Below are 44436 nucleotides of genomic sequence, written 5' to 3'. Positions count from 1 at the left end.
AGAAGCTCTGCAAATCGACCCAAACTTTGCAATCGCTCACAATAACCTGGGTTTAGCACTGTCCGATCAAGGGAAGTTGTCAGAAGCGATCGCCGTCTACCAAGAAGCTCTGCAAATCGACCCAAACTATGTAAACGCTCACAATAACCTGGGTTCAGCACTGTCCGATCAAGGGAAGTTGTCAGAAGCGATCGCCGCCTTCCAAGAAGCTCTGCAAATCGACCCAAACTTTGCAATCGCTCACAATAACCTGGGGAATGTACTGTCCGATCAAGGGAAGTTGGAACAAGCGATCGCAGAACTAGAAATAGCTGTTCGTCTCGAACCTAGTAACACTCTGTTTCGTGACAACTTAGAGATTTATAGAAATAAGAAGAAGGGTTTTTGGGGACGTTTGTTTAGTGAGTAGAATATTCTCATTTTTATTCATCTCACAAATGTGCGATCGCCTGTTGTTTACGATGCTCACGAAGTGTGCCGAAGGTATCGCTCAACCTCAAAACCTCATCATTCCAGTCTGGAACAAGAATTGTCAAGCAAAAAGGGCGATCGCTTGACCTCTGAACACGAAGCTTCCACTTTGGAACAAGAATTGTCGAGCAAAAAAGACGATCGCTCCACCTCAAAGCTTCATCATTCCACCTCTGAACTCAAAAGTTGCACCTTTGAACAGGAGTTGTCCAGTTAAAAGGGCGATCGCTCCACCTCTGAAATCGGAACTTGCACCTTTTTACACCAACTGCCGAGCAAAAAGAGCGATCGCTCCACCTCTGAACTCGAAGCTTGCACCTTTTTACACCAACTGCCGAGTAAAAAGAGCGATCGCCCCATCTCTGAACTCGAAGCTTGCGCCTTTGAACTCGGAAGTTGCACCTTTTAGCATGAACTGTTGAGTAAAAAGAGCGATCGCTTAACCTTTAAGCCTGGAAGTTGCGCCTTTTATCCTCATCATTCTACTTCTGAACTTAAAGCTTGCACTTCAGAACACAAATTGTCGAGTTAAAAAGGCGTAGGCATAGCCCGTCGTAGATATTGCTCCACCACAAAGTGTCACCAATAGTCTAGTTTTACTCATCTAAACGGATTGCGATCGCATTCAGCAACTCCTCAAAGTCTGATTCGCTGTGAATATCAGGGGTGAGCGTGTTCATATCTTTTAGCAGGTTGGTTAGTTCTGCGATCGTGTTGCGAATCTCGGTGTATTGGTCAATTTCTTCACGAAATCCCTGCAAATTAGCTGCGGAAACTCCTTTCATCCCTTCATCTAATTCTTTAATTTCGTCTTCCCAATGCTTAATATATTTAAGTCTGGCAACAGGTTTATAAATTTGGGCATCCGCTAACACAATCGGGAAAATTCGATTATAAAAATCTCCATTTTTAGCAATTTGCACTAGCTCAAACATACAATTGGGAGATTTTAAATACTTGTCACTAATAACTGCGATCGCACATTTACCCCGTCCAATCCGTTCCATAAAGGCTTTAATTAGTCCTTTGTAGCCCAAATCGCGTTTATCACGGATGATTTTGATTCCTTTTGCCTGTAAAGTCTCATCCAGTTGATTGACAAATTGCTCACTTTCTCCACCCCAAGCATAAGAGATGAAAATTTCCTTCTCGAATTCCATTGCAGATTGACTATTCACGATCTGTTTTTGTTCTTCTTCACTATCTCGTAAACGATGCGTCAATGATTCATTTCTCTCTTGCTCTAGTTGGCTTTGCAACTGTGCAACTTGGGGGTTGAGTTCCCTATCTGCTTTAATCGCTTAAAACATGACATCATCAATTAACCTACGGACATCTACCATTTCATAGCTATTTTCGCACTCAATTTGGTAACGGCGATCGCTCAAACGCTTATTGAGTTTATCTAAGGAATAGGAATAAGGTGTGGGCAGATTTTTACAAGTTTCGCAGTTACAAGGAACTAAAGTTTGATATTGCAAACGTTCATAAGAGTTGTGGATTTTTTCGAGTTCATGGGTGATGACAGCCATCAATTCTTTTTTGCGGTTTCCGGCTACACGGATTTTAATTTTCCGTTGATGATAGTTTTCAATGACTTCTGCACGAGTTTGGTCTTTGTTGAGAACAACACCGTTTTTCCAAACGAGTTTTTGCTGTTCAATCCAAGGGTGCGTCTCGACGATAAAGCGGGTAATGATGCCTTTGGGCATGAATGTATAGGTGTAGCGCAGGATTAGGTTGTTGCGATCGTCCCAGGTGTAATCAGCTTTTTCAATGGAAAGCAATTGAGGCGCAATATAAATATCACGACGACCCGGAATTTCGTAGCAAAGCTTGAACCGCATCATTAATTGCAGGAGTTCATCTCGCATATCTGCATATTCGTTGTCTTGCCAAATATCTTCAAGGTCGTCTTTGGTAAAACAACCTAGATTGTCCTTGACAGTCTGATTATCCAAAACTTTGTAGACGGCAGTTGTCCCCCATTCTGGTTTGAGGATGACGTAATGTTTGAGTGTAGAATCGTCTTGAAAGTGGAGGCAAACGCCGAGGTCGTGTAGATAGCTGCTCAAGCGCAGCATGTCTTTCTTGTCAGTCAAATTATTGACTCGGCAAAGGGTAAAGTATTCCTCAACGCTGATGTAATTTCGGTAATTGTTCTCTAATGCGTTTCTGACTCTTACCCAGAGTTTTGGTAGAGGTGTAGCAACGTGGTCAAGATTACTGATGTAAAGCTGAATAGCCTTTTTAATCTCTGCCAAACCGCGATTAGTATCTAAATTGGTTGCCAGAATTTCCTTGAGATTGTCAAATTCTCCTCGTAACTGGCCCCCATCGACTTCGCATTGACGGTCTTGTTTTTCGTTTTTGATGATCAGAACTGGACTCTTGTCGCTCAAGAGTTCGACAACCTTTAGCCACCAGTAAAAACCAGTGTTTTCTTTGCGAGTGTCGGCAACTAAGGCATAGAGAGAACGCTTGCTGAGGAAAAACTGATGGGTTTGATGGTAGATTTCCTGACCACCAAAATCCCAGATGTTGACTCGAAAATCTTTGCCATTCGGTAATGTAAAGTGCCATTGGATGACTTCAATGCCTTCGGTTGATTTCTCTTTTGGCTGGAGTTCGTAGGTTTTATCCCTGATCTTCTTGGCTAAAGAAGTTTTACCAGCTCCCCCTTCGCCAACAATCAAGAATTTTGCTTCGTAGAAAGGTTCGGTTTCGGTTGGATCTTGCACCCGGAAATAGAAATCGAGAATTTCATTCACATCACCTGGATCTTCAGTTAAATCCTTCGATCCCAAAATCTCAGGTGGAATCGGGACTGGGTTCCTACGAAGATCGAGTTTTTTCAGGTTTGGCAGTTGCATGATTTCCCTTGGCAGACTGCTCAGTTGATTACTGCTGAGGTCGAGGGATTGCAGGTTTGTAAGTTGGACAAATTCTGCTGGCAGACTGCTCAGTTGATTACTGCTGAGGTAGAGGGTTTGTAGGTTGATCAGTTGCATGATTTCCCTTGGCAGACTGCTCAGTTGATTACTGCCGAGGTCGAGGGATTGCAGGTTTGTGAGTTGGAAAAATTCTACTGGCAGACTGCTCAGTTGATTTTTGTAGAGGTCGAGGGTTTGAAGGTTGGTGAGTTGTCCAAATTCCTCTGGCAGACTGCTCAGTTGATTGTTGTAGAGGTAGAGGGATTGCAGATTGGTGAGTTGTCCAAATTCTGCTGGCAGACTGCTCAGTTGATTATTGCGGAAGTAGAGGGATTGTAGATTGGTGAGTTGGAAAAATTCTGCTGGCAGACTGCTCAGTTGATTTTCGTTGAGACCGAGGATTTGCAGCTTGGTAAGTTGGAAAATTTCCGGTGGCAGACTGCTCAGTTGATTTTTGTCGAGACCGAGGGTTTGCAGCTTGGTGAGTTGTCCAAATTGCGCTGGTAGGCTGCTTAGTTGATTGCCGCTGAGGTAAAGGGTTTGCAGGTTGGTGAGTTGTCCAAATTCCTCTGGCAGGCTACTCAGTTGATTTTCGTTGAGACTGAGGATTTGTAGGTTGGTGAGTTGTCCAAATTCCGCTGGCAGACTGCTCACTTGATTACTGCGTAGAGAAAGGGTTTGCAGCTTGGTAAGTTGGACAAATTCCGCTGGCAGACTGCTCAGTTGATTTTTGTCGAGACCGAGGGTTTGCAGGTTGGTGAGTTGGAAAATTTCCACTGGCAAGCTGCTCAGTTGATTGCCGCTAAGGTAGAGGGTTTGCAAGCTAATGAGTTGAAAAATTTCCGCTGGCACGCTGCTCAGTTGATTGCCGCTAAGGTAGAGGGTTTGCAACTTAATGAGTTGAAAAATTTCCGCTGGCACGCTGCTCAGTAGATTACTGCGGAGGTCGAGAGTTTGTAAGTTGATGAGTTGGACAATTTCTACTGGCAGACTGCTTAGTTTATTACTGCGGAGGTCGAGGGATCGCAAGTTGGTGAGTTGGACAATTTCCGCTGGCAGCGTTGTTAACTTTTTGCCAGAAAGGTCTAATGTTGTCACCTTGTCTCTGAAAGCTTGTTCAATAATTTCCAGCAGTTCTTCGTTAGTCATTTCGGGTTTTACAGAGGTGATGCCTGACGACAAGTTGCTGCTTGGACGCGCAGCAGGAAATTGAGGTAATTAATAATGTAGCCTGTATGAAGTATTGCATTCAGGCAATGTGTGTGCGATCGCAGACTCCAGATGACATCATATTTCAGGTTAGAGTATAGTTTTAGACGACATCAATTTCTAAAATGATGTTTATACTTAGAACTTAGTAAATGAAAGCAGGTGCATAATGAAACTACAAGATTTCTTGGGGAAAGATGAGAAATGGTCGTTTGAGGCGATCGCAGATGATGCAGACTTGGCTCGTCAGATTCAGATATTGTTAATCGGCTTAGGTTTGCTAGAACCTCCAGCCGATGGTAAATTTGGCCCTGTTTCTGCGATCGCTATCAAAAAATTTCAAGAATTAATAAAGACTGAAGAGAGTGGCTTTTTAGGAGCAGTCACAGCCAAGAAACTAATTGAAACCAAAATAGACGATCTTCCTAAACCTCCCTTAAAACTAGGCAATGACATCGCTAGTAAGATTGTGAAATACATGCTAGCCAAAGGTTATCAGGTATTTACCAATTCCAAAGAATACAATATTGTTTATGTAGAGGGTATCAATGGAGACTGGACTCTCAACAGTGATACACCCAATCAATTTAACGATCGGCGGATTGTGATTGAAGTAGTAAATGGTGTTCCCAAAATCGTAGATCACTGGGAAGCTACTACAGAACCAGGGAGATACTACACTTATAATCCGATGAATCCCAAAGGAGCAGCTAGGATTCAGTTTGGGCAATACAAAGCTTGGGCTGTTGGTACTCACGGCACAGCCGAGCCTCATGAAGCATTAGTGCAAGTTGGAGATATAACTGTTTGTAGAGATTTCAACCAAGATTTTAAACGGACTGGCGACAAACTTGATACAGGTGATAATTTTTATGTAAATCAACACTACGGCTTTGATTTTCCCCAAAATGATATTCGCCTTGCTAGTGCAGGTTGTTTAGTGGGACGTAGCCGTGAGGGACATAGAGAGTTTATGGCAATTATTAAACAAGACCGTCGTTATGTCGCTAATCGCAAATATGTTTTCTACACTACCGTAATTCCTGGGGATGATTTACTGTAAACGTTTCCAGGATGAAGTAATAGTTAATTGGTAGCATTTATTGTTGTGATGCAACGTTTAGTAAGGTAGCACAGTCGTGCTACCTTACTTTGTCTAACTTTGTTCTTGTGGTTGTCCTATTTGTGCCGTCAGTTTCTCTTTATCCAGCCTGCGTTTTTTGGCGTAAAGTTGAATAGTGACTGCCATCAAAATAATCATGGCGAAAATAGCCCAGGCAGCGATATCTGTAGGTAGATTATTTTTAAACACAGCCAGCAACACGATCGCTACTAACATAACTGTAGGAGCTTCATTTAAAGCCCGTAATTGCTGACCACTCCAGCCACACTCATCTACTGCTAATTTCTTCATCAGCCGAGCGCAGTAATGATGATAGCCAATTAAAATAGCCACAAACAGCAGTTTGATATGCAACCATCCCTCTTTTAAAATATCCGGTTCAGTGCTTACTAAACCGATAGCCATTGCGATCGTCACAAACATTCCTGGGTTAGTGATGATAGAGTAAAGGCGCTTTTCCATAATTTGATACTGATTTTTCAGTATCGTTCGTGCTGGTTCAGGTTCTTCATTAGCTTCAACGTGATAGATAAAAAGACGTACTAAGTAAAATAAACCAGCGAACCAAACTACAAATCCGACAATATGAAAGGCTTTAAACCATGAATAAGCCACGAATCATAATCTCCTTTACTTGTAATGGTAATAAAAAGTAGTCAGGAGCCAGAATTCTGAATTCAGAATATTCTACCCGTTAAAGTATGAGTTTTAACAAGAAAAAACATTTGAATCCTGCCACTTAATCTTCCATTTAGTGAACTACAGTGATGATTTTGCATCCTCTACTAATTGATTCTGATTCCTGAATTCTAAATTCTGACTCCTGAATTCTGACATTCATTTTTATAATATCGATTTTTGCCAAAGCTATATTCTCAATGAGCATCTTTACGACGCACAAAGGGTAAAAGGTCTTCCAAAATCGCCTCGTGGTAGTGTTCTTGAGGATAATGTCCGACGTTATTAAGTTTTATTAATTCAGTATTTGGTACAGAATTGGCAAAGTTTTCGGCAATGTCTACAGGTAGCCAAGGGTCAATCATACCCCATTGAATCAGAATTGGTTGTTGCCATTCTTTAAAGCCAGTTTGTATTTCTGTCATGGCTGAATCAAGCTGTAAATTGCGAATACTTGCTAAGAGACTTCGACCAGATGAAGAACTTTTTAAAAAAGGTTTTCGATAAACATCTAAATCCTTATCTCCTATGCGATAACGGCTTCCGCCTTCTAGTGTCCGATCGACTAATAAGGGGTCTTGGGTCATGACTTCACCTGCTAAAGGTAAACCCATTTGTTTAATTTTCCAGGGTAATTTAGCAGCAGTTGAAATTGGTGTATTTAAAATAGCTAAATTGGCAATTTGTTCTGGATGACGCAAAGCATATTGTAGTCCTACAGAACCTAAAAAACCTTGGACAACTAAAGAAAAATGTTCAAGTTCTAAGGCTTTAATAAATCCTTCTAAAGCTGTGATAAAAGCATCAGGAGTGTAAGCAAAATCTCGTTTTTCTGGTTTGGCAGAAAAGCCGTAACCAATCCAATCTGGAGCGATCGCTCTTGTCCCCTGGTTCGCTAACGCAGGTATAATATGACGCCAACTGTAACTTTGTGAAACTAAGCCGTGTAGCAACACCACAGGCGCTAAGTCACTTCTGCCGATTGGTAAAGATTCCCGATAAAACCATTCCAGTGAATCTACATTGATTTTATGTTCTGTTATTGACACGTTATTTTCCTATATTGGGCATCCCTTCGGCTTCGCTCAGGGCAAGTGGGAATTGGGCATTGAGTTGTTTGTTATTCTTCTCCTGCTCCTCTGCTCCTTGGTCACTGAGCGTAGCCGAAGTGCTGCTCCCCCTCATCCCCCCATTCCCTGAGAAATAATCATCTCACGAATCGCATAAGCTGTAGCGGGTGCAAGTAAAACGCCGTTGCGATAGTGTCCGGTAGCTAGGAGGACGTTACTAAACCCTGGCAACTTACCAATAACTGGGGCTGGGCGTCCTTCAGGACGAGGACGTAACCCCGACCAGGTGCGGAGAATAGTTGCTGTGGCTAATTCTGGGCAAAATGCGATCGCTTGTTCTCTAACAGATTCCAGCAGTTCTTGATTTGGCGGTATCTCATCGCCATTGCTGGGAAATTCCACTGTTGCGCCTATCCAATAATCTCCAGTGCCTACAGGAACAATATGGACATCATTACCCGTTATCGCTGGCTGGAAGTCGGGATTACCTAATGGATTCCCCACACGCATTTGCAAGGCTTGCCCAAGTACGGGGCGGATATCAATTATCTGATTTAATTTTGCCGTTAGCGGTGTTGAACCTAGCCCCGCAGCAATTACAAACCAATCTGCGGCTATTTTTCCTTCTGTAGTCTCAAGTTGATGGCAAAATTCAGATGTTGAGGTTGGGGCATCCAAAACAGTCACGCCAAATTTGAAAGTTACACCATTTTGCTGGGCAGCTTCAACTAAAGCTAATGTCAGGGCTGTTGGATCGAGTTGACGGTCTTGCGGAGAATAGACAGCGCCAGTAACTTTTTCGTTATTAATTTGAGAACAGATATTCTGGAGTTTAGCCGTGTCCCAAATTTCTAAATTCCAGCCTTGAGAGTGGCGAATTTCTACTAGTTTTTCCCATGCTGACATTCCCTCTAGGGAAGAATCACATAAAAGCATGAGAATTCCCTGACGATTAAAAGGGATTTTGCGACCCGTTAAAGCTTCTAGTTCAGGAATCAAAGTTTCATAGCGTTGGATGCTAGTTTGCCGCATCTGCCAAGCTTTACCCTTGATTTTTTGGCTGATTACGCCCATCAAAACGCCAAGTGCAGCGCCTGTGGAAGCTTTTGCTGGTGGTTGGCGATCGCAAACTGTAATTTTCAGCCCTTTTACTAGACTCAGTTCGTAAGCGATCGCAGCCCCAACCACACCACAACCGATAATAACTACATTCATAACTTGTGTTTCAAGTGAGTAGTTAGGAGTTAGGAGTTAAAAATTCTTAATTCTTAACTCCTAACTCTTAACTCTTAACTCCTAACTCTCTTCTGTTTTGGGAAGCAGGTCGAGGAATTTGTCAATGTCTGCGAAAGCAGCCTGGGATTGGTTCAAGGCAACTAGAGGATTGCCAGCACTAGTAGCTTTATCGAGTTTAACCAGGTCTTTAAAAAAATCTCGCGTTATTTGACGTGCTTTGGGTTGGTCTTTGGGTAGAAGGTTGGGAGTGACATAAGTCAGATTCAGCTTTGCTTCTGTTATCGGGCCATGTATAAAGTTACGCACATTAATCCAATCACCTTTTTTAATCAGGGTTGTCAATTCTTCTGAGCGATCGCGCACAGCCTGAATTTCAGGAACATAAGCCTGAATTTTTTCAAGTTGTACTGCTGTGTAAGTCGGAGGTGCCACCGCAACACCAGGGCCACCACAACTAATCAGGAATGTGGCCAATAGTACTAGAAAAAATGAAAAAATCGAGCGTTGACGCACCATATATTGAACTTAATTGTTTTTGGTTTACCAATTCACAGTGTCATTTTAGATCGCTAGCGCAGTCAATCGTTCTTGTCAGCCAAGGATTTTGCATAAAATCTTGATATTTTCTCTAAAGAGCAGAGTTCCGTCTGCTTTTGAAGAATTTTTAAGTACAATTACTTAATAGGTGTTAGCCAGTCCCAAAAAGAAGTGATTTTTGGCATCTGTTTAGTAACGAGGATTGTTAGGGAAGGATGATTTAGAGTTGCTAAATATCAAAGCTCTTGATAAGCTGAAACACCAATAATATAAGCCTTCTGGCGGTTTTTCTGTCTTCACATCCTTGAAGATGCCGACGCGATATAGGAGTGTTTTTTAGTGAACGCAGCTGAACAGGCAACGAACCTTGAACTCGCCAGCAACATTGCCACGGTAGTTAATTTGTTCAAATTCGAGTTTCCTGATGCCAAATCCGATCTCAAACCCTGGAAAAATGACCCGGAAACTAGGGAGTTAGTCGACCCAGATTCTATAGATATTGGCTTTCACTTTCCTGGTATTAGCAAATCTTGGCGAAGTCGTAGTATTTTAATTCAAATCCGATTTTATCAAGATCCCATCAATAATTCCCGGCGTGCGATCGGCGTGGAAGTAGCTGGATTCGATCATCGCGGTGAAGCGTGGCGACTTTCTACGGTGGAAAACTGGAGTGTTGTCGGCGCATCTTCGCCTTCTGGTGAAATCGAGGATAAGCTCAAACAAATTTGCCGACAGATTTTAGAAGTTTTTAATAAACCAAGTGAATGAAGGGGCTGACAGATGTAGGTTTTTTACAATTAGGAGGAGTTAAAGCAAAAGAAATCATCAACAGGAGTACGAGGAAAAGAACTCTAGCGATGAAGATGAATAGGGAGATGGTTGAGTAAATCAGCCACGAGGGTCAGTAATCCCAACAAAAAACAAGAGATGTGGCGGGGAGAATTCAAGGAAAGAGGTAGAGAAAAAACTCGGTGTCGAGAGGGAAGTTGTTCCAGGCTAGGGGGAGAGGATTGATTTTCAGCCTCGCCACCAAGCATAACCATCCAAAGAGTAGAAACAGCGATCGCTAATCGGCATACGTTCAGTACGTTGAGGGTCAAGTAAACGGGTGTTGTGCCACTGCCAACCGTCAGATTTAACATCAGCGATTAAGACTACGAACTTACTGCCAATAGTTGTTACGTCCAGTGCTAAGGCTATTTGTTCAATGTTTGTTGGCAGTAAACTTAATACCCACATCAGTAATGGCGCAAAACAAGTGCTCACATCCAGACTGCGACGATGAAGCCCTTTTTTGGCTTCTGCTTCCTCATACCATTCTCTTAACCTTTGACGTACCGCTGCAACTTTTTCGCCATTCACTCTGGCGATCAATTGCGCAACTTTTGTTAAGCTACTTGATTTGGTCATTACCATGCCAAAACTCCACGTCGCCAGCCCTACCACTTGGGGTATCGACAGATGTCGCATTTTCTCTGATACTATGCGTGTCCACTGTTTGAGATACTCATTTTTCAGCATTTGAGTCTCATCCACACCTTGGGTTTCTAATTTTATTTTCTGACCAGAGAGGCTGAATACTCACACCCTTGTAAAAAACCTACACCTGTCAGGGTTCTTCACCAGGTGAATACATATCATTACAACTGGTAATAAACAAATTAATTAAAGCAAAAGGATAAAAAAATAAATTTTTAGTAAACATCAAGCTTTTGCTAACCTAAAATACTACTGATTGTTTACGCTCAAGCTATTTACACTTAAAAAGTAGCTTTAGTATAAAGACAGTACAATTTTAATGATTAGATAATATCGGTAGCCAGAAAACTTCTGCGATTGCTCTGCTTACCACACAATATCTCCCACGAATTGATTATGAATTCTGTATCTTCTTTAAGATACCCCAGAAACTCCTCTATTAATTGATAGCAATTGTTCGTAATCCTTTGGTGTATCAATATCGATATTCCCTAGTGGGAACGGAATAGAAAAAACTTCATTAAGGTTATTATTAATAACTTTTTTTGCTCCTGAAGTTTCTTTTAAACTGGCAAGTTCTGAAAAAAATGTCTGACTAAATAGAGCAGGTACACCTAATGTGTCTCCATATTCACAAGCAATAATCGTTTTTTCTGTCGAATAATATGTATCAACAAGTTGATTGATAATTTGGTGAGAAACAAATGGCTGGTCGCAAAGTGTAATAACTACTGCTTCTATTTTTTGTGGAAGATTATTTAACAATTCAATACCACTCTTGATTGAAGTACTCATTCCACAAGCCCAATCCGAGTTCTTAAGTACTCTAACGGGAAGTTGTTTAATTTGGAGATGAATCTGTTCTGCGTTGGCTCCAAGTACTACTACCACAGGTTGACAAACTGAAGCGATCGCCATTTCTGTAATATATTGCAACAAACTACGCCCTTGGTAAAGCAATAGTTGTTTCGGTGTACCCATCCTAGTAGATGCACCAGCCGCAAGAATCATAATGGCTATGGTTGATTTTTCGTTGTCTATAGCAGTCATAAAAACTATATGGTAAGTAGCAAGTTTGAGTTGCTTTCATAACATTGGTGAATCGGTTGATTGCGATTTCTTAAAAAACTACCATTGCGGTTTGTTAGCACTGCTTGAATTTCCGCAATAATCGCGATCGCTATTTCTTCTGGTGTATCTGCTCCGATATCAATCCCAATCGGGCCATGCAATCTGGTTAATTGTTCAGTAGTATGAACTATTCCTTGCAAATGTAAATCTTCAAGCAATCTTTCAGTACGCGCCTTTGGGCCTAAAACCCCTATGTAGCGTGCAGGAGATGGCAGCAACATCTTTAAAATTTCTAGGTCGTCAAGGTAATTATGCGTCATCACTACAGCAACTGTGTTGGCATCTATAAATACCTGTTGATGTACAATTTCTCGCCGAGTAAGAATCACATCACAAGCTATTGGAAATCGCGCTCTAGTTGCCTCATTGGCTCGACAATCGACTACAGTAATGTCCCAACCTAATGCTTGAGCAAACTGTGCTACGGGTACAGCATCATAACCAGCACCAAATATTACTAAAGGCGTGGGTGGTTGGATGACTTCAATAAAAACTTCTACACTGCCTAAAGGTAACTGATAGTTTTTTACACTAGACTTTTGATTAGTAAAAGCTGCTTGAGTATCTGCAATCAAAGATTGAATTAAATTTGGATATTTGATATCAGTGATAATTTTACCATTTGGATACAGCAGTAAGCGCGACCCAAGTTTCACATCTACCCCGCCTTCAAAAGCAAAGACTGTAGCAATAATACCCAAATGTTTTTTATTAAAGCACTCTTGTGTAAAAGCGATCGCATTCGGTGAACTTTCTTTTTCAAGACGTTCGATCAGAACTTGCACTGTTCCATTGCATCCCAAACCAAAGCCCCAAAGAATATCTTCCGAAGCGGTGTTATCGTAATTCACAACAATTGGTTCGCCGTCCGACATTCGTTGTTGAGTATGCTCAAATACGTCATTCTCCAAGCAACCAGCGCTGATTGTTCCAATCATCCGACCTGTATCTGTCATCAACATTTTGGCACCTGGTCGGCGATAGGTTGAACCTTGAGTTTTGACTACAGTAGCAAGAAAAGTAATTTCACCATTTTTTTGACTTGACTGGAAGCCTTCTAAAATTGCTTGTAATTCGTTCATTTGATTGCTGATTTTTCTGTTTCTAGCAGTTTATAAACTTAAGTAGGCAGTCTCAATGGAAACAATGCGATCGCTGTGCCATTGTGCATCGCTGCTAGTCTCAAACACTCCTTAGATTTGCTGCCCTTTAACGATTACAGTATATACGTTAGATTGAGGTGCGTTGTTTACCGCCGCACGCATCGCGGTGTTCTGCTATTCAAGATAAGCGAAAACACTACTGAAATCATGCCCCACAGGATAGTTGCCAACTTTAGTCATTTATCTATCAGAAGAGTTAGCACGGAATACTGATTTTCCCTAAATTACAATTACAGTTTTGGCAGAGTACTTTAAACTTATTCCAAAAAGGTGAAACCCTAATGAGTGATTCTGGTTTATACCAATGAAAACTCAGTAAATCTCAGCAAGAAAGGTTAAAAATTTAATTTTAATTGTAGAGCGTGACACTTTCTACCTTAAAATATGAATCAAATTTCATATGAATTGCTATTTATTTGCGATCGCAGCAGTTGTTAATTTTCGCTGAACACGAGAGTATTCGCTGCCAAGTAACTTCGGAAACAAGAAAAACCTATTCCTTTAGAGCAATGAAAAACAGCAGCAAAAAGCAGGTTAACTGCGTAGAAAAGCTGAAGGTGCTGGCAGATGAAACTCGTCTAGCAGTATTAGAACTTCTGATCGACAGTCCCAAACACGTGGGAGAGATGAATGCAATTTTGGGCTTGGAACAAAGCCTACTATCCCATCATTTACAAGTTCTGCGTCGCTCCCAGTTGGTTGTGACCTCGCGTAATGGGAAAGCAGTTCTCTACCGCCTGGCTCCAGAGGTGGAAGTAACTATTGGTAAAGCTTTGAACCTTGGCTGTTGTGTCCTCTGTTTTAACTAAAAACCCAATTTCGGGTTGAAAAGCAATAATGAAAAATTCTCAAATTTTACCTCTGGCGATTGGGTTGGCTACCTGCATTTGGTTACAAGGCTGTTCTTCCCCAAATCAAGGTGCAAATAATACAAATCAGCTTCAGGGAAAACTAGTACTCACAGGCTCCAGTACAATTGCACCTTTAGCGGCTGAAATTGGCAAGCGTTTTGAATCTCAGCATCCAGGTGCGCGAGTTGATGTGCAATCAGGAGGGTCTTCGCGTGGGGTTTCTGATGCTCGTCAAGGTGTCGCTAATGTTGGCATGGTTTCCCGTGCATTGAAACCAGAAGAAAACGATTTAAAAACATTTTCTATTGCCCGTGATGGAGTGACGGTAATTCTCCACAAAGACAATCCAGTAAAATCGCTCAACGATAAGCAAGTTGTAGATATTTACACAGGGAAGGTGACGAACTGGAAACAAGTGGGAGGTAAAGATGGAGCAATTACAGTTGTTAACAAAGCCGAAGGACGTTCCACTTTAGAATTATTTACCCACTATTTCAAACTGAAAAATACAGACATCAAAGCCCAAGTAGTAATTGGTGACAATCAGCAGGGAATTAAGACAGTAGCAGGAAACCCGAATGCTATTGGTTATGTGTCGATCGGGTCAGCAGAAAATAGTGCAGCCAATGGAGTAGCTATTAAGCTGCTACCTGTAAATGGGATAGCTGCAACAACAGCCAACGTCCAGAATGGGACTTTTCCAATTTCTCGTCCACTTAACTTAGTAACCAAAACCCAACCTCAAGGATTGACAAAAGCATTTCTTGATTTCGCGCAATCACAACAGGTAAATGACATTGTTCAAAAGCAAAACTTTGTCGTCGTCTCTAAATGACTTTTGGTTAATTTGGATACTGCGTTTTTTAGCGGCGATCGCCGGAGCGATCGCACTTTTAATTATCGGCTTTCTGATTCTGGAGTCTCTACCAGTCCTCAATCATGTCGGAATAACACGTTTTTTTACAGACTCTTCCTGGAACCCAACCGCCAGATTATATAATCTCTTCCCGATGTTATTAGGTACATTTTTGGCAATGGTTGGCTCAGTAGCGATCGCTACACCTGTAGGAATTATATCTGCGGTTTTTTGTCAATTTTACGCCCCACCAGTAATGGCTCGATTATACCGTCGCTTAATTGAACTATTAGCAGGAATTCCTTCTGTAGTCTACGGTTTTTGGGGATTGGTGGTGCTGGTTCCGATGATTGGTAGGATACATCCACCGGGGCCAAGTCTATTAGCGGGTATTGCCATTCTCACGGTGATGATTTTGCCAACAATAGCGCTTGTAGCCGATGCCAGTTTAGCGAAAGTCCCAACTTCTTACCTTCAGGGAGCAGCAGCTTTAGGATTATCCCGGTGGGCAACTATCTCTAGAGTCGTGCTTCCCGCTGCCAAATCTGGATTGTTCACAGGCTTAATTTTAGAAACAGGTCGAGCAGTTGGCGAAACAATGGCTATTTTGATGGTGTGTGGCAATGTCGTACAAATGCCAAAAAGTATATTTGACCCCATCCGCACGTTGACGGCTAATATTGCTCTGGAGATGGCTTATGCCACAGGAGATCACCGTTCGGCGTTGTTTGTTAGCGGTTTAGTCTTGATGGGAATGATTGTGCTGTTAGTTGCTGTTGCGGAAGTCATCAGTCAAGGAAAAATATATGGGTGAACCTGTTGTAAGTCCTAAAGATTGGTTGCCAACAATCATTGTTTGGACAACTGCTGCCCTAGTTACTGGTATCTTTCTTTGGATACTCAGTGATATCCTTTGGCATGGGATAGGACACTTGACGTGGGAATTCCTAACAACTGAGCCAGAAAATGCTGGCAGAGAAGGGGGAATTGCCAGCATTCTTGTTTCTACTTTTCTGATTATGGCAGTGTGTATGGCAGTTTCTATTCCCATTGGTGTTGGTACAGCCGTTTTACTGGCAGAATTCACTCCCGTAGATAGTTGGTTTGGTGGGTTGGTGCGGCGTAGTTTAGATGTACTGGCAGGAGTTCCCTCTATAGTTTTTGGGTTGTTTGGCAACGTCTTCTTTTGTCAAGTTTTGGGGTTGGGATTTTCTATTTTGTCGGGAGGATTGACCTTGGGGTGTATGGTGCTACCAATCTTGATTCGCTCTACAGAAGAAGGATTTCGCGCTGTTCCAGATGAGTATAGATTAGGAGCCGCAGCCCTTGGTTTTTCACGCACGACAACCCTATTTCAACTGTTGTTACCTGCTGCTGTCCCTGGTTTAGTTGTGGGATTGGTGCTGGGTATTGGTCGAGCGATCGCCGAGACTGCGGCTTTAATTTTTACTAGTGGTTACGTAGATAGAATGCCAGAATCACTGCTAGATTCCGGGCGTGCCCTCTCGATTCATATTTTTGATTTATCAATGAACGTCTCTGGCGGAGATGCCAATGCTTACGCCTCAGCATTAGTCTTGCTGGTATCGCTGCTGGCGATCAATGGTACAGCAGCATGGATTGCAGATCGTTGGTTGCACAGGAGAATTTTTTCTGCATGAAATCGGCAAATATCGCTACTGGAATTGTTGCACCGTTGATTGAAACGGAAAACTTAACTCTGCAATACGGTCAAAAAACTGCATTTGCTAATGTCAATTTAAGTGTGAATCTGGGGGAAATTTTGGCATTGGTGGGGCCTTCTGGTTGTGGAAAAACTAGCTTTTTGAGTTGCTTAAATCGGTTGACAGATATGATTCCCCAGTGTCGAGTCAAAGGGCGGATTCGCATCGGTACTTTAGACGTGCTAAATCCCAAAACAAATGCGAACGCGCTGCGGCGGCAAGTTGGGATGATTTTTCAAAAGCCTAATCCTTTTCCTTTATCAATTTGGAAGAATCTGGAATTACCTTTGCGAGAACATGGTATTCGTAAAGAACAAATCGATGCGATCGTTGAGACAAGCCTGAAAGATGTTGGACTTTGGGATGAAGTAAAAGACCGACTGCAAACCTCTGCTTTAGCACTTTCTGGCGGACAGCAGCAAAGGTTGTGCATAGCTAGAGCCTTGGCTTTGCAACCAGAAATCCTGTTATTAGATGAACCTTGTAGCGCCCTCGATCCAATTGCCAGTGGAATAGTTGAAGACTTAATTACTAGTTTGCGTCAGCGTTATACCTTGCTGATTGTGACACATAACCTAGCGCAAGCCAAGCGCATCGCGGATCGAGTTGCTCTGTTCTGGGTGCAGTCAGGTGTTGGGCAATTGATAGAGTCAGGTTCAGTGCAGCAAATTTTTGAGTACCCCCAACATCCCTTAACAGCAGCTTATGTCACGGGTGCAAGGGGTTGATTTGAAAAATATAGAAATAGAGAAACGAATGAAATCATCATCAATATAAACACTGAGACAGCCCTGCTCAATCGAGTTAACTCAGTTTCATATTTTTTAGTATCTTGTGGTTGATAACACGCTAATATACAGCAGTTGACTACAAACACATAAAGCAAGATTATGGCACTAATTATAGGCACTGATGGAGACGACATTTTAGTTGGAACTGATGGAAATGACACATTTCTCGGCAGTGCAGGTAACGATACCATTACCGGTGGAAAAGGTAACGATATCATTGATTACAGTGGCTTAGAACAACCGGTAATAGTCCAGCCAGTACTTATTAAAAAAGGTGCAGTTGGGAATGACACGTTTAAAGATTTCTTTGAAACTGCGATCGGTGCTACAGGACAGATTAACATTATTGATGCGACTTCTGACAGCACAAATGTATCAATAATAGCTGACTTATCTAAAGAAAGACTAGAAATCAGAGTTGTAGGTTCGCCGCCAATAGTAGTCAATGTGAAGAATTTTGTAAATATAATTGGTACAAATCAAAATGACGTAATTACTGGTGATGCTAGGGATAATGAATTATCTGGCAGTGGCGGCAATGACATTATTAGAGGCAGTGCAGGCAACGATACCTTAAATGGTGGAGATGGTATTGATACGGCTGATTACAGTAAATTGGGTCAAAGCTCTACCATATTCATTGATGGAACTCTAAAAAAAGGTGGTGGATTAGGTACAGATTTACTTGGTAATTTTGAAAATCTTATTGGTGATGCTAGTGCTGTAAATAATACTATAGACGCCTCAATGGCTCCTTCAATACCCTTTTCATTTTTATCCGATCTATCAGTCAACGCCAACCTTGAAACTCGAAGTTTCGTAGTGAATAATCTTCCTGGTGGAAACACAGCTAAGTTCACATTTATAAACTTTGATAATATCAAAGGTACCAATCAAAGTGACACCATTGTTGGAGATGGGCAAAATAATCTCTTATTTGGTAATGGTGGTGACGATACACTTTCTGGCAAAAGTGGCAATGACATACTCACTGGTGGAAATGGTAACGATATTCTCACTGGTGGAGTAGGTGCAGATAAATTTGTTTTTACCAACGTATTAGAGGGTGTTGACATTATTAAAGACTTCAAGGCTGCTGAAGGTGACAAAATTCAGGTTTCTCAAGCAGGTTTTGGCACTATTTCAATCAGTGACTTCAGTTATGATGCCCTCACTGGTTCTTTGTTCTTCCAAGAATCTAGATTTGCCATTGTTGAAAATAAGCCTATTGGTTTTCAAGCCAATCTAGATATTCAAATTATTTAAAATCTAGTAACAATAAAATCAAGCATTTGGTGTCATATCAAGTCTGCTTAATCACTTACGATATGTCATTGCGAGTGGAACAGAGTGGAACGCAGCAATTACTTCGGATGTGATTACTTCACCCCGCTATCGCTGCGTACCCTGCGGGAACGCCAAGGGCGAACGTAATGACAAGTATTTAGCCTGACATGATATCAGTTCTAGAAAGATTGGGTAAGAAAAGAACTGGATTGTAGAGTTGAGGAAACAGGGGAGAGATGGTGAGAGAAGTTATTAACCAAGCTTCCTCTGTATCCTCCAGCCAACCTCCAATGTTGGAGACAATTTACAGTAGTTTGCGATCGCAAAACAAAGATTTACGGAGCGGACTGCAAGTAGAGGTTGTCATAACTGCGGTATGCACATATCATTTCAGTATTCGAGGAACGGGGCCACGAGTGGTGTCCAATCCTGACACACGAGGTAGAGCGATCGTTTTGCCTGTTTGTGCCGCTTCGTAAATCAACGCTATCAGTTTTTGGTCTTGTAAACCTTCTTCACCAGGAGTATGGGGTTGTTTATTTTGAATCACACAATCCGCCATGTGATCCATTTCTAAGGCGAACTGATTCTTCTCACCTATCCGCACTTCGCTAACGTTTTCTGCCATGCTGTTGGTTGGCGATTTGCGCGAAATCATCATTCGCAAACCGTTGTAAGAGAATCCCGGATCGAGTTGCGCCCAAGCATCAGAGCCAAAGACACGAAACCGACGCCCTTCGTGAAACCCGTAGCTAGTGGAGCAAATCCCTAGTATCCCACTGGGAAACCGCAGCTGAAAGGTGACACTTTCTTCAACTTCTTTGAAGCGAGGATCGCCAGGAGTGCTGAAGATTTGGGCGCTAATTGCGATCGGTTCTTCTCCCGTCAAATAGCGAGTTGCATTCAAGCAATAAATTCCCACATCTGGTAAAGAGCCACCTCCAGCTAAGGCGCGTTTCAATCGCCATTGATTTAAGTCACCTCCCTGGTTTTGTCCGTTATCTGCTTGAATTACCTTCACAGTTCCCAATTCTTTGCTACGGATCATCTGAATCATGGCGCGATGGTGCGGCTCATATTGGCAGCGATAAGCAATCATCAGCTTGCGATCGGCTTGTTTGCACGCGTCGATCATTTGTTGAGCATCTTCGACTGTGGTTGCCATTGGCTTTTCACACAGAATATGCTTTCCAGCTTTCGCACCACGCACCGTATATTCCCGGTGCATACTGTTGGGCAGTACGATATAAATTACATCAACGTCTGGATTGTTGCGGAGATTGTCGTAATTCTGATAGTTGTAAACGTTCTGCGGTTTGATGCCATACTGCTGGGCAACTTGATTTGCTTTGGCAGCATCACCACTAACTAATGCAGTTGGCTTTGCTAATTTACATTCTGCAAAGGCAGGCATGATTTCTTCTAATGTCAGTCTGCCAAGCCCAACGATCGCAAATCCTAAGCGTCGCTCTGGAGGTAATGCAGTTGGTGGCCCACCAGTATCAACCTCAGTTTTTTCTGAGATGGGCGGAAACTCAATCTGAGGCGGCAACGGGCCTCCGCGAGGAGTGGCTTGCCCAGTTGGCTGTTGGGCAGCAACCTCTTCGCCCATACTACCAATTGCGGCGGCTGAAACGGCTCCTAATCCAGCTGTAGTCAGAATGTGACGACGAGAAATTTTTCCTTTAAACAATTTAGACATCGTGGTTCCTTAAAATCTCCTTTAATGATGAAATTTTGGGCTTACAGCAGTTTTTATGTATTTGAACCACATCTGTCATAAGGGCACATCATTGCTCATTAGTGTCAACTTAAGCTTAAACGTTTGTCCCACATAGGCTTTACCCCCCTCTCTGGTCTAAAAAACGCTACGCGCAGCTTGCTTCTTTGCAAGAGTACGCGCAGCGGATACAAAGGGAAAGAAGAAATGCTTAACTGAACTCTATTGCCTTACGGGGTTGTGGTTGGAGTTGGGGTGCTAGTTGGAGTTGAGGTGCTAGTTGGAGTTGGGGTGCTAGTTGAACTTCCAGGATTAACAAGAGAACGAACTTCTTGCAGGTGGTCTTGGAGAATTGGTAGAGTTTGACCTGCAAATGTTTTCACATCTGAATCTTGTCCCTGTTCAGCTTCAGTTTGAAATGCAGAGACATCTTTTTCATGATCTTGAAGCATGTGATTCAAATATTGGCGATCGAACCTAGCACGAGGGAGTCTGGATAAGCTTTGCTGGACTTGCTTATTTTTGCTGTCGAGAGTAGTTGGCAGCGTTACACCTTTTTGAGTCGCCAACTGTTTGAGTTGATTGTTTACCAGGGTATGATCTTGAACCATACGCTGTCCATACTGTTTTACCGCATCGCTAGTTCCACGTTCTGATGCTAGTTGCCCTAGTTGGACTTCTGCTAAACCACCTTGAGCGGCTTCAGTCATGAACTGTTTGTCTGCCGAACTGAGGTTATTTTGCCCGGATGGAGTTGATGAGGCAGTTGGTGATACAGTTGGGGATGGACTCTCGGTTCCTTGTACAGGTACAGCAGCTGGAACTTCAGATGTAGTCTGGTCGTGCGGAGTAGTCGGTGTGCAACCAGTCGCCAGAGATAAAGCGATCGCTACTAAACCAGTAGAGAGTATTTTGAAATTGGACATAATTAGTGTTCTCCTTGGATAAAGCTATATTTTGAAACGTGAAATGAAAAACTAAGCGCGATCGCACAGTTAAGTAAGCTACAAACAAAGCCGATTGATGTGAAGCAGATGCCACCGGTGCAAATTGTACAAATAGATTCAAGATTTCTCGATTGAATGCAGGGATATCATCTGGTTGAGTTCTGTTTGGGCGAGGAGCGGTTGCAAAAATCCTTCCGAAACTGTAATGCCGCCACAAATCCCGAAGCAGAAGCAGTTTTTAACAAGCTGCGTCTACTGATTTCCATAATTGTCTCCTACAAGCACCAACAGGAATGAGCCGTATATTATCACTGCTATCTGACGCAGAGACTCTAGCTAAGGTGTGCTTTTAAATATATTCCGCAAGATGCATTCACAATGCAAGCCGATGCATTCTTAATGCAAATCGATGCATTCACAATGCAAGTTGATGTATTCCCAATGCAAGTCAATGCATTCACAATGCAAGCCGATGCATTCACAATGCAAGTTGATGTATTGTAAAAACTTACTTTTTGTTTAAGCTTGCTTGATTTAAAACTTTATCAATAAAGGTAGGAGTTAAAGGGCAGCAGGGAAACCCTCTGTTTTTTGCCTCCTAACGAACTCGCAAGCGAGAGACAAAGGCACCACCACTTTTTCCACTAAAGCTGCTGTTGTAACATTTTACGAATTTCCTTTGCTCAGAAATTGCTTAACCGTCTTGGGTTTAATGTGGGGATAGCGATCGCTCCCAATCCGCTCGAGTTTGCCTTTACCCGATACCATCGCGTACATATATTGGTGGTAAACGTACTCTTCAAGTGAACTGGCTGACGCTTTTTTGTTAGCAATCCAAGCTTTCATCTCGGCGATACTGCCCAATGATTTTTCGGTTAATTTGCTGCCTGTCACCTCTTCATAAGTGGCTTTCAATTGCTTTGCGGTTAGAGTGTCACCTGCGACTGACAATGCCGTGTTTGCCAAGCTTGGGTCGCTCACCGCTTCAGCCACATACTTGGCAGTATCATCAGTAGTGGTGAGATCGAGCGGCGTTTCACCATCGCCCCAGTATTGAAATATCTGATGTTCTAAGTCAAACAGTGGCATATAGGTGATGAATTCCATAAATGCCCCGTTGAGAACTAGGGTGTATTCCAAACCCATGATCTGGAGATACTCAAACACTTCCTTCCGCATATCTAGGTTATCATTGTCGCCGTAGTCCAGCTTGCGGTAGTCCACCGAGTAATCGGAGGGAATGAACCGCTTTACGCCCTGGTGTTTCGCCGCATCAATCAGGTTTTTCTGCCCTGGCACAGTCACGTCATTGTTACCGATCGCAGAGACGACCACATCAACCCCGTCACAAACAGAGAGCAGCGTTTCAGGTTTCATTAAATCGCCTTCCACGATCGTGACACTCTTTGCTTGCATCGCCTCAATTTTTTGACGATTCTCCGCACTGCTGTCGTTGATTGAGCGCACCATTGCTCGAACATCAAGGTTGCTTTTGTCGAGTAGAGCAGAAACAATCTTAGAACCCAGCATCCCAGTAGAGCCAGCGACTAGAACCGTCAATTTTGTCGTCATGATTTTCTTTGTAAAGTTTACAGAATTTGTCCTTTGCCGCTATCTATCAATCAGGCAGACTCGTTACTTGAAAAGCAATTGCACACCAGCGATCGATCTTCCAGAGTCAAACTCAAATAATCTGGTGTCGGGTAATTTAGCTTGCAAAACCTTGTAAGAATTTGGTTTTAGCCGCAGGATACTGCTGAATGACTTGCTCAAGCGCTTGATTAGCTTGTTCTCGATCGGGAAAAGGTATTGAAGCAGGAGGCAATGTGCGCGCCTCTGCGGGTACAGTAGTCGCTATAATTGTGTACTCAAAACCTGCGGGTACATAGGTGTTGAGTAGTCGAGCCGTTTCAGAATCGATTTGAAAAGCGTGTTTTGTACCCCGTGGAATTGACACAAACGATCCAGCAGTTGCTTTAATCGGCTGGTCTTCGACAAAAAAGGTGGCTTCGCCTTCGAGAATGTAGAAGGTTTCATCTGCCGCCTCATGAATGTGAGGTGGTGCTGCCGGACCTTGCGGTATCAGCTCTTCTATACAAGAATATTGTCCATCGGTATCTTCAGCAGTTGCCAGCATAATCCAAAGAATGCCCATACCCCAATAAGCTCGACCTTCGGCACTATTAACTTGAAAAGCTTGTGGCTTATTTTGTGCGTTCATGTATAAATCCTTTATGAAGAAGGGGAAGGGGGAAAGGTAAAAACCTCGCCCGCAAGTGGCGCGACAATCATCATCCCTTTCCCCTTTCCCCTTTAACCTTTTCCCTTTTATTTTTATCCTTTGATTAACTAATCTCTAGAAATCGTAGGAAAAATAAAGCCTGACTGTCTTGGACGATCTTGCTTTTTAACAGTACATTCTTGCTTTAAGCGCGGAACTGGCTGGGTGAAACACCAAAATGGCGCTTGAAATGGCGGTTAAGATGACTTTGATCGACAAAGCCTACTTGAATTGCAATGTTAGCGATCGAGAGATTTGTAGTTTTAAGTAGCCGTTTCGCCTCTTTTGTGCGGCATTTGAGTAAATACTGATGTGGTGTTAACCCGGTCGATTGTTTAAATAAACGGCTAAAGTAATAAGGACTTATCTGCACCATTTCAGCCATGATCGTCAGGCTAGGATTCTGCGCCGAATGCTGGTGAATATATTCAGTCACTTGTCGTAATCGAGTCTGTGATAATCCATCAGAATAGCTTGCAATTTTGGGCTTTTGGGTCGAGTAGTGCCGTAGTAAATGAGCAGAAAGTGCGGTTGCCATTGACTCAGTGTAGAGGCGATCGCAGGCATTCTCAGATTCAAGATTTACTTTTAGAGCAATCCCAATTTGATAAATTAATGGGTCATTTAACTTGAATTGGGGTACGATCTCAAGTCGATCCGGATCGACCACTTCCGCCGCGATCTGCTCGATAAACGTGGGTTCAAGGTGTAGAGCAATCCACTCACTTGCATCCTGTAAACGGACTGATACAGGAGCAGTTGCAGGGGTTAAACAAATATCACCGTTGCTGAAGCGATCGCATCGTAGATGACCATTCAACAATTGCTCTTTGATCGCGACGGCGTGATTGAGATGAATAGTAATCAAATGCTGTGAGAAACAATGCTCAGGAGTCTCAACGGCATTGTAGTATTCGTAATAGCTAACTCTGACTCCATTCCAGAATCCTTTTTGACTAGCAAGAACAGGCGCACTTGAACCAATTTTTGAAATGAATTCGTCGCTGGCAGCATCAAGTATTAACGGCTGTTCTGTAGTCATGCTTCTTTTATTAGCTATTGAAGTCTCACCAAATTGAACAAATACTTTGGCTACAAATAGCACTCATTCTTACCCTCTGACATCTATCTGGAGTTAGGATTGTGCGTGATATTTCAGCTTTGGAGTGTTAGAAATTTTAATGCTCCTCGTAGTTTAAAACTGATTCAACTGTGAGTGCAAGCCGATGCATTTTATAATGCAAGCCAATGCATTTACAAGGGTGAACGAAAAAAGGTGTGGGAGAATAGTTAGTGGGCGTTATCCGCTAACTATGCTCAAGGTGCTAGGCATAGTGACTTTGGCACTGCCGCAGACAATAGAGTAAAAGCCTTCTTCGATAAGTATCTACGTAGGCAGCGCGTAGAGGTTTCGATTGCAACGATCAATTGGCGTAAGTTTTAGGAGAACAAAGATGACAAATGACCTAAATTCATACTTACCTGTACCAACTAAACGAAAATTTGCAGCCACTTTCGGTGTAGTAAGACCAATTAGCTTTTGGGTACAGTTAGCATTAGGCACTGTTTCTATCTTGGCTTTGTTACTGGCTATATTTAGCCGTAACGTCACTGCCCAAACAACGACGAATTCGGTTATGGGTTTTGGAGTATTTTTGGGAATTATTGGAATTTTAGTGCTGTGTTTCAGACTCTACTGGATGAACCGCTACAGGCGTTTAGACAAACTTTTACAGTTGCCTAATCGGGAATTACATCCAAGTAAACAGGACGTAATTCAAGTATTACAAATTGGGTTAATTGTCAGTTTTATAGGGCTATTGTTAGCTTTTTTAGCATCTGAAGTGACTGTTATTGCTGTATTAGCGAAAACGCTAGCTCTGCCTCAAACAATAGGAGTCTATAGACCTGAAAATGTCATTCGGTCTCTAGATATTTTTGTGGTTTTGGCCAATGTCAATCTGATTGGCGCTCACTTTGTCGGAGGCGCTACTTCACTTGGGCTGCTTAACTGGTTAGAGCAATAGTCACCAAAGCAAACAGTCAGTTGCGATGGCGTAACCGCCTGCTGGAAGGGATCGCAAGTTAATCAACTTAATTGAGTTTAGAAATTAGCGATCGCCAATCGTATGATTGAGGTTTCATCGTTTCAGCGATGCCTACGGTGGTCACTGAGCGGCTGGTGAGCGGAGTCGAACCATGCCGTCGGCGCAGCCTCTCGTAGAGAAGTACTGGCTGAGCTTACGCATTCGCAGTATTCGGCGTTGCAGTTTATGAGAGATGCGATCGCTCCCTCTTCTATCTTCCTTTGCGCTCTTTGTGGTTCGATTCTCATGCCCCCTCATATCTAAAGTACAGTAAATAATAGAGCGTAGGGGTAGCTCGTTTATGTACTTGACACTACTTTGCGGGGCGCTAAAAAGCCAAGGACAATTGCTACCAAGAACAATGCTGGAACATCACCAAATAGGTGTCCTTGTTCAAGAGGGTCAATTACTGCATGTACCGCCATGATCAGCCCGTGGACTGCACTTGATATGATGGTGAACCAGATTAAACTGAGGTGAGCTTCTGGTTGCTTTGAAGCTAACAGCAAAAAGACACCAAGTGTCGCATAAACACCAACGATCATCTGTTCGTATTCGTGCTGACCTGGTTGCCATAACCATCCTGATGCCCAGACCTGAGTTAGCGGATAGATAAGTAGAAAAGCTATGCCAACAAGAACTAGAGCGATTCGTAAGTACCGATCGCGCTCATCCATTGCTTTAACCTCCACTATTTTTTAGTGCAGTCTTTACTAACACAACTGCATCATTTTCTGATTGTATTCCCACTAGTGACACTTGAGCTTTAGAGTGTTAGAAATTTTAATGCTCCTCATGGTTTTTGGTTTCGTCTTACGGTTTTGTAATTGCATCGGTCTGTTATGTTAATACATTGGTCTGTTATGCCAATACATCGACCTGTTATGTTAATACATCGGTCTGTTATGCCAATACATCGACCTGTTATGTTAATACATCGGTCTGTTATGCCAATACATCGACTTGTTATGTTAATACATTGGTCTGTTATGTTAATACATCGGTCTGTTATGCCAATACATCGACTTGTTATCTTAAACTATCCTTTCTAACCTTGCCCTATCTGAAAAATTCATCTTACTGATATTTTATTTGTTTTAATGGGTACATTAAATGTATAACTTACTAAGTATGCATGTATGCCTCCCCAAAATACAACAAACCGTTTGCGCCCTCAACTGATTAGTCAAGATATTGACTCATTCCACGGTTTGCAAACCGTCAGCAATTACAACACAACTCGTGCTGATGCCTCGGCTGCTAATTTACAGGAAGCTTATCAGGCAATGTTGATTTCTCTCTCAACAAACTGAAACCGAGAAACTAGCTTTATACCGTGCTGCTGCTGATGCTGCGCGATTAGCAGAGTGGGAATTTCATAATGCTGTATTAGCGATGAAAGAAGTTGTACGCGGGCAATATGGCTCAGATAGCGATCAAGCTCAAGCTGTGGGATTGAAGAAAAAATCAGACCGCAAGCGTCCTTCTCGGAAAAAGACAGTTGCAATCGCAAGTTAATTAACTTAATTGAGTTGAAAAATTGGCGATGCCTACGGCGGGCTACGCTTACGCATTTGCAGTATTCGGCATTGCAGTTTATATAGAGCAATACAGTTCAGATAAGACCAAAACACTTGTAGAGACGGCGATTTATCGCGTCTCGAAAACCCACAATTTTTGCCAGTAGAGCTTAATTGAACCGTATTGTTATATGGAGATGCGATCGGCAGCAATTAATCTCTTGCGCTCATATCTTGCATTTGCTGATTGCTCGAACGCTCCAACTCCAAATCGTTCCAAGAAACTGGATCTTCTACAGGTTCTAAATGAGTTGTAACGTGGGTTGAAGGTAGCACCCGAACAATCGCAAGCTCAATTGCCTCGCATAAACCATGCCCTTGTTGCACTGTCCAAGATCCAGGTACAAGTACATGAAAGGAAACAAAGCGACGGGTTCCAGCAGTGCGGGTTCGCAAGGCATGAAACTGGATGTCTTGACGTTTGTACTCGTTAAGGATGCTCTTAATTGCGTCAATTTCTTTTTTAGGCAAAGCTGCATCCAGTAAGGCGCTACTGGTTTCCCGCAGCAAACGAAATCCTGTCCAAGTAATATTTGCTGCTACTATCAGCGCGACAATTGGATCGAGTACGAGAGTGCCTGTTAACTTGACGAGTAAGATTCCAACTATCACACCACCCGAAGTCACCACATCGGTAAACAGATGGTGAGCATCAGCCCTGAGTGTAATGGAACGCAACCGTCGTCCTGCTCGTAGCAAAATAAAGGCAACAACGCCGTTGATTGCGGTTGCAAATAGAGAGAGTGCCAACCCTAATCCCAGCTGTGTTAATGGTTCTGGATGCAGCAAGCGCCCCCATGCTTCAACAGCAATGCTAATGGCTGCCACTATAATCAACGCACCTTCTGCACCACTAGAGAAGTATTCGGCTTTAGAATGCCCAAAGGCGTGTTCGGCATCGGCTGGTTTCTCAGCATAGGTCAATGCCCATAGAGCAACCAATGCAGCTACGAGATTTACAATTGATTCAATAGCATCTGAAAGCAAACCTACTGACCCCGTTAGCTGGTAAGCGCCAAATTTTATGCCAATGGTGACGATTGCCGCTGCAATCGACAAGAAAGCGTAGGAGCGGGCTGTTCGACGACTCATCTCGGTCACGAATGTAATTACAGTGATTCCGAGTTTAAGAGTACCAAATTTTACTTGAGTTGGTCATCTGCCTTGAGACTTCTACTGATTGGCAATACCCTTGGGTTAAGGGTTATTAGTGTAGTATTTCAAGACGCGATTTATCGCGTCTACAAGTTACAGGGTATCATTGCCACGTATGAACTTCTTGCTCATACTGGTAAACTTACATCTTGCACCTAGCCCTAGCGATTATAAATCGCAGCTATACAGAAGTCATACTCTGTCGATCTTCGAGAAAAAATAGTTGCGGCACATCTTTAGAAAAACATCTCAATCAGGAAAGTAGCTAACATATTTTCCGTGTCAAAGAGTTTAGTCCAAAAGCTTGTATTGACTTTTTTTTATAGACATATCCAGAAATCAAATATGTGTTATCCAGAATCCTTTCGCGCCTATTCGGTGGTACAACTAATATTATCAACTGGGGAATTTACTCCTATTCCCCAAGAAAAACGTTAGCCATTGAAATTCGTTTTATGCGCTTGGGTGAAGCCCGATAAGTTAAAGTAAATAATCCATATCCTACTGCTGGAATACTAATCACTAATCGAAGTCTTCCAATCAGAAAAAACTAAGATTTGCTCTTACCTGATTCTTTCTGTGCCGCTTCACTGTATTTTTTATAAAGTTGAGTACGAATCTTAGCTTCTTGATAACGGCTGTGAGTTTTTGGTACCTTACTCATTAAATCTGAAGCTCGTTGCCATTTAGCAGCGATCTCTAACCACTGAGTTGAGGTTGTAGCTGTTTTACCAGATGCAGAAGCTTGGTTAGCAATTCGCACAGATATTTGAAATGGATCGTCAGAAGGCTCAGAAAAGCTATTGTTAGGAGAGCGAGATGGTGTTTGGGCTTTGCTATCGTTGGTGTTTTCTGTAGTTAAAGATTTGGAAGTTCCTGGTTGTATTAGGTTTTTCAATTTATTACCTAGCTGGGCATAAACAACCCAACTAAGCAATAACAGCGAGCATAAACCAGCTGCTGCTAATATCTTGGTTTTAGGTTTATTTTTGTATTTTTCTTTGTTAATGAGTACTAAAGGACGAGAGACTTGAGTTTTAGGATAATTTGGTTTTCCTAGTTCAGCTTGAGCTTCTGTGAAATCTTTAATTAATTGCTTTACAATATTTGGCTGAATTAATGTAATTTCCTGTGACCAAAGCAATTGGTTTTCGCGATCGCTATCTATTTCTTTTAACCACAGCAATTGTTGTTCTCGAACAATCCGACTGTTGATTTTGACGCGGCGAATGTGACGCGGGGCGATAGACTCAAGAATTTGCTGGATTTGTTCTACCAAGGGAGATTGCTCAAGTTGCTCTACTTTAGCTGCCTCACACAGAATTTGTAAGACACCATCAGAAAAAATGGCTCTAGTTCTGACACACGACTGGGCTAGCTTTTCGTTCAATAGCTGAATAATCGCCGCAACGCTGCCTTGGTGAGCTTGCCAAGCTATATCGTTTATCCGGTCTACCATCTGAAATTTAGTGATAGCTCTTCCACCCTGACTGATTAACGTATTCATTAATTTAGGGACTCTTTTCTACTGACCTTGATCTTGTCTTCGATTTTACGAGTAAAAAGATGAGTTGCCAAATAATATCATAAATATGGAAATCTGGAGCGTTCCTTTGCGGTTTGGTAAGGAAGCTCGCTGATGCTCAGTTAATTTGTACGCTTCTACGCCTTGAAAACGTGGAATTCTTGGGCTGAAACTGCGCTTTCAAGGTAACGCCCATGCTGACGGACGAGTTACCTGTTTGACATAATACACGATCGCGTCTTTTTGCGTTGGCGTAGCCCGCCGCAGGCATCGCCTTTAGTCAGATTCAGGTAGGTGAATACACTCTGGTTCCGCTGCAAAGTGCCGACAATAGGCGATCGCAAAGTTCATAAACTAAACAAAATAGTCGTATAGGGATACTTTTGTGAGGAATTATCGTTTTTTTTACCTTTTTGCCACAATGGCAATACTAAATAGCACAGCGATCGTTACATTAGAAGATATATAAATAAAAATCAACAATGATTTTTTTTCGTTCGCAGTTCACACAAAATCATGAGTGCAAGTACCATTATTTCCGATAATCCCTTACTCCAAGGCACTGGTTTACCTCCATTTACAGAGATTAAACCAGAACGAGTTGTACCAGCCTTCAATCAGTTGCTAACAGAACTTGACCAGCAACTTGCCACCTTAGAGGCTAATGTACAGCCCACTTGGAGTGGTTTAGTAGAACCCTTAGAAAAGCTGACAGAACGGCTTACCTGGAGTTGGGGGGTGGTAAATCATTTAATGGGTGTTAAGAATAGCCCGGAACTGCGCGAAGCTCATGAAATCGTACAGCCACTAGTTGTACAATTTATCAACAAACTCGGTCAAAGCCAACCCATCTATAATGCTTTTAAGGCACTCCGTAGCAGTGATAGTTGGGCAACTTTAGAATTAGCCCAACAGCGCATTGTGGAAGCCGCCATTCGAGATGCAGAACTTTCCGGTGTTGGCTTAAAAGGAGAGGCAAGAGACCGTTTCAACGCCATTCAGATGGAGTTGGCAGAACTTTCTACTAAATTCTCTAACCATGTACTTGATGCCACGAAAGCCTTTAGCTTAACCCTGACAACAAAAGCAGAAATTGACGGTTTGCCACCAAGTTTGGTGAGTTTAGCCGCTCAAGCTGCACGAGCAGCAAAAGAAGAGAACGCCACACCAGAAAATGGCCCTTGGCGCATTACTTTAGACTTCCCCAGCTACGGCCCTTTCATGCAGCACAGCACCCGTCGAGATTTGCGCGAAAAGCTCTACAAAGCTCATATCACTCGCGCTTCTAGTGGCGATTTAGATAATAATCCGTTAATTGTGCGTATTTTGGAGTTACGGCAAGAACTCGCAGATATACTTGGCTTTAAGAGTTTTGCCGAGTTGAGCCTTGCAAGTAAAATGGCTCCTAATGTTGAAGCAGTCGAAGCACTATTAGAAGAACTACGCCAGGCCAGTTATGATGCTGCTGTCAAAGACTTAAAAGAACTCCAAGCTTTTGCTGCATCACATGGAGAAGAATATCAGGATTTAAAACATTGGGACATCAGCTTTTGGGCAGAACGCCAACGAGAAGCAAAATTTGCCTTTACCGCTGAAGAATTACGTCCTTATTTTCCCCTTCCCCAAGTGCTAGATGGCTTGTTTGGACTTGTTAAGCGGCTGTTTGGCGTTACAGTAACCCCTGCCGATGGTCAAGCCCCAGTATGGCATGAGGATGTCCGTTATTTCCAAATAGCCGATGAAACGCGTTCTCCCATCGCTTACTTCTACTTAGACCCCTATAGCCGTCCAGCAGAAAAACGCGGCGGTGCTTGGATGGATGTATGCATCAATCGTGCCAAAACTGAAAATGGGGCAACAGCTATCCGTTTGCCTGTGGCTTATTTGATATGTAACCAAACTCCCCCAGTAGATGGCAAGCCAAGTTTGATGACTTTCTATGAAGTAGAGACTTTGTTCCACGAATTTGGTCATGGATTGCATCACATGCTCACCAAGGTTGACTATGCGGGAGCCGCAGGTATCAATAATGTGGAATGGGATGCAGTGGAACTACCCAGTCAGTTTATGGAAAACTGGTGTTATGAGCGACCCACTTTGTTTGGTATGGCTAAACATTACGAAACTGGAGAAGCCCTACCAGAGCATTATTATCAAAAGCTGCTAGCGGCACGTAATTATATGAGTGGTACTGGTATGTTACGGCAAATTCACCTTAGCAGTATTGATTTAGAACTACACTACCGCTATCGTTCCGGCAGTAATGAAACTCCAGCAGATGTACGTCATCGCATAGCTAAGACTACTACTGTTTTACCACCGCTTCCAGAAGATTCAATGCTGTGTTCTTTTGGGCACATTTTTGAGGGTGGTTATGCAGCAGGTTACTACAGTTACAAATGGGCTGAAGTCCTTAGTGCTGATGCTTTTGCTGCTTTTGAAGAAGCTGGTCTAGAAAATGAGAAAGCTATAAAAGCTACAGGTCGGCTTTATCGGGATACGGTGCTAGCACTCGGTGGTAGCAAGCATCCAATGGAGGTGTTTAAAACTTTCCGGGGTCGTGAACCAAGTACGATCGCTTTGCTCAGGCACAATGGTTTAGTAAGTGTTGCTGTAAACTAAACAACACATCTGTAGAGATGTTGTATCGCAACGTCTCTACATCTTCCTAGTTTAAGGTGTTCCTGGAAGAATGGGTTCTCCAGCAACATCATCTAAGCGGATGCTGCCTAACAAATTTCGCCACTCTGCTTTCAGGGCTGCATCTTGAGGATTTTTTTGACGCAGTTCAGCCAACGTTATCAGTGCCTCGTACCATATCCCATTTTGGGCATAGATAGCATAGCGCTTTATAGGCTCTGCCGTTTCTATTTCTTTGACTGTTGCTTGACTCAGATTAACTCGTTTTATTACCCCTTCAACAAAAGTTGGGGGCGAATTCTTTTGCTTGTCACAGTTAATGGTGAAAAACCAACGGTATTGTTTGTCTACTGCTAAACCGGGTGCATTGCTAGGCAAAGAAACGCGGATGACTCCTGGCTTATCTGATAAAGCGATCGCTTTTTTGTATACCTCGTTAGCGTCCCCATCTTGCAACACAAATTCAACTGTATATGGCGACTCTTTGGTATATGGCACATAGAAAAACCAACTTGGATGTTCTACTGTTGTTTGTCCCCAGACATTGATCACTGAGTTAGCTTCCTGAGTAAAGGGGACTAAAGCAGTCAGGTCAGGTTTAGTAAGTGGACATCCCTCCGGCCCGGTGCGCTTCGCTCCACCACGAACGCGACCTCCAGGAGGGGAGCCAGGTGGAATTGGAGGTTGATTAAAGGTTTTGGCTTGAGCAAGGATCGTTTTAGCATCAGAGCGATTAGGGGTTGGTTTCCCTAGTACTGGAGTCAGACTAGCTAACAAACTTGTACAGCTAAAAGCTACTACTAAAAACAGTTTTATCGGTTGTGAATTTGAATTCATAGAAACCTGACCTCATAGGATTTTAGATTTTAGATTTTAGATTGGGCATTTAAAAGAGGCAGCACTTCGGCTCATTTCGGCTACGCTCAATGACCAACGCTCCGTTACCGAGGGGCAGAGGGGAAAAACTTACTCAACTTCTCCCCTGCTCCCCTGCTTCTCTGCTCCTATTCCCCATTCCCCACCCGCACTTTTGTTTTTGATGAATTATTATAAATTGACATCAAAACCCCCATAGCTACCAGTGATAAAGCCGACGGTACGAAAGGCACCCAAGCACCTGAAATGAACAGACCAAAGCAAAGTACATACAAAACGCTAGAAGTAACACCCATTGCCAACGCCAACCAGGGTAACGAAAGTCTGCGCCAAGCTAGGACTCCCCCAATCAAAGACCAGCCCCAAATCCAGGCGACCTCAGCCCACCATGACCAAGCCCTCAGCAAAGGCCGCCCATCCTGGACTGCACCAAGAATCTGGCTGACCATGTGAGCTTGTACCAGTACTCCTGGCATTTGCTCATCTAAAGGAATGCCATAAGGTGTAGGCCAGGTGTCTGGAGAATCCCCCTTTGCAGTCACACCAATGAGAACAATCCGGTCTTTGATGGCGTTGGGGTTAATTGGACTAGATAAAAATTGCGTTAGCTTTACCTGTTCGGCTATTTCTTTTGAAGAACGATAGTTGAGTAAGATTTGACCGCCATTCGCATCAATATTTTGATAGCCACCAGTACGAGACTTCAGATTTGGAAAAATAGTCTTACCCAACTGCAAATTTCCTTCAGGGGTGAACTTTGTTTGAATTCCTAAAGAGTGCAGATAAAGGGATGCTAGTTGTAAACTAAAGGAATATGGAGCAGAACATAATGATGTCGTCTCCTGATTCATAAACAGAAGATGCCGACGAATAACTCCATCGCGATCGTGAATAAAGTCACTGAATCCCAGATTTGCTGGAGGGATTTCTGGTGGCGCCTTAATGCCTTTGATATTTCCTGAGCGATCGCTCCCCTTGCATACGCCAACCAAGTTTTGAGTTTGCTGGAGACGAGTAATTAAATCTGGCTCTTTAGCATTAAAATCACGGTAGATATCCAAGCCGATCGCGCGGGGTTGGTACTGATTCAGTTTTGCTAAGAGTTTATTCAGAGATTTTTCGGAAATAGAAGCTCCGATCAAGGACTCACCATTTTGTCTTTGAATTGCTAAATCCTCATCGTCAATTGTAATAATCAACAGTCGGGGATCGAGTCCTTCGGCAGGGCGCGATCGCATCATCAGGTCAAAGGCTTGAATCTCTGGATTTTCTAGCAATTCCAGCAATCTCATGCCAAAAACCAAAGCTGTAACTGCCAAGCTGGATAATACAATTCTCTTAAATTTGCGTCTGTTAGACAAAGGTAAACTTACTTGCTCTTCATCTTTAGATTTTGTAGACCTTAATTCATCCCAAGTCGGTGGTATCTGCGCCGGATTTTGGCAAATCACCGGTAGCCAAGTCGCACAAGGAAATCTATCTTCAAGTCCTTGTAAGCGTTCCCGCGCTTGGCGTACCGCTTGATATAAAGACTCGCCACCAGCAAAGCCTTGGAGAAAATACTTTAAGAATTCCTTCGCAACCTGGTCTGGGACGGGTTCGCGCATGACAATTATTTGAGGAATTTGCAAATCAGCCAATTCTCGCGCCAACCCCAATCCATCACAGGAGTTGAATATAGCTAATTGCAAACCATTTTCAATGGCTTTTTTGAGAGCGTACTTTAACTCACCAATGGTAAGACTATCAGTTCTATTCAGGTAAATTCGTCCGCTTTCTCCATTTTTGTTACTGGAACTGTGTCCGGCAAAGAAAAGAATATCCCAGTTTTTTCCCCAGAGATGCTCAGTCAAGTCCTTACGTTGTGGTTCTACCAAAAAGCTCACCTCTGCGTTACTACACTGTTGCAGTAAAGCTCGATCGGCTTGGGTGTCAATCCCTTTACTATTGCCCACAATTGCCAAAATATTGACTAATTTATTGAGAGTGCGTGGCTTTTGAATGCGATCGTAAGATGGTGAAGAAAGGGCAATTTCAGCTTTGGGATAGCGTTCTAACAAGTCCCAAAGATGCCAAGGTAATAGCTGCAATTGGCTATTTTCTGTTTGCAAAATCACCCGGACTTCGTCGCTGGACGATAATCTCTCTAACCATTTTTCCCTCAACGGGCGAAACTCCTCTGCTCGCAGCCAGGTATTAAAGCGTGCCCGCAAAATATGAGAAGCGTTTTCACAGTCTTGCACCATCGATACATTTGTCACCTGCATTTTGTCAGCATGGAGGCGATAACGATTGCCTATCTGCCGATAACTAGACTGCCAATGACTATAATAGAGCGGCATTTCCGGGAATGAAGGGAGCCTCCCGGTGATTTCGGTTGTAGCACGCTCGTGTTCTTCACCAATTTGGAGGGTGACAGCAAACCCCTGCTCAAAACTACCCTCTCCAAATTTGATCGCCACTAATTTACCCATAACCGTCGCTATTTCCCCATGCAAGATCGTGCCCTGTTCTAATATCCGATCGCAAGCTTCACAAGCGTCTACAGATTTTTTTCAAAATCCCCAAAAGCTAGCTTGGATTTTTGATTTTTAATTTTCAATTAATGAATTATCACTTAATAAATTACCGACAAAGAAGGAAGATAGCTACATATTTCAAATTCGGAAATATTCGGTAATACTGGTATTATCCAAGGCTACCCTAACACTAAATTGCTCTGTAGGTTCACCACGAAACTGCAACTGAATGTAGTTGTCTAATTTTCTAGATTGAGCGTCGAGAAATATTGCTCCTGAACTATCTATAACAGTGAGATGAACTCCTGGTGGCAAATAGATTTGATTTCCAGTGGCGTGCAATTGGAGATGAATACTAGTTTGTTGATCTTTTTCGGGGCTGATTTCCACAATCAACATTACAGGTTGGTTGTGGATTTGGATACCTAAATCAATCACTTTTGCCCGTTTAGTAATTGATTCTGGTTGTTTGAGGGTATTTAATTCCAAAGTTTCAACACTGCGAAAGGCATAAGTTGGCCTGAGTTCCGGGACGTTCCACAGCGATTCAATAGTTTCCCAACCAGTCTCAAATATACCAGCAAACCATTGACTCAAATTCACTAATGAATTAAGTGGGGATTGACGCAGTTCCCAGATGTGGTCAATAAACGCCTCCAATGGTTGTAGTTGCGCTAAAGGAACTGTTTCAGTTGCTACAGTAGGGATAAAACCAAGCAGCCTTGCTTCTTCGAGCGATTCATCAAATTGAACTATTAAATAACCCACCCGTTCTTCCCAAGTTTCTGGAGGAATAAAACATATTTGCTGATGCAGACGGACAGGACGACACTCCAGACGGCCAATTGAGGGCAGTTCTAAATCAGCGACATCTCCACAAAGGCGCACAATTGGGTTCCAACTGTCACTAGCTTGAAGATCGGTAGTAATATCCATCATCTGCAAGTAGTCATTCACCACCCATACAGCTAAAGTATTCAGCCGGACTTGCTCTGCTTTTTCAAGATTTGGTTGCTGGTTAGCAAATTGCTGGGCAGTTATGCGGGCTGTTTGGGAAATCGGCAATGTTAAAGCGAAATCATCTAGCTGATAGGTGGAGTTATTCATAAGTCAATTTCTAGGGTTCAATGCTGCTATGTATATATCACCCGCATTCAATAAATTTATGCCACAAAACTGAATACTGGAAAAAAAAAACTGAATACTGGAAAAAGAGAATTGGGGACTAGGGATTAGGTAAAAATATCCCATAAAATTAAAAGATTGTATATTGAAACGATCTGAGAGATAGAGATTTTAAGTATTTATACTTTTATTAAGATAGCTTCAAGCTGCTAAAAGCGGCTTATCAACTAGCAGATAGTTTGCCAAATTTTGAGCGGACAATTTGAGCGATCGATTACGAAGATTGGCTCCCTAAATCACAACCAATTACCAATCAATACATAGGCAGACCAAAAACTTGGCGCTCTGTAATTGGGATGTTTCAGCAGTTGTAGTTGGGCACGATGGACTGCTTCGGCTTTGGTGATTTTGCCACTCTTGAGTTCTCGATAGAAGGCACTAACAAACATCGCTGTTGATTCATCATCAATTTGCCACAGGGAAGCGATGGTACTACGTGCCCCAGCTCGGACAGCTGCTCCTGCTAGACCGAGTGCTGCACGGCTGTCTCCTGTTGCTGTCTGGCAAGCACTCAAAACCAATAATTCTACTACGGTTTTACCCTGACTGCGAAAGAGAGTATCAAAATCTTTGACATTGATCTGACCATCGAAATCTAAAATAAAAGTGTCTTCAAGGCGGGAACTAAACTGACCGTGGGTTGCCAAATGCACTATGTTGAATGAAGCAGCACCAATTTCACTTTCCAAATTCTTTTTCTTAAAATCCCCATCAAGTAGGCTGGTTGTTGAAACTCCTGCTTTAGCAATACCATCAAATTCAGATTTGATCGCCAGCAATGGTGCAAACTTGGGAAATCCTGGCGGCGGCTGAGTCAGTCCTGCGGTTAGCGCTCTCAGCTGCTGTTTTACCAACGGTTTCGGGTCGAGGAGTTGTAGACCAACGCTCAGGGCGATCGCATATTTCTCTACCAAGTATTGTTTACCATCGTAAAGAGCTGCCATTGGTAAATTGCGTAATGGTCCATCTAGGACGAATACTAACGTATCGACACTACTTTTTTGCAGTTGTGACTCAATGGGTTTAAGCAGCCAGTTGTAAACTTCTTGCGATTGGGTTTGGACGATCTTAGTAGCAGTTGGATCGACAAGATTTCTTCGCAGTTCTATTAAGAGTTTCTCTACTTCTCCTTGGGAAATCTTGGTACTGTAGCTTTGCAGAGATTGTGTAGGAATTTTGACAATTACCTGGAGTTCGTCACGAAGAATAATTGGATAAAGGACGGCAGCCTTGGAATTACCTTTGTCTACCACTCGATCGAGGGCTACTTTCTGACCTTGCAGACAAGCTTCCTGAAAAAAGTCGTCTAATTCGGCTAGTTGGAGTGCTTCAATTCGCTGGCGTGCTTTCTCCAATATTTTTTCATTTGGTTTTCCTTTTTGAGATTGCAACAGTAACTCTACTGACTGGCGGTAGACGGGTTCTACGCTGTCCCGGAAGTCAAATTGCACATCCTGGTTGACTACATCTTTATTGACTACTAAATCTCTACGGAGAGACTCAAGAGTGTCTACAGCAGCATCATAAGCGGCGATCGCACCATTAATATCTTTTTTTGCCCAAAGCAATCTACCTAACTGCCACTCCAAGCTATAGGTAATTTCTGGTGCATTGCTACTCTGTGCCAAAGCTAATCCTTGCCGGGTCAAGTCTTGCGCTTCTGACCACTGTTTGGTTTCTTCATACAAGCCGCCTAAACTCTTTAGAGCATAAGCCTCTGCCCGCTTGTCTCCTAAACTGCGGGATTGCTGAATGGCGTTAGCGAGTAATTTTGCTGAGTCTTTTGTACTTAATCCTGAGTAAAAACTATGGCTGGATGCTTGTAATACACCACTCTTGACTTTTGCTAAATTTTGTGAGAAATTAACCTGAGCGTAAATACTCGCACGGCTGAGGGGAAGTTGACTGAGTTGGGACTTAATCGACGGCAAAAGAGTTTGAACTTTTGCCCATTCTTTGTCTTTAATCAGTAGTCCCAGGTGATTGAGTTGTGCTTGAACTTTTGTCAGGGGTGAGGGAGATACTGCGACTGTTTTTTGATAATAGGCGATCGCCTGTTCCTTTTGATTTTGTTTACGGGCATTATTCCCCAAGCTGAACAGACTAGCCCCAATATCAGCGCTTGATTGGAGATTTTGAGCAATTATCAAACTTTCTTCTAATGCTTGGCGTGACTTTTTCAAATCGCCCAATACCAAAAGGGCATCACCGAGCGATCGCAAACTCACCGTCTTTTCTAGAGAATCTGGTTGAGATTTTAACGTCTGACTTATTCGATCGAGTGTTTTGAACGCTCGCGGGTAAAATCCTTGGGTGCGCCACGCCTGTGCTTGATTGATTAGCGATCGCACCACGCCACTTTGATTATCTGCTTGTTTGTAAATTTCTTCTGTCTGCTGCCAAGTTGCCAAAGCCGCCTCGGACTTTCCCATTGCTAATTGCAGACGACCTTGAATATCTAATGATTGGGCAAATATTTGTAGATTTTGGTTTTTATCCTGTCCTTGGAGTAAATTTAAGCTTTCTGTAATTGCCTGCTGCGCCTGACTCCATGCACCGAGTTGCTGGTAAGCTAAAGAAAGATTACTTAATGTGGCTGCTAGTGCAAGGCTCTCCCCTTGCTGGTCACTGAGCAATGCCGAAGTGTGCTTATATATTTGGACAGCCTGTTGTAACACTTCTACAGCTTTGGCAAAGTTGCCATTACTATATAAAACTTTGCCCTGCTGTAGGAGTGAGGTGGCATCAGTGGGCACAGCCAGCGATATTGTACTATTTATTGGCAGTTGGGATAAAGAATTGATTGAGCCAGGAACTTTTGCTAACACTGGTGAACCGACAATGCATAGCAAAGCGATCAGGAAGTACAAAGGCAAACGTAAACAGTGAGCTAAGGGGGTGAGCCAACGCGTCCTTGCCGTTTCTCGACTCCTGCTTTTAAACTTTAGAAAATTCGCCCCAAAAATCCTAGTTGTTTTAGCCATAAGCATGACGAGAGGTAGGTGATAACCAGAAACACATAGGATGAACTATAGGCTAACAGGCTAATGTTACCATTCCCATTCCTCATCAATCTTTGAGCTTCCACAATTTTCTTATTTATAGCGATCGCAGTGAAACTTGATTAGCAAAGTAAATCAACTACATGGGTAGGGGCACAACATGTTGTGCCCCTACGATTATCTCTACCTCATCATGCAATCTGTTGTAGTTAAAAAGCGATCGCTAACCTTAACCGAAAACCTACCGAAATAGTGATGGCTAAAAAGTAAAATTAATTAGGCTGAGGCATCAAATCAATTCCAGGATTGAATACCTCGGCTGAAAATGGGAAAATTCATCACATCAGTACTACTTCTGACTCAGCACTGGCTCAACCCTAGCTAGCTATTCGCTAACAGCACCGATCATAATAATCCCTCCAATTCTGCAAACTTACGCAAACGCGGTAAACATTGGCGTTGATAAAAACTGCTTAATGTCGGAATTGACAACCCAAATTCCTCAGATAAATCTTTCCAGCTAACTTCTGGGGGTAAGCGTTTGAGAATTAACACCTGACAATTCACATCTGGACGCCCTTTAATGTAAGTACCGCGCAGTTCCCCATCCGAATCTGTCTTCGCCCATATCTCCAACTCTTCCAAAATTGGAGGTGCTTGGGGGGTAGCCTGTAGGTTATCTACAGGATCGATAGTTTCACTTGTTCCACCAGATGTAGACTGACGAATTCTCAGAGGGACTGTTGTGGCTTGTTCTCGGTTCTGCTTAAGGTAAAAGTCTTGTAGTCTCCGTTTTAGGTAAGCATTCAGCCAGGTGATCACACTGCCATAATTTGGATCGTAGATTTGACCTGTCAAACCTTCACAAACATTGCGACAGAAATACAACCAAGTTTGTTGTAGTGCGTCTTGATAGTAGGGAGTAGTTTCCCTCCAAAGTCTACTTGCTGTCAAGCGAATAATTTGCGTGAGCAGCTTCTGACGCTGAGGGCTTCCAGGTTGGTGTCCACAGGCTTCTGTAACTAAGCGGCGTAGCTGTTCATCGAATTGAACCATGACAATCTTGGCGAAGAAAGCAAGAATATCTTAGTATTGCGTATAACAACACCCGAAAGAATGACCTTTCGTCAAGATACTGGATCTTTTTGAAAATTATTCTCTTTAATATAATCCCAGCCAGGATAGGATATTTTCCCACCAAGAATATCTCAGATTACCTACACTCAATTTCATTTTGTTGCGAATATCTTGGATTTTCCAGTTGGTTAGTTTAGCTAGAGTTTGCGCCTCTTGTTCAAAACGTTTGGGTAAAGACTGCTTATATTGTCTACCAGCCTGACATTTGAGTTCCCCTTGGAACGGATGTTGTAAAACATAGCGTCCTTGGAAAGATTCACTGTTGGCAGTTTGTTGAAATATCAAGTCTTCAGGGAATTTGTCGCGGGTATAGCGAACATGCAATCGAGAGATGAAGACGTTACTTCTAGGAGAGGGACGACGAAAGCTGGGGGGTACTGGCACATTACTTGTAGAATTATCATCTAGCCAAAATACACCTGCTTGCTTGAGTTCTTCTGGAGTCAGGGGTTCAGCAGAACATGGATCGCAACTACCCATATCCCAAGCGTATTCTAAAAAACCAACTTTCCTGTCTTCTTTGGTGTAGACAGTTTGAAACATGGATTTATAGAATTCACCAAATTCATCTTTGACAAATAAGGGAATATTTGCATCGGATGGAATTTTCACCGTTCGGTAGTTAGTGATTTCTGCTTGTCCTTGGGGCGAGAGGATGTAGACAATCAAATCTTGCTCAGTCTTAGCATTGATCATGCCCAAACGAATTGGCAGCATGAATTTAGGTGATTGATAGGAAATTTGTAACGGACGGAGGAACTGGTAGCCAGATTCCTCGAATTTATCCAAATTGACTTTGGCAACAAAAAATTTCATTGAGGAGCGAATATAAGGCTGAAGTAACTGTTTCGCACCTCTGGGGATTTTGTAGCCATTGCGTTTAAGCCAAGTTTCCAGTCCACCAGATTCTTTCGCACTGAGGATCAAAATGTCGTATTCGCCAACGTTAAAACGTGCTTCAACCGTCACACCCAAACTAGCATCGCCTCTTGCATTCCCCGCCTCGCTTCTCGCTGCTGCTGGTGCTGGTGCTGCTGATAACTCTCTATCGTAAACTGGGGCACAAGGATCTGGGTCGAAATACTCTACCAATCGCGGCGCACTAAAAGCATCTAGCCGCTCGATAATCTTGGGTTCTGTGACGCGAACTTGCTCTTTTTGCAGCACCGTTGGCACTGGTACTACCATTGCAAAATCTTTGACTTCGCCTTGAAAATCGTTTGCCATTGTCATGATAGTGCGATCGCCATCCCGTGCGATCGCTACTTGAGAAGCTTTGTTATACAGTTTTGTATCAGCTTTGGCTACATAAAATCCACAAAATGCCCAAGCTGCGGGGGCAAAGCACAAAACAGCTACAATTGCTAACAATAATGGTGTTAAAAGTCGAAAAAATTTCATTATTTTATACCTCTATCTTTTTTAGTGCTAGAGACTAGAGACGCGATTCATCGCGTCTGTACAAGAGTTAAGAGTGCTGAGTAAGAAGTTCTTCCCCTGCTTCCTCATCTTTCTCTTGCCAAGTAAACCTTGGGGCTAACCAGAAAACATCTAGCAAGATGCTTAACGGTGCAAGGGCAAATAGCGCCCAGAAAACTGCTGTGGAAACAAAGAAATAATTTCGCAGGATAAAGGTTAATCCGGCGATGCAAACTGCCCAAACTATACGCCCAATTCGGGAATTGGGAATCGATCGCGGATCGGTAATCATAAATAGGGCGAATAGCAGCAAAGATCCACTCATCAATCGATGCCAGTAAACATCCCAAGTCCAACCCAGCCAGAAATTGCGAATGGCTTCCAGCAAAGAGTAAGAACCCAAAAAAGCTGCTGTGGTGTCCCAGCGACCAATGCGCTGCAAAATCATGCCGCCAGTGCCGAGAAATAATAGCCCATACCACCACTCTTCACCCCATTGTCCCGGCGAAACCCAAGCATCGGGAGTGAGAATCAAGGCAGATATGATGCCAAAGTTGGCAGGATTGAAGAAATGCTTATCGCCGACTTGGAAGATAAATTTGCTAGCGATCGCAATTGCTGCGGCTATTGCCATTGTTGTCCAGTGGTCAGCCCGCAACAGTAAACTCAGTCCCAGTGAGGTAATTAAAGCACTGCGAAAATTTGGGCTTTGTCCTTTGTCATTTGCTAATGACAAAGGACTAATGACTAATGACAATATCCATTGAGTTGCAAGACAAGTGGCGATCGCTACCGCAATTAATTCTGGTCGTAGCGTCCAATCTCGTGTACCGATTCCCAAAACTAGGAACAAGCCCAAAAATAAAATCTGATAATCTCGTATATCTTTTAGTAACATCAACCCTTAATTCAGGGATTCCCCGTAGATTTCTCATCAATTTAGACGAGTACTAGGTAAAATAGCATTGCTGTTACAGATTTTGTTACAAAATAAAGCATTGACAGACCAAAGCGATCGCTCTGATGTTTGAACTTAAAGATAACCAAAAAAGGTAGGGATGCGATCGCATCCTTACCTTTTTCAAGTTAATTGATCGAAGTATAAATGATATGGAATAAAAGGAAAATATTTATACCAGCACAACGTCTAGATTAACTGAGAAGCCAGAAGGCTTGTTCTCAATGGTAGCGAATTGATACCCTGCGAAGAATAAGTTTCCATCAGTGCTGTTGTAGCTGAACTGGTTGTTAGAGCTAGCACCAAATGCAGACTTGGAAATCTGGATTTTGTCACCCTCTTTCCACTGGAAGTCTTTGATGATATCGATACCTTCGAATTTGCTATTGAAAACAAACTTATCTGCGCCAGCACCACCTGTAAGTACATCAGCGCCATAACCACCAACAAGAGTGTCACTACCTGCTCCACCGTTAAGAACATTATTGGCGCTACTACCAACAATCGTATCGTTGCCAGCTGTACCAATTAAATTCTCAATGCTGACTAATTTATCTGTGAGAGTAGAATTTCCTGGAAACTTGACTACACCAGTAGAGAGATTGGCATCAATAGGACCAGAAAAGAAAGCATAGGATGTGGTGTCAGTTCCAGCACCGCCATTAATGGTGTCAAATCCAAAACCACCATCGATGAAGTCATTACCCGCTCCACCGTTGAGAACATTGTTGGCATCATTACCAACAATCGTATCGTTGCCAGCTGTACCGGTTAAATTCTCAATGCTGACTAATTTATCTGTGAGAGTAGAATTTCCTGGAAACTTGACTACACCAGTAGAGAGATTGGCATCAATAGGACCAGAA

The 44436-nt window shown here is 42.8% G+C and carries 42 protein-coding genes and 1 pseudogene; 15 read left to right on the top strand and 28 right to left on the bottom strand.

Translation table 11 applies throughout. The features are described from left to right. Both V7K53_RS14760 and V7K53_RS14755 read left to right on the top strand, forming a co-directional pair. Nucleotides 1–409 (top strand): tetratricopeptide repeat protein (locus tag V7K53_RS14760; RefSeq protein WP_335198274.1); only part of this gene is annotated, 409 nt, incomplete at its 5' end. A 120-nt stretch (nt 410–529) separates the two neighbouring features. Next, nucleotides 530–688 (top strand): hypothetical protein, encoded by a 159-nt coding sequence (locus V7K53_RS14755; RefSeq protein WP_335198273.1) that lies wholly within the window; start codon nt 530–532, stop codon nt 686–688. Here V7K53_RS14755 and V7K53_RS14750 read toward each other — a convergent pair. From V7K53_RS14750 to V7K53_RS14740, 3 genes are all read right to left on the bottom strand, one after another. Beyond that, nucleotides 685–873: a hypothetical protein gene (locus tag V7K53_RS14750; RefSeq protein WP_335198272.1), complete on the bottom strand. Its 189-nt coding sequence runs from the start codon at nt 871–873 to the stop codon at nt 685–687. The genes V7K53_RS14755 and V7K53_RS14750 overlap by 4 nt on opposite strands. Nucleotides 874–1067: 194 nt before the next feature. Continuing rightward, nucleotides 1068–1730, bottom strand: a complete 663-nt coding sequence (locus tag V7K53_RS14745; RefSeq protein ID WP_335198271.1) for a toll/interleukin-1 receptor domain-containing protein — start codon at nt 1728–1730, stop codon at nt 1068–1070. 42 nt (nt 1731–1772) lie between these two features. Then, nucleotides 1773–4553, bottom strand: a complete 2781-nt coding sequence (locus tag V7K53_RS14740; RefSeq protein ID WP_335198270.1) for a leucine-rich repeat domain-containing protein — start codon at nt 4551–4553, stop codon at nt 1773–1775. A gap of 229 nt (nt 4554–4782) precedes the next feature. Here V7K53_RS14740 and V7K53_RS14735 point away from each other — a divergent pair, with 229 nt between their 5' ends. Then, entirely contained in the window at nt 4783–5676 is an 894-nt protein-coding gene (locus V7K53_RS14735; RefSeq protein ID WP_335198269.1) for a peptidoglycan-binding domain-containing protein, read from the top strand. Nucleotides 5677–5769: 93 nt separating this feature from the next. Here the strand turns inward: V7K53_RS14735 and hemJ are convergent, their stop codons facing one another. From hemJ to psbQ, 5 genes are all read right to left on the bottom strand, one after another. Next, on the bottom strand, nt 5770–6351 hold the full coding sequence (gene hemJ, locus V7K53_RS14730) for a protoporphyrinogen oxidase HemJ (RefSeq protein ID WP_335198268.1): 582 nt from the start codon (nt 6349–6351) through the stop codon (nt 5770–5772). Nucleotides 6352–6611: 260 nt separating this feature from the next. Then, entirely contained in the window at nt 6612–7463 is an 852-nt protein-coding gene (locus V7K53_RS14725) for an alpha/beta fold hydrolase (protein WP_335198267.1), read from the bottom strand. A 1-nt stretch (nt 7464) separates the two neighbouring features. Continuing rightward, nucleotides 7465–7599 carry a hypothetical protein gene (locus V7K53_RS14720; RefSeq protein WP_335198266.1) on the bottom strand — a complete coding sequence of 45 codons (135 nt, stop codon included), beginning with the start codon at nt 7597–7599 and terminating at the stop codon, nt 7465–7467. After that, nucleotides 7596–8699 (bottom strand): NAD(P)/FAD-dependent oxidoreductase, encoded by a 1104-nt coding sequence (locus V7K53_RS14715; protein ID WP_335198265.1) that lies wholly within the window; start codon nt 8697–8699, stop codon nt 7596–7598. Before V7K53_RS14715 ends, V7K53_RS14720 begins: the two co-directional genes overlap by 4 nt. 81 nt (nt 8700–8780) lie before the next feature. After that, on the bottom strand, nt 8781–9236 hold the full coding sequence (gene psbQ, locus V7K53_RS14710; RefSeq protein ID WP_335198264.1) for a photosystem II protein PsbQ: 456 nt from the start codon (nt 9234–9236) through the stop codon (nt 8781–8783). 360 nt (nt 9237–9596) lie between these two features. Between psbQ and V7K53_RS14705 the strand changes: the two genes are divergently transcribed. Further along, entirely contained in the window at nt 9597–10025 is a 429-nt protein-coding gene (locus tag V7K53_RS14705; RefSeq protein WP_181928534.1) for a hypothetical protein, read from the top strand. A 249-nt stretch (nt 10026–10274) separates the two neighbouring features. Here the strand turns inward: V7K53_RS14705 and V7K53_RS14700 are convergent, their stop codons facing one another. The 3 genes from V7K53_RS14700 to V7K53_RS14690 all read right to left on the bottom strand — a co-directional run bounded on the left by V7K53_RS14700 (nt 10275) and on the right by V7K53_RS14690 (nt 12949). Beyond that, nucleotides 10275–10793: a hypothetical protein gene (locus V7K53_RS14700; RefSeq protein ID WP_335198263.1), complete on the bottom strand. Its 519-nt coding sequence runs from the start codon at nt 10791–10793 to the stop codon at nt 10275–10277. 357 nt (nt 10794–11150) lie between these two features. Next, nucleotides 11151–11786, bottom strand: coding sequence for a nucleotidyltransferase family protein (locus tag V7K53_RS14695; RefSeq protein ID WP_335198262.1), 636 nt, complete (start codon nt 11784–11786; stop codon nt 11151–11153). Nucleotides 11787–11791: 5 nt separating this feature from the next. Continuing rightward, nucleotides 11792–12949 (bottom strand): XdhC family protein, encoded by a 1158-nt coding sequence (locus tag V7K53_RS14690; RefSeq protein ID WP_335198261.1) that lies wholly within the window; start codon nt 12947–12949, stop codon nt 11792–11794. A gap of 590 nt (nt 12950–13539) precedes the next feature. Here V7K53_RS14690 and V7K53_RS14685 point away from each other — a divergent pair. The 6 genes from V7K53_RS14685 (at nt 13540) to V7K53_RS14660 (ending at nt 18518) form a co-directional block, all read left to right on the top strand. Next, nucleotides 13540–13839, top strand: coding sequence for an ArsR/SmtB family transcription factor (locus V7K53_RS14685; RefSeq protein ID WP_335198260.1), 300 nt, complete (start codon nt 13540–13542; stop codon nt 13837–13839). Between the two features lie 28 nt (nt 13840–13867). Next, nucleotides 13868–14716 carry a phosphate ABC transporter substrate-binding protein gene (locus V7K53_RS14680; RefSeq protein ID WP_335198259.1) on the top strand — a complete coding sequence of 283 codons (849 nt, stop codon included), beginning with the start codon at nt 13868–13870 and terminating at the stop codon, nt 14714–14716. After that, nucleotides 14673–15551: a phosphate ABC transporter permease subunit PstC gene (gene pstC, locus V7K53_RS14675; RefSeq protein ID WP_335198258.1), complete on the top strand. Its 879-nt coding sequence runs from the start codon at nt 14673–14675 to the stop codon at nt 15549–15551. Before V7K53_RS14680 ends, pstC begins: the two co-directional genes overlap by 44 nt. Next, on the top strand, nt 15544–16398 hold the full coding sequence (gene pstA, locus V7K53_RS14670; protein ID WP_335198257.1) for a phosphate ABC transporter permease PstA: 855 nt from the start codon (nt 15544–15546) through the stop codon (nt 16396–16398). The genes pstC and pstA overlap by 8 nt, the downstream gene beginning before the upstream one ends. Further along, nucleotides 16395–17189 carry a phosphate ABC transporter ATP-binding protein gene (locus V7K53_RS14665; RefSeq protein ID WP_335198256.1) on the top strand — a complete coding sequence of 265 codons (795 nt, stop codon included), beginning with the start codon at nt 16395–16397 and terminating at the stop codon, nt 17187–17189. Before pstA ends, V7K53_RS14665 begins: the two co-directional genes overlap by 4 nt. A gap of 162 nt (nt 17190–17351) precedes the next feature. Continuing rightward, complete coding sequence (locus tag V7K53_RS14660) at nt 17352–18518, top strand: calcium-binding protein (protein ID WP_335198255.1); 1167 nt, start codon at nt 17352–17354, stop codon at nt 18516–18518. Between the two features lie 406 nt (nt 18519–18924). Here the strand turns inward: V7K53_RS14660 and V7K53_RS14655 are convergent, their stop codons facing one another. Next, nucleotides 18925–20241, bottom strand: a complete 1317-nt coding sequence (locus V7K53_RS14655) for a Gfo/Idh/MocA family protein (RefSeq protein ID WP_335198254.1) — start codon at nt 20239–20241, stop codon at nt 18925–18927. Nucleotides 20242–20489: 248 nt separating this feature from the next. After that, entirely contained in the window at nt 20490–21185 is a 696-nt protein-coding gene (locus V7K53_RS14650; protein ID WP_335198253.1) for a DUF4142 domain-containing protein, read from the bottom strand. 156 nt (nt 21186–21341) lie between these two features. Here V7K53_RS14650 and V7K53_RS14645 point away from each other — a divergent pair, with 156 nt between their 5' ends. Further along, a complete protein-coding gene (locus tag V7K53_RS14645; RefSeq protein WP_335198252.1) occupies nt 21342–21503 on the top strand; it encodes a hypothetical protein in 162 nt (53 codons plus the stop codon). 369 nt (nt 21504–21872) lie between these two features. On the opposite strand, the gene V7K53_RS14640 is transcribed toward V7K53_RS14645, so the two are convergent. The 3 genes from V7K53_RS14640 to V7K53_RS14630 form a co-directional block, all read right to left on the bottom strand. Beyond that, nucleotides 21873–22778, bottom strand: coding sequence for an aromatic alcohol reductase (locus tag V7K53_RS14640; protein ID WP_335198251.1), 906 nt, complete (start codon nt 22776–22778; stop codon nt 21873–21875). Between the two features lie 136 nt (nt 22779–22914). Beyond that, the gene (locus V7K53_RS14635; protein ID WP_335198250.1) at nt 22915–23427 is read right to left on the bottom strand and encodes a quercetin 2,3-dioxygenase; all 513 of its coding nucleotides are present in this window, start codon (nt 23425–23427) and stop codon (nt 22915–22917) included. Between the two features lie 205 nt (nt 23428–23632). Continuing rightward, entirely contained in the window at nt 23633–24529 is an 897-nt protein-coding gene (locus tag V7K53_RS14630; RefSeq protein ID WP_335198249.1) for an AraC family transcriptional regulator, read from the bottom strand. Nucleotides 24530–24941: 412 nt separating this feature from the next. Here V7K53_RS14630 and V7K53_RS14625 point away from each other — a divergent pair, with 412 nt between their 5' ends. After that, nucleotides 24942–25514: a DUF3611 family protein gene (locus V7K53_RS14625; protein ID WP_335198248.1), complete on the top strand. Its 573-nt coding sequence runs from the start codon at nt 24942–24944 to the stop codon at nt 25512–25514. 122 nt (nt 25515–25636) lie between these two features. Here V7K53_RS14625 and V7K53_RS14620 read toward each other — a convergent pair whose 3' ends face one another. After that, nucleotides 25637–25822, bottom strand: coding sequence for a hypothetical protein (locus V7K53_RS14620; RefSeq protein WP_335198247.1), 186 nt, complete (start codon nt 25820–25822; stop codon nt 25637–25639). Between the two features lie 51 nt (nt 25823–25873). Further along, nucleotides 25874–26251, bottom strand: a complete 378-nt coding sequence (locus V7K53_RS14615) for a DUF6632 domain-containing protein (RefSeq protein WP_335198246.1) — start codon at nt 26249–26251, stop codon at nt 25874–25876. A gap of 462 nt (nt 26252–26713) precedes the next feature. On the opposite strand from V7K53_RS14615, the pseudogene V7K53_RS14610 reads away from it, so the two are divergent. Further along, nucleotides 26714–27092: pseudogene (locus V7K53_RS14610) on the top strand (hypothetical protein). A gap of 28 nt (nt 27093–27120) precedes the next feature. Further along, complete coding sequence (locus V7K53_RS14605; RefSeq protein ID WP_335198245.1) at nt 27121–27261, top strand: hypothetical protein; 141 nt, start codon at nt 27121–27123, stop codon at nt 27259–27261. Between the two features lie 46 nt (nt 27262–27307). Here the strand turns inward: V7K53_RS14605 and V7K53_RS14600 are convergent, their stop codons facing one another. Together V7K53_RS14600 and V7K53_RS14595 are read right to left on the bottom strand one after the other, a co-directional pair. Next, nucleotides 27308–28246: a cation diffusion facilitator family transporter gene (locus V7K53_RS14600; protein ID WP_335198244.1), complete on the bottom strand. Its 939-nt coding sequence runs from the start codon at nt 28244–28246 to the stop codon at nt 27308–27310. Nucleotides 28247–28859: 613 nt separating this feature from the next. Continuing rightward, nucleotides 28860–29816 (bottom strand): hypothetical protein, encoded by a 957-nt coding sequence (locus V7K53_RS14595; RefSeq protein WP_335198243.1) that lies wholly within the window; start codon nt 29814–29816, stop codon nt 28860–28862. A 534-nt stretch (nt 29817–30350) separates the two neighbouring features. Between V7K53_RS14595 and V7K53_RS14590 the strand changes: the two genes are divergently transcribed. Beyond that, on the top strand, nt 30351–32456 hold the full coding sequence (locus tag V7K53_RS14590) for a M3 family metallopeptidase (RefSeq protein WP_335198242.1): 2106 nt from the start codon (nt 30351–30353) through the stop codon (nt 32454–32456). Between the two features lie 51 nt (nt 32457–32507). On the opposite strand, the gene V7K53_RS14585 is transcribed toward V7K53_RS14590, so the two are convergent. The 8 genes from V7K53_RS14585 to V7K53_RS14550 form a co-directional block, all read right to left on the bottom strand. Beyond that, nucleotides 32508–33311, bottom strand: a complete 804-nt coding sequence (locus V7K53_RS14585) for a DUF928 domain-containing protein (protein WP_335198241.1) — start codon at nt 33309–33311, stop codon at nt 32508–32510. A 167-nt stretch (nt 33312–33478) separates the two neighbouring features. After that, a complete protein-coding gene (locus V7K53_RS14580; protein ID WP_335198240.1) occupies nt 33479–35824 on the bottom strand; it encodes a CHASE2 domain-containing protein in 2346 nt (781 codons plus the stop codon). A gap of 183 nt (nt 35825–36007) precedes the next feature. Next, nucleotides 36008–36976: a DUF1822 family protein gene (locus V7K53_RS14575; protein WP_335198239.1), complete on the bottom strand. Its 969-nt coding sequence runs from the start codon at nt 36974–36976 to the stop codon at nt 36008–36010. Between the two features lie 314 nt (nt 36977–37290). Then, nucleotides 37291–40044: a CHAT domain-containing protein gene (locus V7K53_RS14570; protein ID WP_442940492.1), complete on the bottom strand. Its 2754-nt coding sequence runs from the start codon at nt 40042–40044 to the stop codon at nt 37291–37293. Between the two features lie 417 nt (nt 40045–40461). Continuing rightward, on the bottom strand, nt 40462–41112 hold the full coding sequence (locus tag V7K53_RS14565) for a sigma-70 family RNA polymerase sigma factor (RefSeq protein WP_335198235.1): 651 nt from the start codon (nt 41110–41112) through the stop codon (nt 40462–40464). A gap of 105 nt (nt 41113–41217) precedes the next feature. Next, nucleotides 41218–42594, bottom strand: a complete 1377-nt coding sequence (locus tag V7K53_RS14560) for a DUF2330 domain-containing protein (protein ID WP_335198233.1) — start codon at nt 42592–42594, stop codon at nt 41218–41220. Between the two features lie 67 nt (nt 42595–42661). Next, nucleotides 42662–43510 carry an RnfABCDGE type electron transport complex subunit D gene (locus V7K53_RS14555; protein WP_335198231.1) on the bottom strand — a complete coding sequence of 283 codons (849 nt, stop codon included), beginning with the start codon at nt 43508–43510 and terminating at the stop codon, nt 42662–42664. A 232-nt stretch (nt 43511–43742) separates the two neighbouring features. Continuing rightward, nucleotides 43743–44436, bottom strand: a 694-nt coding sequence (locus V7K53_RS14550) for a M10 family metallopeptidase C-terminal domain-containing protein (protein WP_335198230.1), incomplete at its 5' end; no start/stop codon positions are given.

Source organism: Nostoc sp., from assembly GCF_036917355.1.
GTDB lineage: Bacteria > Cyanobacteriota > Cyanobacteriia > Cyanobacteriales > Nostocaceae > Nostoc.
Note: the sequence above shows the minus strand (reverse complement) of the source record. Positions and strands in the feature narration are given on the sequence as shown.

Bases quoted from the DNA above. Each gene is read 5' to 3' on its own strand.
- V7K53_RS14585 (WP_335198241.1), bottom strand. From the start codon at position 33,311: ATGAATTCAAATTCACAACCGATAAAACTGTTTTTAGTAGTAGCTTTT.
- V7K53_RS14625 (WP_335198248.1), top strand. From the start codon at position 24,942: ATGACAAATGACCTAAATTCATACTTACCTGTACCAACTAAACGAAAA.
- V7K53_RS14580 (WP_335198240.1), bottom strand. From the start codon at position 35,824: ATGGGTAAATTAGTGGCGATCAAATTTGGAGAGGGTAGTTTTGAGCAG.
- V7K53_RS14665 (WP_335198256.1), top strand. From the start codon at position 16,395: ATGAAATCGGCAAATATCGCTACTGGAATTGTTGCACCGTTGATTGAA.
- V7K53_RS14715 (WP_335198265.1), bottom strand. From the start codon at position 8,699: ATGAATGTAGTTATTATCGGTTGTGGTGTGGTTGGGGCTGCGATCGCT.
- V7K53_RS14695 (WP_335198262.1), bottom strand. From the start codon at position 11,786: ATGACTGCTATAGACAACGAAAAATCAACCATAGCCATTATGATTCTT.
- pstC (WP_335198258.1), top strand. From the start codon at position 14,673: ATGACATTGTTCAAAAGCAAAACTTTGTCGTCGTCTCTAAATGACTTT.
- V7K53_RS14635 (WP_335198250.1), bottom strand. From the start codon at position 23,427: ATGAACGCACAAAATAAGCCACAAGCTTTTCAAGTTAATAGTGCCGAA.
- V7K53_RS14660 (WP_335198255.1), top strand. From the start codon at position 17,352: ATGGCACTAATTATAGGCACTGATGGAGACGACATTTTAGTTGGAACT.
- V7K53_RS14655 (WP_335198254.1), bottom strand. From the start codon at position 20,241: ATGTCTAAATTGTTTAAAGGAAAAATTTCTCGTCGTCACATTCTGACT.
- V7K53_RS14630 (WP_335198249.1), bottom strand. From the start codon at position 24,529: ATGACTACAGAACAGCCGTTAATACTTGATGCTGCCAGCGACGAATTC.
- V7K53_RS14735 (WP_335198269.1), top strand. From the start codon at position 4,783: ATGAAACTACAAGATTTCTTGGGGAAAGATGAGAAATGGTCGTTTGAG.
- V7K53_RS14620 (WP_335198247.1), bottom strand. From the start codon at position 25,822: ATGAGAATCGAACCACAAAGAGCGCAAAGGAAGATAGAAGAGGGAGCG.
- V7K53_RS14590 (WP_335198242.1), top strand. From the start codon at position 30,351: ATGAGTGCAAGTACCATTATTTCCGATAATCCCTTACTCCAAGGCACT.
- V7K53_RS14690 (WP_335198261.1), bottom strand. From the start codon at position 12,949: ATGAACGAATTACAAGCAATTTTAGAAGGCTTCCAGTCAAGTCAAAAA.
- V7K53_RS14575 (WP_335198239.1), bottom strand. From the start codon at position 36,976: ATGAATAACTCCACCTATCAGCTAGATGATTTCGCTTTAACATTGCCG.
- V7K53_RS14650 (WP_335198253.1), bottom strand. From the start codon at position 21,185: ATGTCCAATTTCAAAATACTCTCTACTGGTTTAGTAGCGATCGCTTTA.
- V7K53_RS14565 (WP_335198235.1), bottom strand. From the start codon at position 41,112: ATGGTTCAATTCGATGAACAGCTACGCCGCTTAGTTACAGAAGCCTGT.
- V7K53_RS14740 (WP_335198270.1), bottom strand. From the start codon at position 4,553: ATGACTAACGAAGAACTGCTGGAAATTATTGAACAAGCTTTCAGAGAC.
- V7K53_RS14680 (WP_335198259.1), top strand. From the start codon at position 13,868: ATGAAAAATTCTCAAATTTTACCTCTGGCGATTGGGTTGGCTACCTGC.
- V7K53_RS14555 (WP_335198231.1), bottom strand. From the start codon at position 43,510: ATGTTACTAAAAGATATACGAGATTATCAGATTTTATTTTTGGGCTTG.
- V7K53_RS14685 (WP_335198260.1), top strand. From the start codon at position 13,540: ATGAAAAACAGCAGCAAAAAGCAGGTTAACTGCGTAGAAAAGCTGAAG.
- psbQ (WP_335198264.1), bottom strand. From the start codon at position 9,236: ATGGTGCGTCAACGCTCGATTTTTTCATTTTTTCTAGTACTATTGGCC.
- V7K53_RS14605 (WP_335198245.1), top strand. From the start codon at position 27,121: ATGCCTACGGCGGGCTACGCTTACGCATTTGCAGTATTCGGCATTGCA.
- V7K53_RS14615 (WP_335198246.1), bottom strand. From the start codon at position 26,251: ATGGATGAGCGCGATCGGTACTTACGAATCGCTCTAGTTCTTGTTGGC.
- V7K53_RS14595 (WP_335198243.1), bottom strand. From the start codon at position 29,816: ATGAATACGTTAATCAGTCAGGGTGGAAGAGCTATCACTAAATTTCAG.
- V7K53_RS14560 (WP_335198233.1), bottom strand. From the start codon at position 42,594: ATGAAATTTTTTCGACTTTTAACACCATTATTGTTAGCAATTGTAGCT.
- pstA (WP_335198257.1), top strand. From the start codon at position 15,544: ATGGGTGAACCTGTTGTAAGTCCTAAAGATTGGTTGCCAACAATCATT.
- V7K53_RS14645 (WP_335198252.1), top strand. From the start codon at position 21,342: ATGCAGGGATATCATCTGGTTGAGTTCTGTTTGGGCGAGGAGCGGTTG.
- V7K53_RS14570 (WP_442940492.1), bottom strand. From the start codon at position 40,044: ATGCTTATGGCTAAAACAACTAGGATTTTTGGGGCGAATTTTCTAAAG.
- V7K53_RS14600 (WP_335198244.1), bottom strand. From the start codon at position 28,246: ATGAGTCGTCGAACAGCCCGCTCCTACGCTTTCTTGTCGATTGCAGCG.
- V7K53_RS14720 (WP_335198266.1), bottom strand. From the start codon at position 7,599: ATGAGGGGGAGCAGCACTTCGGCTACGCTCAGTGACCAAGGAGCAGAG.
- V7K53_RS14640 (WP_335198251.1), bottom strand. From the start codon at position 22,778: ATGACGACAAAATTGACGGTTCTAGTCGCTGGCTCTACTGGGATGCTG.